A 57,671-nucleotide genomic window follows, 5' to 3' on the forward strand; every position below is an offset into this window, starting at 1 on the left:
ATCTGTGACTGAGAAGGCTGTCGCATCTTGCGCTACTGTTGTTTTCACGTTGTAAGTGAAGACTTGGTCACGTTTGTCAAGAGTTTCAGCTTCTTTGCCATTCACATCTTTCTTGATTTCTGGTTCTTCTGGTGTTGGTGGCGTTACTGGAACTTCATTGGAATCCTTGTGATATTTCGGATTGTGATCGATGTCGTAAGAAGCCTTGTTTGGAATTTCAGTCTTACCATCTTTGGTCACATAAGCTGACAAGTTGGCATTATCTCTAATCTTAGCCTTGAAATTCACTTCAATAGACTTACCGGCATCTGCTTTTACAGAAGCTTCTGTAAAGGCAACTTTGATGACTTGACCAGAAAGTGTCACTGTCGCCTTCGATCCTGCATCCTCACCATCAAGTTTAACAGTGGCTGAAGCATTCTCACCAACAAATTCTAGAACTTCTTTCAACTCGTCTGTCATCTCAAACTCAGTTGCATTGGCAGGCATTGTTGTTTTCAAAGTATAAGTAAATTCTTCATTACGTTTTGCAAGATCGTAACGTTCTGCTCCGTTTACTTCCTTCCTAAGCTCTGGAGTTGTTGTTGGCGGTGGAGTGACAGTGACTGGTTTTGATTCTTTCTTAGAATCTGGATTGTCATTAATGATGTAGCTAGCAGTATTTGGTACTACCGGCTTGTCTTTTGATTCATTTGGATAAGCCGCTAAAAGTGCATCAAAGGTAATGCCTTCCTTCACCTTAGCCTTAAATGAAACTTGTACAGCTTTACCAGCATATTGTTTCACTTGCTCTTTAACAAATGTGACCGTCAAACGTTGACCTTCTGTTGTTACAGTGAGGTCTTGAACAGCTTGGCCATCAACAGTGACCGTTGCTTCTCCTTCAAATGCCAATTCTTTGACGATATCATCTGAAATGGTGAAGGTATCTGCCACATGTGGAACCGTTGAGTCAATCGTATAAGTAAAGATTTCTGATAACTTACCAAGATCTGCGTGTTCCTGACCATTCACCTTCTTCGTGATTGGTGGTGGTGTAACAGTGACCGGCTTGGTTTCTTTCTCACCTTGTTGGTCATTCTTGTTGGTGTAAGTAATCTTAGCTTTGTTCTCAATAGATGGAACAGTTGAGCCTTTCTTCACTTTGGCATGAATCACGAGCTCTACTTCTTGGTTACCGTAGTCACCCGCATTCGCAAAATCTTTCATCGTTGCAGTCACGGTTTGACCTTGAACTGTTACATCGAAGAATTTCGCTGCAGCTCCCTTGATTTCAGCTTGACCTGGAGTCAAGTTCTCATCCAAGGTATCTGTTACAACGAAGGACTTGTACGTTGTAATATCATTTGGCAATTTCGCTTTGATATTATAAGTAAAGTCGGTTTCCGCACCGATTGTTGCCTCTGTCAGTGTTTCGTTGATTTTCTTATCAACACCTGGTTCTGATGGAGGGGTTACGGTGACAGGTTTCGTTTCTTTTTCTCCGCTATGATCGTTCTTATCTGTGAAGCTGAACTTCGCAGTATTTGGAATGTTGATACGAGTCACTCCATCATTGATCTTAGCCGGAATAATCAATTCCACTTCTTGACCAGCAAGAGCTGTAGCGTTCGCAAAGTCCTTCATCGTTGCAGTCACGGTTTGACCCTCAACTGTTACATCGAAGAAGGCTGCAGCTGCTCCTTTGATAACTGGTTTGCTTGAAGTTTCATTGATAACTGACAAATCTCCTTCAAGTGTATCTGTAATCACAAATTTCTTATAATCTGTAATATCTGTTGGAAGTTTTGTCTTAATGTTGTAGTTATACGCTTGACCTGTCGCGATATCTAAGTGATCAAGAGTTTCATTGATCTTCTTCGTTACAGGAGGTGGCGTTACGGTGACAGGTTTCGATTCAACTTCTTTCTCTACATTATTCTCATTTGTAAAGGAAATAGAAGCCTTGTTTTCAATGGTTGTACCTGTCACGCCATTTTTAACTTTTGCAGGAATGACTAGTTCAACAGTTGAGTATTTTGCAAGTTCACCAAACTGACCATCCTTCACCGTTGCCGTAATCTCTTGGCCATTGGTGTGGATATCAAAGAGGGCAGCTGCAGAACCTTTAATACTTACGGCACCTGCAAGTTCCAAATTAGCATCTAGTGTATCACGAATCACAAATTTCTTGTAATTGGCAACATCACTTGGTACTGCTGTTGTAATGTTGTAGTTGTATAGTTGCCCATCAAACGTTTGGAAGCTATCCAAGTTTTCATTGATTTTCTTATCAATAGTCGGTTCTTTTGGTTTTGGTGGGGTAACCGTTACTTCGTTAGAAGTTTTCTTGATATCATTCAAGGCAACATCTGCCGTATTTGGCACTTTAACCTGACCATCTTTCTTGTACTTAGAAAGGTCAGCACCGGGGCGAATCTTAGCCTTGAAGGTCAATTCAAGGTATTGAACATCTTTAGTCTTACGACGCGTTACCTTACGTGAGATCTTTTCGAGTTGAGTTTTATCAAGAGTCAGTGAAACAGTTTGACCTTCAACTTTTGTAGCAGTTTTCAACTCAGTATTATCTTTTTCACCAAGTTTTACATTCAAGCTATCTGCCTGAACTTCCAACTCTGAAACAACTGTATCCGTAAGGCTAAATGTATCTGCAATGCCTGGCCATGGAACAGTCACTTTGTACTCGAAGAGTTCTTCTTCTGTCTTAAGATCTTCATGTTCCTTATTATTGACCTTCTTCGTAATTTCGGTATCAACTGGTGGTTTAACATAGACTGGGTTTGAGCGACGAATTGTACTTGGTTTGTCAGCTGTTTTAGCATGTTTACTTGGATCAGGATTATTATCCTCACCATTCCACATGATATTACCCTGATTCAGCAAACCGAAGCCATCATTATCCTGAAGAAGGGCCATGAATTCTTTGCTCGCTTGATTATTGCGATATTGCTCCTTCAAGCGAACCGTAATGGTCATTTTTGCTTTTTGAAGCACTAAGTATTCATAACCATTCACACTTGGTACATCAGCAACAACAACATCACGTTCGTTTCCGAGATCGTCATTTTGTTTCACGACACGAGTCAAGATTTGACCTTGTGGTCCAGAAGCATGATGACCTACAACTTCCAAACGATAATCAAGAGGGTCAGTCAGCATAACATTTTTCTTGAACTCATATGGAGCGTTGTTGAAGTTGTAATCTACTGTATAAGTAAATGTTTCGTCTTTGGCAGACAAGTTCGCTGCATAGGATGGTTTTTTAGTTAATTGAAGCGGATCTTCAATAGTACCAGTATCATTGCTTTGATCTTGGTCTGCAATTTTCTTGGTGGCACTTGGGTAACAGTATTCAAGTTTTTGAACTTCTACAGTTTCTTTCGAACCACCGATTGTTTCAGTCGCAAAATCACCAACTTTAAATTTACCAGTCAACTCAGGAACTGGAACTGTCTCCTTAACTGGTTTGTAGTCTGCAGGAGGGTCTTGCTCATCATCCTCATCAACTTGTTCAGCATGTGCTTCCTTACTCAAATCATAGTCAAACTTGTTGTTTCCTGGATTAAAGACACTCTCTGGAACAGAGATTGTAACCTTGTCTCCTTCTTGAACAATCTTACCACGAATTTCTTTCTTCGAATCGGTAACCTTTGATACAATCTTCTTACCATTAATTCGAACTGCATCTACCTTATATCCTGGAGTAACTTCAAACTCACCTTTGATATCTTCTTTAACCAGAGCAGCACCAACAGATTCTAGAACTCGACTTGAGAATTTATTGATATCGCTTTGTTCATTAACATAGAAGGAAACATCTTTTCCATTGATATTTTTAGCTGGAGAAGCCATCCCCTCCAATGCTTCATGGAAAATCTCTTGGACACTTCGGTTATCTCCAATATCAAAATATTTTGAATAACCTTCTTTATATGTGTCATAATACTGAGCTTTAGAGTTTGCAAAGATTGATACGTCTTCCCAGAAACCAACTACTACTGTTCCTTCAGAACCAACAACATTTTTAAGTCTTGTAGATGCTTCCTTAACCTCTTTCACACGCCCTAAAACGTTTTGGGATGCTTCAGTTAGCTCATTAAAATTCCAAGCACGTGTAAGAATATTATTACGATAGTCGCTGTACTCTAGACGGACCTTACCATCAGGGTCACGTTTCCCATTAGCAACACCATCCGTAATCAAAAGGAAGATGGTCTTACGACCGTTAGCCATATTCCCTTTTCTTTGATTATACTGAGCAATGACATCGTCAATAGCTGGAACTGTAGGGGTTCCTCCTGCTACCTTAATATTATCAATGAATTGATGGATATCATTTTGATTAGAAGACAAGTTACTTGCCTTGTATTTGTAATCATAGTCAGGTCCCCAACTACCATAAACATCTTTACGGCCTGTAAAATTGTTATTGTAGTAGTAGTTGTATCCATCTGCACCTTGGAAGGTTGCCATCATAACCCGGTCTGACGTATCTGGATTATTAGTCTTAACCAAACGTGGGTTATTTTCATCATACTCTTCTTCCTTCACAAATGTCGTCAGAGTTTTTAAAGCATTCTGGACATTTGGAATGGTGTTCTTAAATGATCCACTCGCATCCTGCAAAATTACCAAATCCACTGGTTTTCTAGGCAGGCGCCAGCTAATTTTTTCCGTTTTTTCAATTTTACGGGAACATCCATTTTGTGTTATCTTTGTATTTCCACCTACTTCAATAGTACTACCGCCTTCATTTGCTGCAGCGCTACCAAGTAGCTGTCCCATTAAGGCTAATGGAACAGATAAGAATAACATGATAAACAATATGGATACCTTTTTAATGAAATCTCTCATTGCTATTTCTGAAATCCTATTGTGATTTCTTCTTCCCCCTTTTCTATAGTAGATATATGTTAGTTGAGTAATGTTTGCAACTCTTTAGAAAAGCTTTCCGCATCGGAATGATTAATCAATACATTTTTTACTTCTTGCTTTTTGGTTACAAAATACATACTTGGTATGGTCTGAACCTGTAATAGATCTGCCGCTGATTGATCTTCATCATAGTAATAAGGGAAAGTATATCCTTTTTCCTTAATGTATCGATCAGCACTCTCCTTCGTTTCTTTACCAGGTTCGTTCATATTTAGTAAAACAAAATTGATCTGTTCACCATACTTTTCATACATCTGCTGAACAATGGGTAGTTGTTTCTGACAATGAGGACACCAACTAGCCCATTCGACAATTAACATAGGTTTATCATACAGTTCTGAACTAGCAACCACTTTATCGTCTTGAGAAGTCATTTTAAATTCTGGAAGTTGTTGACCTTTTAGACTCAAGGCAGTATTGTTCTCAGCACTTGAAGTTGATTGCGAAACTGATGAAGTCCCTACTTCTCCGTCCTTAGCGGGTCTAGTATAATAAATCAAACCCACCGACAATCCGATGATGACTCCCACTGCTAAAAACGGAAGCCACCACTTATCTTTTTGCATAGAATCTCCTTTCCTTTTTGATGAAATATGGCGAGTACAGCTTGAGTAAATAATATAGTAAATAATTTATGAACCCTCCGAAACTCATCCATTCCAAAAAACATTTTATCATTTACTAATGAGTATTTCAAGAAATATGTTGTCAAATTGTAAACTTTTTCTTTCTCACGCTAAACCCGCCACACTACTGCATTAAATAGGTATAATGAAAATGATTGGACGTTATTTTCTAATTATTTTCAGAATATTATTTCTTTTTAATGCATAATTAACTCTTTCTTGTTTTCTATTTTTCTATATAATAACTATACTAAAAACAGCAACGAAATACATTTAAAAATTTGCAATAATAAAAAAGATTGCCCAATCAGACAATCTTTTTTATGTTCTTAATACAAATCAAGATAATTATCAACTTCCCATTGCGACACAAAGGTTGCATAGCTAGCCCACTCGATACGTTTGGCTTCAAGGAAGCTCGTATAGATGTGCTCACCTAGGGCAGCCTTGACTACTTCGTCCTCAGTCAAAGCTTTCAAAGCGTTATGAAGCGTTGATGGAAGGTCTGTGATTCCAGCTTCCTTACGCTCTTCTGCTGTCATGATGTAGATATTTTCTTCGATAGGAGCTGGTGCTTCGATTTTGTTTTCAATACCATGCAAACCAACTTCCAAAAGAACAGCCATAGCGATGTATGGGTTTGCCATCGGGTCCACTGAACGCAACTCAAGACGAGTTCCCATACCACGTGAAGCTGGTACGCGCACAAGTGGCGAACGGTTACGACCAGCCCAAGCAATGTAAACAGGCGCTTCATAACCTGGAACCAAACGTTTGTATGAGTTAACTGTTGGGTTCATGATAGCAGTATAGTTGTAAGCATGCTTGATCAAACCACCAAGGAAATGGTAGGCCGTTTCAGATAACTGCATTCCTTTTGGATCATTTGGATCAAAGAAGGCATTGTTTCCTTCTGCATCAAACAAGGACATATTACAGTGCATACCTGATCCAGCGATACCAAATTTTGGTTTTGCCATAAAGGTTGCGTACAAACCATGTTTACGAGCAATCGTTTTAACAACGAGTTTAAAGATTTGAATCTTGTCACAGGCACGGAGGACTTCATCATACTTGAAGTCAATTTCATGTTGTCCAACCGCAACCTCGTGGTGACTCGCTTCTACTTCAAATCCCATTTTGGTCAAGACATTAACGATTTCACGACGTGTATTATCCGCAAGGTCTGTAGGTGCCAAATCAAAGTAGCCACCCTTGTCATTTACCTCAAGAGTTGGATCCCCATTTTCATCCAGTTTAAATAGGAAGAATTCTGGCTCTGGTCCAAGGTTGAAGGATTTGAATCCTACTTCTTCCATATGGCGAAGAGCACGTTTCAAATTGCCACGAGGGTCACCTGCAAACGGTTTACCTTCTGTTGTATAGACATCACAGATCAAACCTGCAACACTTCCGTTTTCATCTCCCCAAGGGAAGACTGTCCATGTATCCAAGTCTGGGTACAAGTACATATCTGACTCATTGATACGTACAAAACCTTCAATAGAAGATCCATCAAACATAGCCTTGTTTGACAAGACTTTATCTAACTGTTCATCTGTAGCAGGAATTTCGACGTTTTTCATTGTTCCCAAAATATCTGAGAACATGAGACGAATAAAGGTAACATTTCTTTCCTTGACTTCACGACGAATATCTGCAGCTGTGATTGGCATGTTTTTTCTCCTTAATATATGACTACTTGCGATTGCCTAACCGCGACCAAAAGGTGAATGTGCTGAAGCAAAGCGTCCCTGCTGGAGGAGTTCATTATGAAGTGCGCGACGCACCTCTGTCTGACTCACCACTTTCTTGGACTTCGCCTCACGTTCAGCATATTTTTTCTTAATGGCAGCGATATTGTAGCCTTCAGAGATATAATCTTTGATTTCAAGCAGACGATCCATATCATTCAACGAATACATGCGACGGTTTCCTTCGTTTCGATCAGGTTTAATCAACTCTTGATCCTCGTAATAACGAATCTGACGCGCCGATAGATCTGTCAACTTCATAACACTGCCGATAGGAAAAACAGCCATATTTCGGCGAAATTCTTTTTCCTTCATTTACATTTTCCTTCTTTCTGTCTATTATAGTCTAAAAAAAGACAAACGTCAATTGATAATGTTATAAAATGTAACATTATTTTCTTTTTTTCTCCCAAAAGAGTTTCAGTTGCTCAATATCATAATTTACGAGAATTGCGACAAAAACTCCCATGAAAGTTTCCGATACGCGCGCAAACACGTACAAAATTGTTTCACCGCTCGGTATTGATAGGGTAATGATTAACATAGCTGCTACACCACCAATAACCCCCGATTTATTATTCATGGCCACATTTGTCATAATGGTTAACATAGTGCAGATTGGAACAACCACCAAGGTCACCCAAAAGGCTTCATGAAATAGGGTATTTAAGAGAAAAAAGATAAGGGCGTAGAAGCCACCGATACTATTTCCTAGAATACGTGAAGTTCCAAAATGGACGCTCTTATCAAAACTCTCCCTCAGACTAAAAACCGCTGTCAGAGCACCGATTTGAAGACCTTTCCAGCCAAAAAAGCCAAAAATCAAAAGAACTAGAAAAACGGCAATCCCCGTTTTGAAAGTCCGCATACCAAGTTTGAACTGTGACTTATCAAATTTATATTTTTTAAAATAACTCATAATCTCAACTTTCTACTACCATTTTAACATAAATCAGTTGATTTTATGAGTGAAAATCAATAGGAAGCGTTTTTAATTTAGGCTATAAAAAAGAGGAAACAGAGTTCCTCTTTTCTATTTAACTTTCAGAAATTAGTTGCTTTCGTCTTCTTTTCGTTTCAACTGACCAATCCCTAAAACTCCTACTAAAGCTGCCAGACCAAGATATGGCATGTAGCTTGAATCATTTGTACCTGTTTGAGGTAGGGTAGGGTTCCCTTTTGGATTTGGATTAGAATTAGGAATTGTTGGTTCCTCTGGTTTCTTAGGTTCTGGCGTTGTCGTGCGAACTGTGTTTGAGGCGTAAGCAACTTTGTTCACAGTATTTACATAGGTATTTTCAAAGGTTCCAACAGCAATTCGTTTCATTTGAATATAAGTCTCAGCCTGGAATGGAGAATCCAACTGAATCTCTTGAAGGAATTCTTCCTTGAAGCGAATGGTAATCATTCCCTTAACTTGATCATGTTCAGCCTGTGTTTCAGCTGTTAAGTCTGTCCCTGCCTTGATAACACGACCGTCTTTCAATCGGATATCAACTTTGGCAAGAACTTTATAATTTCCAGTGTATTGATCACCTTTTTGGTCATAATCATCTACAAAACTATAGTCATTCAAGTCCTCAGAATGATTTTGTGGAATCAAACCACCAATTAAACGATAATTGAAGTACTGGTTCAACGGAATTGTTTGGCCATCGATATTGTCACTGCTTGGATCCATACTGATTGTCACATCTTTTTTCGGTGTGATTTTTGGTACATTGTTGACAACTACTTCTGTAGCATAGCCATTTCCAAAATCAATTTGGTAGGCTTTGTTTTCATACTTACCACCCGTTTGACCAAATTCAGGTTTAACTGTCATCGGATCTGTGATGAGCAATGATTTTCCTGCTACTACATAGTTCTTGTAGAATTCGGCTGGATTATCAGCTGAGAAGAGTTGGAAAGCACCTTTAACAGTGATGTTTGCTTTCTTCAACAAGTCCTGAACTTTCTTAGGAGCAGCTTCTAAACTATCATATTGTTGAACACTGATACCTGGTACAAGATTGCCCTCTAGATCACGAATCTTAACCAATTCTGGATGAAGGGTTAAGGCTTCTTCTGGATAATCATCCACATAGTAGAAACCATTTTGAATCGCTTCTTTAGAAGATTTATCTCCCTTGTATTGGTCCAAATCCCATGTGAGTTCATAGTAGTTCGTTGAACCAGCTAGAACTTCTTTGCCATCAATATTCACACCTTGCTTGTTCTTGTTAACTTTCAAAGGCTTGATGTAGTTGTTGTTTGGATTGTCAGGATCATTTGGTTTACCTGGAGTCGTTACACGAACAATATTTGACTTAACACCGTAGGCATCGTTAACTGTCAATGTAAAGTTATTTGTATAAGTTGCCCCATCATTCAAGACACGACCAACAACCGTTGGATAAAGAGTTTCAACAGGTTTAGTTAAATCAGCATTGTATGTTGCCAATGTCTCATCAGTCGCCTTAAAGGTTACAGTGTGACTAGCTTTGTCATAGCTTGTTTCAAAACCTTTGCTTGCAGCCTTGGTTGCTTCTAAATCAAACTGATAGCCAGTTGGAAGTGGATCTACCAATACAAACGAAGTTGTTTTTGGACGACCAGCTGTCAACGCTTCCGTTTTCAACTCAAACTTCACTACAGACTGCTTAGCAACTAGAGTACGATCGATATCTACTCCATCCTCGTTTTTAATTTCTTTATTAATCTGAGGTTGTGCAAATAGACGATTGTAATGGAAGTGAACTGTTAGCACCGCTGGTGGTGTTGGCAACTGCTTAGGAGTTGGTGCTACCGGCGGAGTTGGCAATGGATCATAATTTGGCTCTTCTGGTTTTGATGGCTCTGGTTGATCTGGAGTTTTTACCGGTGGAGTTGGCTCATTTTCGTAGCTTGGTGCTACTGGAGCTGGTTCCAATGGTTTCTCCGTCTCATATGTTGGCTCTTCTGGTTTTGATGGCTCTGGTTGATCTGGAGTTTTTACCGGTGGTGTTGGCTCATTTTCGTAGCTTGGCGCTACTGGAGCTGGTTCCAATGGTTTCTCTGTCTCATATGTTGGCTCTTCTGGTTTTGATGGCTCCGGTTGATCTGGAGTTTTTACTGGTGGTGTTGGCTCATTTTCGTAGCTTGGTGCTACTGGAGCTGGTTCCAATGGTTTCTCTGTCTCATAAGTAGGAGCTTGTGGTGCAGTTGGTGCTACCGGTGGAGTTGGTTTTTCTTTTGTAATTTTCGGAACGTTAACGGCACGAATCTTACCATTGAGTGAGTACCAGATATTGGGCCTCTTGCCTTCTGTATTATCTTTTCCAGCAACTTGGGGCATATCCGCAACAGACATCACATTAGTAGCAGATGTTGCGCCAACTGTAACATGATTCGTAGATCCAGACATACTAATAGCACCTGCACCGTACCAAGAGTTTGGTGCATCTGATGAATCCCATCCCGATCCAGGTTCATTTGCTCTAGGATACATAGTCCAACGAGATCCACCTTGTCCTTGTCTAAAGTTGAGCGTCTCAGTTGCATAAATCATGCCATTCTTTTCGCCGATGGATGAACCGGAGATTTTGATAAAAGTACCACTATAATCCTTGGCCATCTCAATAGAGTTGTGCTCACGGTTAAGTGAGGCTACAGAAAGAAGGGCATTGTCAAAATTAATTGGTTGGTCATTTTCATCATAGAAGGTAAATTCATTTTTAATGAAAATTGAAGTCCCTTTTTCAACATCACCAGTGTAAGCAGAAGCAAAGACTCCCAAAGTTGGGTCACTAAAGATTCCCAACCAAACTTTTCCAGTAGGATTTTTAAATTGAGAAGAAGGATCTACAGTATATTTGTAAACAATCTTGGAAATCTTTTTACCGTTGTAGTAGGAATTTTGAAGGTTGGTATAAGTCGCAGTTACGCTTTGCCCACGTTCTAGAAGAACAGAGCCCCATTTAACTTCTGTTTTATTCCCTACATTGGTCGTCCAGTCCGATTTAGTTCCAATATTACCATACAATTCCACTGAAGAAGTAGTGGCACCGTTCTCCAAGTTCTTGACATTGAGGTTGTCTAACTGAAGATTCTTCTTACCATATTGGTCTGTATCCTTCTTGAAGGCTTCATCAACAGCTGCTGCTGTAAGAAGTTTTCCTTCCGTTTTGAGGTCCAGTTGAGCTTTTGGTTCTAAATCATAAACCAAGCTCTGAGCAGATGGCTTAGACAAGTACCCGTCCTTGTCTTTATTCTTTTCAAGTTCTACCAATGCAGCCTTAATTTTTGCCTGCTCTTCATTGTACTCTTTGAGTTTCTGTGGATACTCATCTACATCTTTCTTATACTTGGCAAGATCAGTTTCATATTTAGCTAATTTTGCTTCATAGTCAGCTTTAGCCGTAGCATTACGTTGCTTGATTTCTTCATTTTCAGCTTGGAGTGCAGCATTTTTTGCCTTGTTGTCTTCAACAGCCTTTTCATAGGCTGCTTTTGCATCGGCGTTAGCTTTTTGAACGCGAGCTAATTCCGTCTGGTATTTGGCCAGCTTAGCTTGGTAGTCTGTTTCGTTTGCTTCGTTTGCTTGTTTGACTGCTGCCAAGTCTTTTTCGTATTGTGCTATTTTAGCCTCATAAGTTGCCTTGGCTGTTTCATTTCGTTGCTTAATCGCTTCATTTTCAGCTTGAATGGCTGTATTTTTAGCTGTGTTTTCTTCAACAGCTTTTTCATAGGCTGCTTTAGCTTGCGCATTAGCTTTTTGTACTCGAGCTAATTCTGTCTGGTAAGCTGCTAATTTAGCTTGATAATCAGCATCATTATCCGCCTTAGCTTTCTTAACAGCTGCAAGATCTGCTTCATACTGCTTCATTGCCGCTTCATAAGTTGCTTTTGCAGTTTCATTACGTTGTTTAATCGCTTCATTTTCAGCTTGAAGCGCTGCATTCTTTGCTGTGTTTTCTTTTACTGCTTTATCATAAGCCTCTTTAGCTTCCGCATTAGCTTTTTGTACTCGAGCTAATTCTGTCTGGTAAGCTGAAAGTTTATTTTGATAATCCTGTTGACTATCTTCGTTTGCTTTTTTGACAGTTGCTAAATCTTTTTGATATTGTGCTAGCTTAGCCTCATATTCTGCTTTAGCTGTTGCATTAGCAGTGTTGATTTTTTCAACTTCTTCTTGATGACTTTTTAGATCTTTTTGATACTTGTCATCCGCTGCTTTGTTTTCAGCATTGATTTTATCTGTTTCTGCCTGATGAGCTGCGACTTCTTTTTTATATGCTTCAGTTGTTGTCTTTATTTCTTTAGCCTGTTTAGCATAGTCATTTTTGATCTCATCTTGTTTTTGAGCATTTTCTGTAGCAGTTGTGGCTGTTCCTTTGTCTTTTGTTTCATCTTGAACTACCTTAACTCCTGCAGATTTTGCATCAGCAACTGTTTTATCCAAATCAGCTGATGATACTTCTACTGGCAAAGCTGAGTCTTTAGAACCAGCCTTAGCTTGGCTCTCTTTGGCAACTTGGCTCATTTCACCCTGAGCTTCAGGTAGATTTGTGGCTGGGTTTCCTGTAGTAGCCACCTCAACTGTACTTGTACTAGTTGTCTCTGTGACTTCATCAGCAAATACTGCTTTGTCTGCAAAAGCAATCAAAGCAGTTCCTAAAACAGCACCACACAAAGTTTTGGCAACCTTGCTTTTACGAAATCCATAGACTTCTTTTTTATTTTTCATTATAAGCCATTTCCTTATCTAAATTTAGTCGTTACTTCTTATACTAGCATTTTACAAGGCAGGATGCAAACATTTACTCTCCCCCCTTCATTTATCGATAAATCTAACATATTTATAAATGAAATTAAAAAGAAGATGGTTAAACCATCTTCTTTTAGTTAAACTATTTATTTTTCAGTCAAGGCTGCAAGTCCTGGAAGAACTTTACCCTCGAGGAGTTCCATTGATGCTCCACCACCAGTAGAGATCCATGAGAACTTGTCTGCACGACCAAGGTTGATAGCTGCGGCAGCTGAGTCACCACCACCGATGATTGATTTCACACCTGGTTGTTTCACGATAGCGTCCATGACACCGATTGTACCAGCTTGGAAGTCTGGGTTTTCAAATACACCCATTGGTCCGTTCCATACAACTGTCTTCGCACCAGTCAATTCTTGATCGAATTTAGCGATAGATTTTGGACCGATATCCAAACCAAGGAATCCAGGATCAACTGCTTCACCTTCAGTGTCTTTCACTTCAGTGTAGTCAGCAAATGCGTTTGCTTCTTTTGAGTCAACTGGCAAGATCAATTTGCCGTTTGCTTTTTCAAGAAGAGATTTCGCAACATCCAATTTGTCTTCTTCTACAAGTGAGTTACCGATTTCGATACCTTGCGCTTTGTAGAATGTGTAAGTCATCCCACCACCGATAAGAACTTTATCAGCTTTTTCAAGCAAGTTTTCGATAACACCGATCTTGTCTGAAACTTTTGAACCACCAAGGATGGCTACGAATGGGCGTTCTGGAGCTTCAACTGCTTCTTTGATGTAAGCAATTTCGTTTTCAAGAAGGAAACCAGCAACAGCTTTTTCAACGTTTGCTGAGATACCAACATTAGATGCGTGTGCACGGTGAGCTGTACCGAATGCATCGTTTACGAAGATGCCATCTCCAAGAGATGCCCAATATTTACCAAGTTCAGGATCATTTTTAGATTCTTTCTTGCCGTCAACATCTTCGAAACGAGTGTTTTCAACCAAGAGAACTTGTCCATCTTCAAGAGCGTTGATTGCTGCTTCCAATTCAGCACCACGTGTAACACCTGGGATAAATTTAACTTCTTGTCCCAATTTAGCAGCCAAGTCAGCAGCTACAGGAGCAAGTGATTTACCTTCTTTGTCTGCTTCTTCTTTTACACGTCCAAGGTGAGAGAAGAGGATTGCACGTCCACCTTGTTCAAGGATGTACTTGATAGTTGGAAGAGCTGCAGTGATACGGTTGTCATTAGTAATCACGCCATCTTTAACAGGTACGTTGAAGTCAACACGAACGAGAACTTTTTTCCCTTTCAAGTCAACGTCTTTAACAGTCAATTTTGCCATTAGATATGACTCCTTCTTTTTTTATACGTGTTAATTATATCACAAAATCAGCAAAAGAGATAGAAAAACCCTAAACTTTTCTTGTTCTTTCTTATAATTGAAACTAGCATTTTTTAAAATAAAATCTAGAAAAACCTTGCCAAATAACTGATTATTGAAAGAAAGACTAGCTCATTTAATCATTCTTTCACTGATTTCTACTAGTTAAAACAAGGCCTGACTAATCTACAGTCAAGCCTTGTTTTTAATTTTTATGAGAAAATCCAAGATTCGTAAATTCGATTAGTCTTCTCTCTTCTTTCCAGCAAGCAAGCCGTAGCCACTCATTACTCCGAGGAGTCCCAGCGCTACTAGACTAGCATCTCTTGTCGCTCCTGTATTTGGAAGCTCTTTGCTTGCTGCTTCAACTTTTGTCGGTGCTGCTGAAAGAGCTTGATCCCTCGTTTGTGAGACTTGCTCTTCTTTCGTTCCTACTTCAACAATTTCTGGGATTACTTCCTTAACAACCTCAGTTGAATGAAGAGTGCGTTTGCCCTGACCATCAACTTCTACAAAGCGACGAACTTGACCTTCCACACCTGCTTGGATTAGCTGGCGTTGTCCTTTGAGAAGAGCTGCATTTGGTCGTTCCTGATGTTCGAAGGAAACTGTTCCCTCTTCAACTTCCAGTTTCGGAGTTTCTAGAACTAAATCTTTCACACCCTCAGCCGGTTGGTTACTTGACAGAACTTTTGTTCCAACTTCTGTGATTTCTGGGATAGCTTCCTTGAGAACTTCAGTTGAACGAAGGGTGCGATTGCCTTGGGCATCTACTTCAACTAGACGACGAACTTGGCCTTCTTCTCCTTTTTGGACAAGTTGACGTTGACCTTTCAGAAGGCTTGCATTTGGTCGCTCTTGACGTTCGAAGGCTACTGTATCCTCTTCAATTTCTAGTTTCGAAATTTCTAAAACTAGGTCTTTTACTCCCTCAGCTGGTTGGTTGCTTGATAGAACTTTTGTTCCAACTTCGGTGATTTCTGGGATTGCTTCCTTGACTACCTCAGTCGAACGTAGAGTGCGTTTACCTTGGACATCTACTTCTACAAAGTGACGATTTTGACCTTCAACTCCAGCTTGCACAACACGGCGTTGTCCTTTGAGAAGTTCGGAGTTTGGTCGCTCCTGACGTTCAAAGGCTGTTGTTTCAGTTTCAATAACTAGTTCAGGGAGGGCCTCAACCGTTGGGGCCACTTCATTTGGATCCATACTTCCAACATGATGGCTTTCTTTCACATGGGCTAGTTTTTTATTCAGCTTTTCTTTCATCTCCGCAAACGCTTGTGGAGTTGGCATCTCTGAAGCTAATAAAGTTTCTGCTTGTTCAATTAACTCAGCTTTAGGATCTTTTTCACGGACGGATTCGAGCAAACCTTCCAATTCTTCTCTAGCAGTTTGGTAACGTTGATTTCCATCCAAGTCTGTCCCTGCTTGTTTCAACTCATTCAAAGCCCGGTTGACTTCTTCTTGGCTAGCATTGTGGTTTTCTGCTACAGTTTTCGCTGCAGTGAGCTTCTCTACTAGTGCTGCTTGTTTGTCCTCACTTGAGAAGGTGTAGGCAAGGGTTGACTGACGACTTTGGGCAGCAGTGATTTCTTGTTTGAGGTACTCATCGTTGACAGCTGCTTTTGGAGAAACCAAGACATCAAACTCAGCGGTGTGCCCCTTGTAATGCAAGGTCAAGGTCTGACGACCAGTCTTTTGAGCATCGTAGCCCGTAATTTCAACACCTTGATCTGTGAAGGCATGACTTTCTTCTGTCTCATCATCATAGAGAACGCCGAAGCGACCTTCTTCAAGATCCAGTTGCTCTCCTACTAGATAGTCTGTTTTCGGTTTCTGAGTAATGTACAAACCTGCTACTTCTTTCGGTTTTCCTTCATCTTGACCTGTCACTTGTACCTTTAAGTCACCAGTAACTGGAAGTCCAAGATAGCTAACTGTGAGCTTTTGTTCCCCTTTTTGATGAGCGTCGTAGCCAGATACCGTCACACCTGAGTGAGTAAGGTTAATCAGTTCATCAGCTTCGCCACCTTCATATTGAACACGGAGTGTTCCGCCTCTGAGGTCAAGTTTTTCTCCCTCTTTATAAACCGTCTTCTTAGGTCCTTTTTCGAGACTAACTGCAGCAATTTTTCTTTCATCCTGTGGAATCGCTACAGCCAAGGTGTTACTGATTTCTTTGCCAGGTAGTTGAGTACGATAGTAGAGGAGATTTGGTTGTTTGTCAAAGGCTAATGGTGATGTTGCCAGGTCGCCACCATTTTCAGACTTCAAAGTTGCAATTGGCGTTTGTGAATCTGCCTTGTCGTAAACGGTGATAGTTGCACCCGCTGGAACATCAGAGAAGCCGAGTTGAACTTGATGGTTTCCAAGTGAACGAGCGGCTACCTTAGCCATTGGAATATTTTGGCTTTCTGTATCCAAGGTTTCGTACATCTTCCAGTTATAGATACGAATGGCTTTCCAAGGTGTCCCATTATCTGAAGTGATAACTTTTAGGCGCCAGTCTTGAGCGGTGATTGGTTTGTCAAGAGTGATATCTGTAACATGCGCTTTGTTGCCACGGACTTCCTTAGCTAGTTTCCACTCACCATCCGCATCTTTATAATAAAGGTCAAAGTCCTTGGTGTTCATCAAACCATCGTTAACAGACTCACCACCAGCTCCCGCATGATCCATGACCCATCTAACAACGGTACGTGGCTTGGTCAAACGAATATCCACACTACCGCTCAACTGAGCTGAAGACCATTTATCTGACAAGCTAGTAATGGTACCGTTCAACATACCTTCAATGCCTTCTCCACCTTCAGTATTTGGGAAAGTACTACCAATAACCGTTGCACCTGGAACAATATTTTCAGCCAAAGGTCTTGGGAGAGTTGTATCCTGAACTGTCATCCCCCAGTTAAAGGATGCCGTCGCCGCTTCAGAACGAAGGCCATTTTTACCAACTGCAACAACTTTCAATTCCTGAGTCGTACCAGTCGCATTAGCAGAACGGCTAACTTTTGGCAAGTAGATAGTGGAAGCAGATGATCCTGTCAACAAACGCCAGTTATCCCCATCTTTTTCGTAGACTTCATAGAAATCTGCATCTTGGTTTCCCGCAAACTGGACCACTGCTTCAGCTTCTTGGGCATTTTTAAGAGATTGTTTCACAACAGAGAGACCTGTCGGCGCTTGTGGTGCTTGGTGATTGTCTGAAATTGTTAATTGACCTAGGTTGAACTGATAATCTTTTACAGCTCCTTCATGCTCGAAGAAGAGTTTGACTGCATAGATGGTTTTTCCAGCTAGTGGGCTAAGGTCAAATTCTTCATTCTTCCAGTCATCAGAGAGAGTCAGTTCTTTCCATGCAGCTGCATCCTCAAATTTGTAGTCTGGAGTCGTAGAGAAGGCCATATAAACTTTAGAGCCTTTTCCTCCCTTGTGGGCAACACGAAGTTTGGTATTTTCAGTTACTTCTAGTTTGGTAGAATACAAATTCACATCCTGGTCCGTCTTACCAGCTACATCACCTGAGAATTTAAGGGAGTTACCTCCATTATAGGCATCTGTAAAGTCATATTCTGCACGAAGTTTTTCCCCCGTTGAAGTCTGCCACCAGCGCCATGTTGGCAAGACACCTGAAACAGAACGGTAGTTCCATTCAGAATCCTTAGAAACTTTGCCATCTACAAACCACTTTCTACCATGACCTGTATTAAAAGAGGTCGTGAAGGTGCGTCCTACTGCTGGTGTGCGGTCCGCAACCAAATTGGCAATCCCATACCACTCTTTGTCAGCTGGTTTTTGAGCCGTTGGATCTCCTTGGTAACCTGTAAAGAAGATGTCTTCATTCTTGTGGTAGTCTTCGCCTGTTTTTCCTAGACTGGTAATTGTATCCGGCGCAAAAAGTCCTAACGACAAACGCAACTTGCCTTTTTCATCTAAGAGGGTATCCCATTTGACTTTGGTCTTATAAGAACCACCTTGTTGCAATTCCAAGCCTGCAAAGACATCATATTGACTACGCTCTAGCCATTTGGCCATCTCTACGGAGTGGTCATTCTTTTCCTTGTTCCAGTTGAAATTGGCAAAAAATTGATCTGCAGGGACCTTGTCTCCTTCTTTTTGCATGAACTGGTAGTTGTAATCACCTAGACCATCTTCGTGGTAACGACCGTATTTGTAGGTCATGGCATCGTACCAAGCATACTTGATCGGGTGGTTGACTTTAGCTGCGTATTCTTTTGTATAGAGCATGAATTGGCGCATTTTTTCACCAAGAGGTGCTACCAATTCCCCCGTTGTTTCCTGATTGATGAAATAGCCATCAAATCCGTAATACTTAGCAAGATCGACAAGTTTTCGTGCGATAGGGAAGGTGCCATCTGCGTCTTGTTTCAAGGCAGCTGCAAATTTCTCTTGGTCGGCAATGCTGTTTGACCAGTTGAAAAAGAGTGTTCCATAAACGGGAACTCCGTTGCGGTGACCGGCATCAATGACATCTGGAGTAGGGACTAGGCCTTCCCAGAAGACCATTGAATCCAAGTATTGCCAGTAGTCAAAAGCATAGGCCTTGAATTCTTCTCCACCAACAGAAGCGTGGTATTTAGCTTTCGAGTTGGTATTTGCCAGCGCCTGAACCTTGGCTCTTCTGCTTGCTTTTTCATTGACCAACTGACCTCTATGGCGCTTGGCGAGTTCAACTGAGGAACGGTTAATGGGATCATCCTCACGCGCACCCGGTTCCCATTTTAACAAATCTTCCCAAGTATCAAATTTGATTTCTTTTGGTCGGAGACTCTTTTCTTCATTTTTAGGAACGTCTGCTAAAGTCGGTTTGTCGGCTTTCTTCTCAGCCACTTGAGGAGCTTCCTCTGGTTTGATTTCTTCTTTGTCAGTTGGTTGAACAGGTTTTTCAGTTTTATCTTTCGGAGCTGGCTTTGCTTCTTCTTTTTCATTAACCAAATCCGTTATTGCTGGAGTGTTTTCTGAAATGGGTTGCTCTGCTACTTTGTTTTCAGTTTCCTCTAATTGTTTTTCGAGAGCTGCAGTATCTGGACTCGCTGTTTCACTGGCACTTGTCGCTTGAGTGCTCGTACTAGCAGCTGTTTCAGGGGCAGCGACCTGTTCTGCAAGAGCTGGGCTCGCAAATAGAGCTGAACCAATCATCAAGGAACAAGCTCCGATTGACAGTTTTCGAATACTGTAACGGCAACGTTTTTCAAAAAATAGATTCTTCATCTTATCCTCCTAATAAAATATAAAGTAAGCGCTTTACTTTTTAGATAAAAAGCAACTGTTCTTAGTGGGCACCACCCGAACAGGATCATCTTCATTTTATCTTATATGAAAGCGATGTCAATCTGTTTGACACAAAAACTATAACTAGGATAATAATCAGTAAAATTTGGACACAATCCTATTATTCGACTCTCTTACAGTAAATTTATCCTCTATTTTTAAAGAAAGTTATCTTTTTCTTATGAAAATTTCCATTAAACACTTGTTAGATTTCCTATTATCCTTTAAAATAGAATAGGAGAAATTCCGCGATTATTTTTCGGAGGAAAAGAAATGTCCATTAATTGGCAGGAAATTTTATTTCACTTTTTAGGTGGTCTGGGACTATTTTTATATAGTATCAAGACCATGGGAGACGGTTTGCAACAAGCTGCTGGAGATCGCCTTCGTTTTTACATTGACAAATATACCAGCAATCCCTTCTTCGGTGTGCTGGTTGGTATCGGTATGACGGCGCTGATTCAATCAAGTTCTGGTGTTACAGTCATTACAGTGGGACTTGTCAGTGCAGGACTTTTGACCTTGCGTCAGGCTATCGGTATTGTCATGGGTGCCAATATTGGAACCACTGTTACATCCTTTATCATCGGTTTTAAGCTAGGAGATTACGCATTACCTATGCTCTTTATCGGAGCGGTTTGTCTCTTCTTCACCAAGAATCGCTCCATCAATAACATTGGACGGATTATCTTTGGTGTTGGTGGTATCTTCTTCGCCCTCAATCTTATGAGCGGTGCAATGGAACCCCTAAAAGACCTGCAAGTCTTTAGAGACTACATGGTTGAACTAAGTAAGAGTCCTATTCTAGGTGTCTTTGTCGGAACTGGATTGACCCTACTCATTCAGGCTTCATCCGCAACTATCGGTATCTTACAGAATCTGTACGCAAGTGGTTTGATTGACCTACAAGGTGCCCTACCGGTCTTGTTTGGTGATAATATCGGAACGACCATTACAGCCATCATTGCTTCTCTTGGAGCCAATATCGCTGCCAAACGTGTTGCTGGTGCCCACGTTGCCTTTAACGTGATTGGTACGGTTATCTGTATTGTCTTCCTTGTACCTTTCACTGGCTTGATTCAATGGTTTGAATCTGCACTCAATCTAGCTCCAGAAATGACCATTGCCTTTGCCCACGGAACCTTTAATATTACAAATACCATTATCCAGTTCCCATTCATCGGCGCCTTGGCTTACATTGTTACCAAGCTCATTCCTGGTGAAGATGAAGTTGTTAAATACGAGGCTCTCTACTTGGATGAACAACTCATCAAACAGGCGCCTTCTATCGCTCTAGGAAATGCCAAAAAAGAACTTCTTCACTTGGGGAACTATGCTGCAAAAGCTTTTGACCTTTCTTATAGCTATATCATCGGTTTGGATGAAAAGGTAGCTGAAAAAGGGCACAAGACAGAGGAAGCCATCAACACCATCGATGAAAAACTCACTCGTTACCTCATCAGACTCTCAAGCGAATCCTTGAGCCAAAAGGAAAGCGAAGTGTTGACTAACATTCTGGATTCATCTCGTGATTTGGAACGGATTGGAGACCACGCAGAAGGGTTAATCAACCTAACAGACTATCTCCAACGCAAGAATGTTCAGTTCTCTGAGGCCGCTTTGGAAGAGCTAGCTGAGATTTATCACGCTACCACTGAGTTCATCAAAGATGCTCTTGATAGTGTGGAAAACAATGATATTGAAAAAGCTCAAAGGCTGATTGAACGTCATAAAGAAATCAACAATATGGAACGCGTTCTCAGAAAGACCCACATCAAACGCCTTAACAAGGGTGAGTGTTCTACACAAGCTGGAGTCAACTTCATCGACATTATTTCCCACTATACTCGTGTATCTGACCACGCTATGAATCTAGCTGAAAAGGTTATCGCTGAACAAATCTAAGTACCTAAAAGCTATCCTGAATGGGATGGCTTTTTTCGTCTCCTCATCAAGAATTTCTTTTGGAGCATATAAAAAATGCTTTGATTCACAATGGAATCAAAGCATTTTAAAGAGTTCACCAAACATAATAGCAGAAACTGCAGTGCCCCTGTACTTGGCTTCTTCTCTTTTGATAAAGCGAGCCAAGTTGATCAATTCAGGTGCTGGGTGTTTGGGATTGGTGAGCAATTCACGGGTGACCAGTCCTGAGAGACGGACTGCTAGTAATTGCTCATTTGTAGTGGGTAGTTTTTTAGCAGTCTCTAGGAGAGCAGCAACTAAATCTTCACTCAATCCCTGACGGGCATGGTTATAAAGATCTTTTATAAGGCTTTCTAAGTTTGGTTCTGCCATCTCCTGACCACCTTCCCTTATGTTTAATAATTTTTAATCAAATCAACCGTTGAACGATCCAATTTTTTCACCAAGGCTTGCAAGAAAGCTTGGGCTTCTAGGAAGTCATCCATAGCGTAGAGGGTTTGGTGAGAGTGGATATAACGAGCGCAGACACCGATGGTTGTTGATGGGACACCGCCATTTTTCAGATGAGCTGCTCCAGCGTCTGTTCCACCTTTTCCACAGTAGTATTGGTACTTGACGCCAGCTTCTTCAGCCGTTGTCAAAAGGAAATCTTTCATACCTGGGAGAAGCAAGTGACCTGGATCGTAGAAGCGAATCAAGGTTCCATCCCCAATCTTGCCTTGGCCACCGTAGACATCACCTGCTGGCGAACAGTCAACTGCGAGGAAGACTTCTGGGTCAAACTTAGTTGTAGAAGTATGAGCGCCACGAAGCCCAACTTCTTCTTGGACATTGGCACCAAGATAGAGTTCATTTCCCAGTTTTTGGCCTGACAAGGCTTCTGCTAGCTCACTAACCATAAGAACACCGTAGCGATTATCCCAAGCTTTTGAGATGATATTTTTTTCATTGGCTGTCAAGATAGCGGAGCTATCTGGGACAATGGTGTCACCAGGACGGATGCCAAAGCTTTCTGCCTCAGCCTTGTCCGCAAAACCACCATCAAAGACAATATCCGAGATAGCAGGCATGGTTGGTCCACCTGTTCCACGAGTCAAATGTGGAGGAACAGAACCTGAGATCACAGGAATTTCACGACCGTCACGAGTAAAGAGTTTGAAGCGTTGGCTGCTGACCACCATAGGATTCCAGCCACCGATTTCAACCACACGGAAGGTTCCGTCTGGCTTAATCTCGCTGACCATAAAACCAACTTCGTCCATGTGAGAAGCGACCAAGACGCGTGGTGCATCCGTAGCTTCTGAATGCTTGATACCGAAAATACCACCCAAGCCATCTGTCACCACTTCATCCACGTGCGGTGTCAACTTTTCACGAAGATAAGTCCGGACAGGTGCTTCATGACCTGAGATCGCAGCAAGTTCTGTTACTTCTTTGATTTTTGAAAATAATGTTGTCATTTCAGTTCCTTCTTTCTGTCCTCCATTTTACCACTTTTTATAGGAGAAGGATAGTGGGAAGGTAGATTGGTTTTTACTCAGTTTTCCAATAAAAGAGAGGGGGCAGATATTATTTCAGGAATTTTTCTTTCTTTTTACATTAAATTGTCAGAAAATTTATTGACAGATTAAAGAAATCGTGTTACATTATCTCCAAGGGTATTTTTATACCAAATCTACACGAAAGGACAGGGTATGAAACTCTCTCATATTTTAACAGGCTTACTTCTACTCCTGGTCTTTCTCTCCATTACCATTGGAACCAGTGATTTTTCTTGGGAAAAATTCTTTGCTTTTGACCAACAGACCTGGCTTCTCTTTCAAGAGTCGCGTCTTCCAAGAACCATCAGTATTCTCCTTGCAGCCTCTAGTATGAGCATGGCAGGACTCCTCATGCAGACCATTACCCAAAATCAGTTTGCTGCTCCGAGTACAGTCGGAACGACAGAAGCTGCCAAACTGGGAATGGTGTTAAGCCTCTTTGTCTTTCCGTCTGCGAGTCTGACCCAAAAGATGATCTTTGCTTTTGGCTCTTCCATCTTATTTACTCTCTTCTTCCTAGCCTTTATGACTATTTTTTCTGTAAAGGAAAGGTGGATGTTGCCCTTAATCGGGATCATCTATAGTGGGATTATCGGTTCTATCACAGAAGTTATCGCCTATCGTTTCAATCTGGTTCAGAGTATGACGGCCTGGTCCCAGGGTTCCTTCTCCATGATTCAGACCCATCAGTATGAGTGGCTCTTCTTAGGGCTCATCATCTTGATAGCCGTTTGGAAATTATCCCAAACCTTCACCATCATGAATCTGGGCAAGGAAACCAGTGAGAGTTTGGGGATTTCCTACTCCCTACTTGAAAAGCTGGCCCTCTTTCTAGTGGCGCTAACGACAAGTGTCACCATGATTACCGTGGGTGCCTTACCTTTTCTCGGGGTCATCGTTCCCAATCTTGTCCGCAAGCGCTATGGAGATAATTTGAGTCAAACCAAACTCATGGTCGCTCTGGTCGGTGCCAATCTGGTTCTGGCCTGCGACATCCTCTCTCGAGTCTTGATTCGACCCTATGAGCTGTCTGTCAGTCTCCTACTAGGAATCATCGGTAGCCTCGTCTTTATCCTACTTCTCTGGAGAGGAGGACGAAGAGATGCAGTCTAAAAGCAAACATACCAAGCTCTTTTGCCTTCTCATTATTCTGGCCATCGGAGCTTGTCTCCTCTACTTTTGGCCCATCACTAACCTGTCTGCCTTTGCCTGGAAGCTGCGTTCCCAAAAAATCATCGTTTATCTCTTGGTAGCCATCGCGACAGGGATTTCGACCATTAGTTTTCAAACCCTGACAGAAAATCGCTTCCTGACACCTAGTATTTTGGGAATCGAATCCTTCTATGTCTTGCTACAAACCCTGCTACTGGTTTTTGAAAGCAAATTTCTACAGCTTGAAAAGTCTCCTATCTTAGAATTTTTAATCTTACTTCTTGTCCAATCCCTCTTCTTTCTTGCCTTACAAGGCTACTTGAAGACACTGATGAAACAAGATCTGGTCTTCATTCTGCTAATCTGTCTAGCACTCGGAAGTCTCTTTCGAAATATCAGTACCTTCCTCCAAGTCCTGATGGATCCAAATGAATACGATAAACTGCAGAACAGTCTCTTTGCCTCCTTTCAGCATCTCAACACTTCCATCCTAGCCATCGGTTCTCTAATCATCCTCGCTTTGACAATCTTTTTCTTTCGAAAAGCAGTCATTCTGGATGTCTTACACCTGCAAAGAGAAACAGCTCAGATACTGGGACTCGATGTTGAAAAAGAACAGAGAGAACTCCTCTGGGGCATCGTACTTTTGACCTCAACGGCAACTGCCCTGGTAGGACCTATGGCTTTCTTCGGTTTTATGCTGGCCAACCTTACCTACCTGATCGTCAAAGACTATCGGCACAAGTTGCTCTTTATCGTGGCTATTCTGGTCGGATTTATCAGTTTGACCTTGGGGCAAGCCCTCATTGAACGAGTCTTTGCACTGGAAATTCGCATCAGCATGATTATCGAGAGTGTGGGTGGCTTCTTATTCTTTATCTTACTTTATAGGAGGGCACGTCGGTGAAACTGGAAAACATTGACAAATCCATTCAAAAACAGGATATTTTGCAAGACATTTCGCTTGAAGTCAGTCCTCAGAAACTGACAGCCTTTATTGGTCCAAATGGTGCTGGAAAATCAACTCTCCTCTCCATCATGAGCAGACTGACTAAGAAAGATCAGGGAATACTTAGTATCAAAGGGCGTGAAATTGAGAGTTGGAATTCGCAAGAACTGGCCAAAGAACTCACCATCCTAAAGCAGAAAATCAATTACCAAGCCAAATTGACTGTAGAAGAATTGGTCAGCTTTGGACGTTTTCCCTACAGCCGTGGTCGACTGAGGGCAGAAGACTGGGAAAAAATCCGAGAAACTCTGGACTATCTGGAACTGACAAACTTAAAAGACCGCTACATCGATAGTCTGTCTGGTGGACAGTTGCAACGTGTCTTTATCGCTATGGTACTGGCCCAAGATACAGACTTTATCTTGCTAGACGAACCGCTCAATAATCTCGATATCAAGCAAAGTGTCAGCATGATGCAGATCCTTCGGCGACTGGTGGAGGAACTAGGGAAGACCATTATCATAGTCCTCCACGATATCAACATGGCCAGCCAGTATGCGGATGAAATTGTTGCCTTCAAGGACGGTCAAGTCTTTTGCAAGGGAACGACTGCTCAAATCATGCAGGCTGACCTGCTCAGTCAACTCTATGAGATTCCCATCACGCTGGCTGATATCAATGGCAAAAAGATCTGTATCTATAGCTAGCTATTCTGAACTCATGTTAGAGAACACTCTGTCTCTTAGCTAACAAACCTATCTAAGAGACCCCTACATCGTTATCATATTTTAAAAAGGAGAAATCATGAAAACATCCCTTAAACTTTATCTCACCGCCCTAGTGGCTAGCTTCTTGCTCTTACTTGGTGCATGTAGTACAACTAAAACTACGAAGCAAACAGAGACAAGTAGTTCTGCTCAAACAGAAGTAACCATTAAAAGTTCACTAGATGAGGTCAAACTTTCAAAGGTTCCTGAAAAGATTGTGACCTTTGACCTCGGTGCTGCCGATACTATTCGCGCTTTAGGTTTTGAAAAGAATATCGTCGGAATGCCTACAAAAACTGTTCCGACTTACCTAAAAGATCTTGCGGGAAATGTCAACAATGTGGGTTCCATGGTTGAGCCAGACCTAGAAGCCATTGCTGCTCTTGAACCAGATTTGATTATCGCTTCTCCACGTACCCAAAAATTCGTAGACAAGTTCAAAGAGATTGCTCCAACTGTTCTCTTCCAACCAAGTAAGGACGACTACTGGACTTCTACCAAGACCAACATCGAATCTCTAGCAAGTGCCTTCGGTGAAACTGGTACACAGAAAGCCAAAGAAGAATTGGCCAACCTAGACAAGAACATCCAAGAAGTCGCTACTAAAAACGAAAGTTCTGACAAAAAAGCCCTTGCCATCCTCCTCAACGAAGGAAAAATGGCCGCCTTTGGTGCCCAATCTCGTTTCTCTTTCTTGTACCAAACCTTGAAATTCAAACCAACTGATACCAAATTTGAAGACTCTCGCCACGGACAAGAAGTCAGCTTTGAAAGTGTCAAAGAAATCAATCCTGACATCCTCTTTGTCATCAACCGTACCCTTGCCATCGGTGGTGACAACTCAAGCAACGATGGCGTCCTAGAAAATGCCCTCATCGCTGAGACTCCTGCCGCTAAAAACGGTAAAATCATCCAACTAACACCAGACCTCTGGTATCTAAGCGGAGGCGGTCTTGAATCAACCAAACTCATGATTGAAGACGCTCAAAAAGCTTTAAAATAAGCAAGAAAACCCAACATCACCTGATGTTGGGTTATTTTTTTTCTTGATTACGTTTGAGGGAAAAGTGGTCTGGGACAGGATCTTTTCCTATTGGCGACCAGGGGTGGCAACGTAAAATCCGAGCCAAGCCCATCAGAACACCCTTGAAGCCATGTTTTTCAATAGCCTGAATCATGTAGTTGGAACAAGTCGGCTCAAAGCGACAAGAAGGTGGAAAAGCTGGGGAGATAAAACGTTGGTAAAAGCGTACTGGCGCTATTAAGATTCGTTTCATTATTTCTTGGTTACAGCCATAGTGTGTAGTTGGCTGATTTCTTTTTTATTAAGGCGACGGGCTTCTCCTGGACGAAGACCTGTCAAGTCTAAGTGTCCAAAACGTGTCCGAGACAACTTATCCACTTGAAGACCGACGGCTTCAAACATCTTTTTAACCTGATGATTACGCCCTTCGTGGATGGTCAACTGTACCACAGAGCGATTTTTGACTGGATCCACTTTGAGAATTTCGTAAACAGCTGGCTTGGTTTTCTTGCCATCAATCTCAAGACCACGAGTCAAGGGGCGGAGATTATCCTTATTAGCCACACCTTTAACACGCGCGACATAGACCTTGTCAATCTCATTACGTGGGTGAATCATTTCATCCGTAAAGTCCCCATCATTGGTCAAAATCAAGACACCTGATGTATCCCAGTCCAAACGTCCAACTGGGTAAATGCGTTCTTTGACATTAGGCAAGAGATCCACAACAGTCTTGCGGCCCTTGTCATCTGTCACACTGGAAATCACTCCACGTGGTTTGTTAAGCAGATAGTAAACCTTTTCTTCGTTGTAGATGGGCTGACCTTCCACTTCGACCTTATCTCCAGACTTGATGGTCGTTGCGAGTTCACGCACCACTTGGCCGTTAACCGTCACCAAGCCTTGCTTGATTAGTTCTTCTGCTTTTCTCCTACTGGCCACACCTGCGTGGGCAATATACTTATTGATTCTCATCTTCTTCTATCCTTTCACCAAATAATTGGCTTTCTTGGGCTTGAATCTCAAGCTCATCAATCACTGGCAGTTCTTCCAAATGGTTAATTCCCATGTAATCTAGGAAATAATCCGTAGTTACATAGAGGTTGGGACGGCCCAACACTTCTTTTTTCCCATCTTCTTTAATCAAGTCAAAGGCCTGCAACTTTGCCAAGGCCCCACTCGAGTTAACCCCACGAATAGCATCAATCTCTATCCGCGTGATAGGCTGCTTGTAGGCAATGATGGACAAGGTCTCAAGAGCAGCCCGAGACAAGCTCTGGTTGATGGGTGCCTTGGAGTATTCCTTCAAAATCGCAGCAAATTGAGGCTTAGTGACCAATCTGTATGCACCACCTGTCTCGATCAGGGACAAGCTCGAATCTTGGTCTTTTTCATACTTCTGGGCTAATTTTTCTAAACTCTGTTGGATGCCTGTCGGGGGAAGTGAGAGGAGTTCAGCCAACTGGCGGACTCGAATCCCATCTTCACCTGCTACAAACAAGAGCGCTTCTATTTCTGCTAAAGTACTCATCTTTCCTCTCTATCAAGTCTAGCTTTGTGCCTCTTGATTTTCTTCCTTCTTTTCCATGAGATAGATATCTCCGAAACTCTCCTCTTGCACGAGGGTCAATTCCTGAGTTTTGATTAACTCTAAGGTCGCCAAAAAGAGGGTAATGACCTCTTGGACATTCTGGGCTTCCTTGAACAAATCCTGTAAGCGCAACTGGTCTCGTCCAGTCAAGGACTCTTTTACGATGACCATCATGTCCTCAATCTTATACTCATCCCGCAAGATGGTCGTGTGATTCTGTGCGAACTCCTCTTTTTTCTTGGCTAGGATATTTGAAAAAGCCAAAAAGAGGTCAATGGTCGTCTTGTCATGTACAAGTTCCGCATCTTCGTAAATCAACTCTGTCGGAGCTTTGGAATAGTACTGGGCCCGATCTTGGTGCTTGGCTTCCAAGTGCTCACCCAAGAGCTTGAACTTGCGGTATTCTTCGATTTGGGAGAGAAGGTCCTGCTCCAGATCATCCTCTAAGTCTGTCACTTCTGCTACCTTTGGCAAGAGCTTGCGGCTCTTGATCAGCATCAGCTGACTGGCCATAACCATATACTCGCCCGTTACTTCCAGACGCATGGCCTGCAGAGTTGAGACATAGGCTAGATACTGTTCGATAACTTCCGTAATGGGCACATCGTAGATATCCATCTGGTACTTAGAAACCAAGTGCAAGAGCAGGTCCAGGGGCCCTTCAAAATCTTTTAATTTAATATCCATTATCTATATTTTTCTAAGGTCAGGACTGTTTTTAATCCTAATTTTTTTGCAATTTCGTACAAATCGACCTTGTTTTCTATTTGTCTTAGAATGAACTGTTCCCGCAAGGCTTGGGCTGATAAGGTTGGGAAACCTTTCTCCTTGACAAAAGACTCCAGCTGACGAAAGGCCCACTGACGAGAATAGGCTTTCCCTGCCCTTTCAAAGAGATAGGTCTGCCCCATCAAGGGTTCTAGCTCTGGAGTCAAGGTCGTGGGTATGGTGACAATCCTCTGTTGGGAAGCCTTGTTAATTCGCAACACCTGAAAATCCAGATTGATATCTGCAACCTTAAGGGCTAAAATCTCACTTGGTAAGAGCCCTATTTCCAAGATAAGAAGCGCCAGCAAGCGTCCTTCTGGATAATTACTTTCCTGCCAAAAAGAGTCTAGGTCTAGAATCTCTGGTTTTTCAGTCTTCTTTTCAGCTTGCTTGACTAATTCCAGACGGTAAAAGCTGTCCACTTCTCCGTTTCGATAGAGAAAGTAGAGAAATTGGTTACAGGCCGAAAGTTTTCGCTTCTGGGCGCTGATTTTTAGATTGGCTAGCTGGGCTTGGTAAATCTTGAGACTGGTCTCAGAGATCCGCTCACCCACAATGTCTAAAAATTGCTCTAGATCATACTTATAAGACTGCTTGGAATTGGCAGACAAACCCTTCTTTCCCTCTAAAAAGGCTGAAATCCTATCTCTCATTTGCATCGAATCTCATATTCCTTACTAAAGTCATGCAAGAGGGCATTGACGGCCTTGAGGATAGATTTGCGCGTGATGATTCCTTGAAAAATCCCTTCATCATCTACCACTGGCAAGAAGGGTTCATCCACCAGTTTATGGAGGACCTCTGTAATGTTATAGTCTGGAGCGACAACTGCCACATCCGTCTTGGTCATATTGACGATGTCTGTCGTTGCCATCTGCTCATCCGTCAAACCTTGCTCCATTTGATAAGCCAAAATGTCTCTCAGACCAATGGTTCCAACGAAGCGTTTGTCAAAGGTCACAACAGGGATACGGGTATAGGTGATTTGGCTCAACACTAAAATCGCATGATCAGCGTTATGGGTATCAATCAAGGCTGCTAGATTCTCAGCAGGGGTAAGAAAAGTCTCTTCCTGCTCCAGTAAAAATGCTTCAAATTCTTTGGCAATCATCGAGCAAACTCCCTGGACAAGCCTGGGTAAACCTCATGATTACGTGTCAAAAAGTCTACTTTGAAATAGCTGTCATCAATCTCTACACGGGCATAGAGGCATTCTCTGATGGTTCCTCTTGGTTGGCTGATGGAGCCTGGATTTAAAAAGAGTGTTTTGCCTTCCATCCAAGCATTTGGCACATGCAAGTGACCATAGAGACAGATATCGGCATCTTCTTCCTGAGCCCAGTAGTCCAACTTTTGAAAGTTGAAATTGATGTCAAACAAGTGTCCATGGGTCTGGATGATCTTGGTTGGACCAAGTTGAGTCACCAAACGTTCTGGGTAGCCGGCATAAAAGTCCATATTCCCTTTGACGACATGGATGCCCTCCCAAAGCGGAGAGTCTGGACGGAGTTCTGAGTCACCATCGTGAAAAATGGCATCGACTTTCCCCAGGTAGCGATTACGAATTTCTTCCACAATCAAGCTATCGCCATGAGAGTCACTCATTACAATGATGGTTTGCTTTGCCATGATGGAAATACCTCCAAAAGTTTCTTAACGGCTAAGGCACGGTGAGATTGGCTATTTTTTTCTTCAAGGGTTAATTCAGCTGCTGACTTGCCTGTCTCTCCCACAAGGAAGAGAGGATCGTAGCCAAAGCCATTTTCACCCTTAGGTTCAAAGTTAATGTAACCTGGCCAGTCAGCTTCGACGACCAAACTTTCCTTGTTTGGACTAGCTACAACCAGGGTTGTGTGGAATTGTGCCGAACGGTCCTTGAGTTTAAAGACCATGGCCAATTCGTGCAAGAGTTTGGCATTGTTTTCTCGGTCTGTCGCTCCCACTCCTGCAAAACGGGCTGACCAAACACCTGGCAAACCGCCGAGGACATCGACTTTGAGACCTGAGTCATCTGCTAGCACCATCTTGCCTGTTAATTGGGAAATCGTTTCTGCTTTAAGTCGAGCATTTTCTTCAAAAGTCATGCCTGTTTCAGCTACTTCAGGTAGATCTGGATAGTCATTGAGATTTTCCACGTCGTAACCTAACTTGTCAAAGATAGCTCGGAATTCCTTGGTCTTGCCTTCGTTACGAGTCGCAATGAGCAGAGTTTCTCTGACCTTGCTAGTATCAAAGAAGGCTTCTACATCGACTCCTTCTTTAGGCAATTCAACATGCAAAAGCTTTCCATTTTCAACCAAGAGCAGAGCTCCCTGACGTTGGATGACTTCTAGATTGCGACCTGCTTCGGCATTTAAAATCTCAACGATAAAGGAGAGCAGACGGAAGTTAGAAGACCAGCGCATCACCGTGATCGTAATCGGAAAGCCATTTTCCTCGTCACGAAAAATCCGCGCTAAATCCATAAAATCAAGCTCGAGAGGATCTTTGATAAGGCTATAGATGCCTCCATAGACATCCCAGACACCGACATACCAGTCCTGGTTATCCTTGTATTCGTAAATTTTGTTTGTCATAAAGTTACATGCTCCACATGAATCTCTTTTTCCAGCCATTCTTCCCCAATTTGGGCAAAACTTTGGCTATTGGCGGTTGTATAAAAACGATGTTGAAGAGGTCCCGCATCTCGACTACGATTGATTTCAAAATAGTTCAGCAAAACCGAGATATCCCGTACACACTCTGCCCCACTATCGATGAGCTGAACCTTTGGTCCCATGACATTTTGGATGATGGGGCGAAGGAGTGGGTAATGGGTACAACCCAAAATCAGGCTATCCACCTTTCCAACCAAGGGGCGCAGGGTTTCATAGACCACTTTCTTGGTTACACTGGTTGACAGGGCACCAGACTCCACCAAGGGAGCAAACTTGGGACAGGCCAAACTCTCCACCTGTAAATCCGGATCCAGATCATGGATTTTTTGACGGTAGATGTCTGATTGGACCGTCATGGGGGTTCCAATGACCCCGATTTTCCCACCTTGACTGGACTTGATGGCTGCCGAAGCTCCTGGCAAAATCACGCCTAGGACAGGAATGTCTAGTTGGGCCTTGATTTCTTCCCAGACGACCGCAGTCGCAGTATTACAAGCAATGACAATCATTTTGACATCCTTGGTCAAAAGAAAGTTGACCAACTGCCAAGTATATTCACGGATTTGCTCAGCAGGACGGGGACCATAGGGCGCCCGCGCCGAATCTCCAATATAGACGATTTCTTCATGGGGAAGCTGGCGCATGAGCTCACGAACAACGGTTAAGCCCCCGACACCCGAATCCAAAAAACCAATTGGTCGATTATCCATATAGTCTTCTTTCTAGTCTTTTTTCTGATTGATAGTTCATCATGATTACTCGTCCTAAATGAACGGATAGACAGCTTGATAGAATAGGAACTGCCTCTCTCTTAATCATAATCAAATATCAATAGAATGCAAGGAAAAAGTCTTATCCTTGAGAACTATTGAACATAGTGAGAAGTCTGGAACTTTCATCCCAGACTTTTCCTATTTATTTCTTTTTATTGTTAGCAAGAGCTGCTTTTTGTTGGCGGATGATTTGGTGGTAAACTTGTTGTACCTTGGCTTCGCTTGGCTTTTGACCATTTGCGCTCAAGAGAGCACGAACTGCCTCAGCGTTCAAACGTGGGTTGTCCGCAAATTCTTTTTCGATTTGCTTACGAACCAAGTACATCCCTCCAAGAGCTCCTCCTAGAAAAGCTAGCACAATCAAGATAATTGCTAAAAGTAAGTCCATTCTTTTTCTCCTGTTTCTTTTTGAGTCTTCTATATTATACCATAAAGTGACTTTCCTGACTAGTTTGTTTTACGCTTTCAGGGATGGGATAGACAGTAAAAAGAACCCTGCTTTTCTGAGAAAGAGAGCTCCTTGCTGTGTTTAATGTACATAGATAGCCAGTGTTTGATACGGTTTGAGCAGAATTTTTTCTGATACTTCTACATCTTCATAGTTTGAAATCAGAATCTGTCCATTTTGATAAGGTGCTGGTAGCTCAATTTCCACTTCTGTAGCATAAAAGTTATTGAGGACCAGTAACTTTTCATCCTCATACTGACGTTCAAAAGCGTAGACTTGCTGACTGTCTTCAAAAGCTGGTTTGTAGCTTCCTTCTGAAATGATCAGCATTTCCTTACGAAGGCGAATCAAGTTTTGGTAGAAGGCGAAAATTGGGCCTTTGATTTCATTTTCTACGTTGATGTGAGGGTAGGATTTTCCTGCTTTCAGCCATGGAGTCCCTTTTGAGAAACCAGCATTTTCCGAAGCATCCCACTGCATGGGAATGCGTGAATTATCTCGTGACTTGGCCTGAATAATCTGGAAGGCTTCTTGCTCACTTTTCCCTTCTTTTAAGAGCATCTGATAAGCATTGATGGACTCGACATCCACATAATCAGCCATGGAATCATAGTTTGGGTCAACCATTCCAATTTCCTCGCCCATGTAGATATAAGGTGTCCCACGTGACAGGTGAATGCTGGCAGCCAGCATAGTCGCCCCTTCATTGCGGAAATGTTGAATATCGACAAAACGATTCAATGCCCGTGGTTGGTCGTGATTGTTCCAAAAGAGGGCGCTCCAGCCGTTTTTGTCACTCATTTCCTTGCCCCAGCTATGATAAAGACTTTTCAACTCTTCAAAGTCAAAGGGCGCCAAGGTCCACTTCTGCCCATCCTTGTAGTCCACCTTGAGATGATGGAAATTAAAGGTCATGGATAATTCCTGACGTTCAGGTGACGAATAGAGGACACAGTTTTCCATGGTGGTCGAGGACATTTCCCCAACTGTCATAAAACCGTCGTCAGAACCAAAGGTCGCTTCATTCATCATGCGAAGATAGTCATGGACAATTGGTTTATCCGTGTAAGCTGGCTTTCCTTCATTTTCTGGACAATCCACTAAGACCTCATCCTTACCAATCAAATTAATCACATCAAATCGGAAACCTTTGACCCCCTTGTCACGCCAGAAATTAACGACCTTGAAAAGCTCTTTGCGGACATTGGGATTGCGCCAATTAAGGTCAGTCTGGGTTTCATCAAAAAGGTGGAGATAGTATTTCCCCGTATCCCCGAAAGGCGCCCAGGCAGAACCACCAAACTTAGACAGCCAGTCGGTCGGTTGATCTTGGATGAAGAAAAAGTCTTGGTAGTACTGGTCGCCAGATAAGGCTTTCTGAAACCATTCATGCTCTGTCGAACAATGATTGAGCACCATATCCAGCATAAAGTCAATCTTGTGCTCCTTACCGACACGCACCATCTCCTCAAAATCAGCCATATCACCAAAAAGAGGATCCACTGCCATATAATCTGAAATATCGTAACCATTATCCCGTTGGGGGCTTGGATAAAATGGATTGAGCCAGACCATATCTACACCCAGTTTAGCTAGATAGGGGATTTTTTCGATAATTCCACGGAAATCCCCAATACCATTTCCAGTGGTGTCTTTGTATGATTTTGGATAGATTTGATAGACTACTTTTCCTTTATCAAGTGCCATCTGTTTCTCCTTTTCTGATAAAAGGGAGGAACTGATGTTCCTTCCCTGTTTGTACTATTTCGATTAGATTCGTGTAGCGACCATGAGAGCTTCCCCAGCTTGGATCGTTGTCGGATAAGTTCCAGTGATAGTCGCTGTATAAGCATCTTGGTTAGTGATGATAACTGGAGTTTCTGTCACGAGACCTGCAGCCTTAATGACATCCATATCAAAACGAATCAATTTCTGACCTATTGTGACATGGTCTCCTTGGGCTACAAGACTTTCAAAACCTTTGCCATCAAGACCTACTGTATCCATACCGATGTGAATGAGCAATTCCACCCCCTCATCAGAGACAATACCAATGGCATGCTTGGTAGGGAAAAGAACCGTCACTGTCCCATTGACTGGAGAAGTCAACTCACCTTGGCTTGGTTCAATGACTAGACCTTGTCCCATGACACCTGATGCAAAAACAGGATCTGTTGCTTGACTCAATTCTTTCACTTGACCAGTAAGTGGGCTGACAATTTCTACTGGAGCAAGGGTTACTGGTTCATGACTGACAAATTCTGCCTCTTCTTGGGCAGCAAATTCTGCCTGTAAGGTTGCATCATCCTCTGTCTTTGTAAAGAGACCGACCTTGCGGAAGAAGAAAGTCAAGAGCATTGGAACAACAACGGCGACTAGCATGGTTCCTGCAAATGGTAGCATGTATTGAGGTTGAATAGAGAGGATACCTGGCAAACCTCCGATACCAATAGAAGCCGCAGTTACATTGAAAGTAACGGATAACATCCCTGCAAGGGCTGAACCAATCATCCCAGCTACAAATGGATAGATGTATTTGACATTGACCCCAAAGAGGGCTGGTTCTGTAACACCGAGATAGGCTGAAATGGTTGCAGGAAGTGAAATCTGAGCCTCACGCTCATCATGACGGTGCATGAAATAATAGGCAAATACGGCAGAACCTTGGGCAATATTTGAAAGAGCAATCATTGGCCAGAGGGCAGTTCCACCAGCATCTGCAATTAATTGTGTATCGATGGCATTGGTCATATGGTGAAGACCTGTGATGACAAATGGAGCGTAGAGGGCACCAAAAATCGCACCGAAGAGCCATTTAACAGGACCCGTCAAACCTGCCAAGACAACTGATGAGAGTCCTTGCCCGATTGTCCAACCGATTGGTCCCAAGACAGTGTGAGCCAAAATCAAAGCTGGAATCAATGACAAGAAAGGTACAAAAATCATGGAAATGACTTCCGGAATATGCTTGCGCCAGAAAATTTCAAGATAAGACAGACTCAAACCTGCCAGTAATGCTGGGATAACTTGGGCTTGATAACCGATACGATTAACAGTAAAGTAACCAAAATTCCAAACCCAGTTTGCTGCAATTTCTGATGCAGGTGTTGAGGCAACTGAATAGGCATTGAGCAACTGAGGTGAAACCAAACAGATCCCGAGTACAATTCCCAAGATTTGGCTGGTTCCCATCTTACGAGAGACAGACCAGGTAATCCCTACTGGTAAGAACTGGAAGATTGCTTCACCAGGCAGCCAGAGGAAGTGATTGACTCCTGACCAAAACTGAGAGGATTCCGTGATAGTCTTGCCATCCAACATTGACCAATGCACGCCTTCCAAGACATTACGGAAACCGAGGATTAGTCCTCCGACAATCAAGGCTGGAATAATCGGCGTAAAGATTTCTGCTAGAGTGGTCATGACACGTTGGACCAGGTTTTGATTGCTCTTAGCTGCGGACTTGGCTGCTTCTTTGGAGACACCCTCAATACCTGAAACAGATGTAAAATCATTATAAAAAATCGGCACGTCATTCCCAATAATCACCTGAAATTGCCCCGCATTTGTAAAGGTCCCTTTGACGGCTGGAATCGACTCGATAGCCTTAACATTGGCCTTCTTTTCGTCTCCGAGAACAAAGCGCATCCGTGTCGCACAGTGGGTGACAGCAGTGACATTCTCCTTGCCTCCGATCGCTTGAAGCAGATCTTTGGCTTCTTGTTCAAATTTTCCCATTTGATTCTCCTTATACTTGTCAAAGCAAGTTTTATTTGATAAGACTATTGTAAACGATACCAAACCTGTAGGCAACTTGTTTGTGATAAAAAGAGGATATTTTTGGATATTTTCTAGCACTTGTATGGTAAAATAGATACAGGTGTCCATTGAACTAGACTAAAAACCCATTTAAGGAAGCAATATGAAGAAATACCAACAACTATTTAAGCAAATCCAAAAAACCATTCAAAACGAGACTTACGCTGTCGGAGATTTCCTCCCTAGCGAGCACGAACTCATGAATCAGTATCAGGTGAGCCGTGACACCGTCCGAAAAGCTCTGTCCCTCCTCCAAGAGGAAGGATTAATCAAAAAGATAAGGGGGCAAGGTTCTCAAGTCGTCAAAGAAGAAACGGTCAATTTTCCTGTCTCTAACCTAACCAGCTACCAAGAACTGGTCCAGGAACTGGGGCTGAGCTCTAAAACCAATGTGGTCAGTCTGGATAAGATCATTATCGATAAAAAATCCTCACTAATAACCGGCTTTCCAGAGTTTCGGATGGTGTGGAAGGTGGTCCGCCAGCGTGTAGTGGATGACCTGGTATCGGTTCTGGATACGGACTATCTAGATATGGAACTGATCCCAAATCTCACTCGCCAAATCGCTGAGCAGTCTATCTACTCGTATATAGAGGACGACCTCAAACTTAACATCGATTATGCTCAGAAAGAAATCACCATTGACCACACCAGTGACCGAGACAAGATTCTCATGGATATTGGCAAAGACCCTTATGTCGTTTCGATCAAGTCAAAAGTCTATCTCCAAGACGGGCGCCAGTTTCAATTCACCGAAAGTCGCCATAAATTAGAAAAATTTCACTTTGTTGACTTTGCCAAAAGACATCCGAAATAAACACTTACAGTTGGGAATACTCTCAACTGTTTTTTAGTAGTAAATAAAGGAGTTGAGAGTTGGAAAAGAGGATCTTCTTCCTTAAGTTTCTACTTTTTTTAGAAAAAACAGCAGCAAATATGTATCTTGCTAAAAAGCTCTTGACAAATGCTAAACGACCATTAGAATGGGAGGTGAGGAGATAAATAGAAACAAAATAAACGAAACTGCTTCATAAAATGTAAGCGGTTTCTAATGCGCAAAGGAGAGTTTTATGAAAAAACACTTTTGGGAGAAATCCTGTCGCTATAGCATCCGCAAACTAACGGTTGGGACTGCTTCTGTTTTGCTGGGGGCTATTTTTCTAGTCAACCACACTGTATCCGCAGACAGTGTTGAGGTCAAGCAAACTGAACCAACCTCTGTCGAAGCTATCACTAAGCCTGATAGCGAAACCAAAGCAGTTGAAGCTACTGAAACTACAAATCCGTCTCTAGCAGAGAGTCCAGTAGTTACCGAAAGCAAGCCAGCTGAGGAGACTCAGAAGACAAATAGTCAAGCTAGTGAAGAAGCCATTGTAGAAGCTAAAGAAAATAAGGAACCTGAAAAAGCAGATCAGCCGGTGACAAAGCAAGAAAACTATCAACTCAACTACGATCAACCAACAGCTCCTTCCTATGATGGATGGGAAAAACAAGCTCTCCCAGTCGGAAACGGAGAGATGGGAGCCAAGGTCTTTGGTCTGATTGGTGAAGAAAGAATCCAGTATAACGAAAAGACTCTCTGGTCTGGAGGTCCCCAACCCGATAGCACCGACTATAACGGAGGAAACTACAAGGATCGCTACAAGGTCTTGGCGGAGATTCGTAAAGCTCTCGAAGATGGAGATCGCCAAAAAGCCAAACAACTGGCTGAACAAAATCTAGTCGGACCAAACAACGCCCAGTATGGTCGCTACCTAGCCTTTGGTGATATTTTCATGGTCTTCAATAACCAGAAAAAGGGTCTGGATACTGTAACAGATTATCACCGTGATTTGGATATCACTGAAGCCACTACGACCACTTCTTACACCCAAGATGGGACGACCTTCAAACGCGAAACCTTCTCCAGCTATCCTGATGATGTCACCGTGACCCACTTGACCAAAAAAGGAAACAAGACGCTTGACTTTACCCTTTGGAACAGCTTGACAGAAGACTTGCTTGCTAATGGCAACTACTCTTGGGAATATTCCAACTATAAGAATGGTCATGTCACTACAGATGCAAACGGAATCCTTCTAAAGGGAACTGTCAAAGATAACGGCCTCAAATTTGCATCCTATCTAGGAATTAAAACGGACGGAAAGGTGACTGTTCAGGATGAAACTCTGACCGTTACAGGCGCAAGTTATGCAACTCTCTATCTCAGTGCCAAGACTAACTTTGCTCAGAACCCAAAAACCAACTATCGAAAAGACATTGACCTCGAAAAAACAGTTAAAGGGATTGTAGAAGCTGCTAAGGCCAAAGACTACGAGACACTTAAAAAGGCCCATATCAAGGACTATCAAAGTCTCTTTAACCGCGTTAAACTAAACCTAGGCGGAAACAAGACTGCTCAAACGACAAAAGAGGCCCTTCAAGGCTATAACCCAGAAAAAGGGCAAAAATTGGAAGAACTCTTTTTCCAATACGGACGTTATTTACTCATCAGTTCGTCTCGTGATCGGACAGATGCCCTTCCTGCAAACCTACAAGGAGTCTGGAATGCTGTAGATAATCCACCTTGGAACGCTGACTACCACCTCAATGTCAATTTGCAAATGAACTATTGGCCAGCCTACATGAGCAACCTTGCTGAAACAGCCAAGCCAATGATCAATTACATTGATGACATGCGCTACTATGGTCGTATCGCTGCTAAGGAATACGCAGGTATCGAATCCAAAGACGGACAAGAAAATGGTTGGCTGGTCCACACCCAAGCAACACCATTTGGCTGGACTACTCCAGGCTGGAATTACTATTGGGGTTGGTCTCCAGCTGCCAACGCTTGGATGATGCAAAACGTCTATGATTACTACAAATTCACCAAGGATGAGACTTATCTCAAAGAAAAGATTTACCCAATGCTCAAGGAGACCGCCAAGTTCTGGAACTCCTTCTTGCACTATGACAAAGAAAGCGACCGTTGGGTGTCTTCTCCATCCTACTCACCAGAACACGGGACCATTACCATCGGAAATACCTTTGACCAATCGCTAGTCTGGCAGTTATTCCACGACTACATGGAAGTTGCCAACCATCTGAATGTCGACCAAGACTTAGTCACAGAGGTTAAGGCTAAATTTGACAAACTAAAACCCCTTCACATCAACAATGAAGGCCGCATCAAGGAATGGTACGAAGAGGACAGTCCCCAATTCACCAATGAAGGGATTGAAAATCACCACCGCCACGTTTCCCATCTAGTTGGTCTCTTCCCAGGTACGCTCTTTAGCAAGGACCAAGCTGAATACCTAGAGGCTGCGCGTGCTACCTTGAACCACCGTGGAGATGGTGGTACAGGTTGGTCTAAGGCCAATAAAATCAATCTCTGGGCTCGTTTGCTGGACGGTAACCGCGCCCATCGCTTACTCGCTGAACAACTCAAATACTCAACCCTAGAAAACCTTTGGGATACCCACGCGCCTTTCCAAATCGATGGCAACTTCGGAGCAACCAGTGGGATGGCAGAAATGCTCCTTCAATCACACACTGGCTATATTGCACCATTGCCAGCCCTTCCTGATGCTTGGAAAGACGGTCAGGTTTCTGGCTTGGTTGCTCGAGGAAACTTTGAAGTCAGCATGAAGTGGAAAGATAAGAACTTGCAAAGCTTGTCCTTCCTTTCAAATGTCGGTGGAGACCTGGTTGTAGATTATCCAAATATTGAAGCTAGCCAAATCAAGGTCAATGGCAAAGCAGTCAAGGCAACTGTCCTAAAAGATGGCCGCATCCAACTGGCAACACAAAAAGGTGATGTCATTACCTTTGAACATTTCCCTGGTCGCATAACCAGTCTGACAGCAGTTCGACAAAATGGAGTCACTGCCGAACTCACCTTCAACCAAGTAGAAGGCGCTACCCACTATGTCATCCAAAGACAAGTGAAAGACGCATCTGGCCAAACTTCTGCGACCAGAGAATTTGTAACCAATCAACCCCACTTTATCGACCGATCACTCAATCCTCAACATGCCTACACCTATACTGTCAAGGCTATGCTGGGCGAACTTGCCACACAAGTTTCTGAACAGGCCACTGTTGAAACCTATAGCGAGTTGATGGACGACCGAGATAGCCGCATCCAGTACGGAGCTGCCTTTGGAAACTGGGCAGACTCAGAATTATTTGGAGGAACAGAGAAATTTGCTGACCTTTCAAAAGGAGACTACACAGACGAAGACATCACTGCTACCATTCCTTTCACTGGTGTTGGTATCGAAATCTATGGACTGAAATCGTCTGAACTAGGTCTTGCCACTGCTAAAATTGACGGCAAAGAAGTCGGCGAGCTTGACTTCCATACTGCTGGAGCAACTGAAAAAGGCAGTCTCATTGGTCGCTTCTCAGGATTATCTGACGGACCTCACACATTGACTCTTCGTGTTAAACGTGAGCACAAAGGACGTGGTAGTGAGCGCTCGAAAATTTCATTAGACTACTTCAAGATTCTAGCAGGAACAGGCAATACGATTGAAAAAATGGATGATCGTGATTCGCGCATCCAATATGGTTCCCAGTTTAAGGACTGGTCTGACCCTGAACTCTACGGTGGTACGGAAAAATACGCTAACATCAACAACAGCGACTCTAGTGCAGCTTCAGAAGCTCAGGCAACTATTTTCTTTACAGGGACAGGTATTCGTATCTATGGTTTGAAGAGCCTTGCCCTTGGACGAGCACGTGTTACACTAGATGGCAAAGAAATGCCAAGTCTAGACTTCTACACTTCAGGTGCAACTGAAAAGAGAGCTTTTATTGGTGAATTTACAAACCTTACTGACGGTCCGCACACCCTGACATTACAAGTTGACCCAGATTCGCCAGAAGGTCGCAAGAAAATCTCTCTAGACTCCTTTGATATCATCAAAGCCCCAGCTGTTGGTTTAGATAGCCCTAGCATCGCGCCTCTTAAGGAAAATGACAAAACCATTTCCTTAAGCCTACCAGCTGGAGATTGGGAAGCCATCGCAGTGACCTTCCCAGGTGTCAAAGATCCTCTAGTTTTGCGTAAGGTGGATGAAACGCATCTGGTTACAAGTGGGGATCAGACTATCCTATCAATCCAAGACAATCAAGTTCAAATCCCAATCCCTGACGAAACCAATCGCAAAGCTGGAAATGCCATTGAAGCTTATACCATTCAAGGAAATACCACAAGCAGCCCTATCGTAGCCGTCTTTACTAAAAAGGATGAGAAAAAGGTTGACGAGAGTCAGCCAACTACAAGCAAGGGGGACGAACCAGCTCCTACTGTTGAAATTCCGGAATACACTGATCCTATCGGAACAGCAGGTCAAGAGAAGCCACCTACTCTTGAAATTCCGGAATACACCAAACCTATCGGAACAGCAGGTCAAGAGGAAGCACCTACTGTTGAAAAACCTGAATACACCAAGCCTTTCGGAACTCCGGGAGATCAGGCCGCTCCAAGCCTTAGCCTTCCTGACTATCCAGTTCAAGTCTTGAAAGATAAGGAGACTGGAGTAGAAATCATCGGTGGAGCCAGCGACTTAGAAGGAATTTCTCACGTTTCTAGCCGACGTGTCCTAGCTCAAGAACTCTTTGGCAAGACCTATGATGCTTACGATCTACAGCTTAAAAATCCAACCAATAATAGCTTGCAGCCAAAAGGCTCTGTCTTAGTTCGCTTGCCTATTTCAGCTAACGTAGAAAATATCTACTACATCACTCCGACCAAGGAGTTGCAAGCCCTTGATTTCACCGTTCGAGACGGAAAGGTAGAATTCATCACTAATCATTTCAGTACCTATGCTGTCGTCTATCAAGCAACTGGAACAACCTCTAACACAGAGGAAAAACCAAGTACTTCAGATACAGAAACCTTGGCACACGAGGCTGAACAACTTTCAGCTAGTCCGAGCCTTGCGAAAACTGGAAATCATTCTTCTAAAGAAGAGCTTCCAGCGACAGGAGAAGCGTCCAACCCACTCCTCTTCTTAGCAGGACTCAGCCTAGCCCTTACAGCCACTTTTATGTTAAAAGGGAGAAAGGATGACTCCAACTAACCTTTAAACAAACAAAAACAGGATGAAGATCACCTTCATCCTGTTTTATTTTGTCATCAAAAGTTAGATTTACAGTAGGTATAAAAAGGCTAAGGTCAAGAGACTTGCTAGAAGCCCAACTCCCCAAAAGAAGAAGTCAACCTTCCACTCACTCCAAGGATTGCCCTTGCCTGAGAAGCCTCCAAGCTCAAAATGATGATGCACAGGTGTCATACGGAAAATACGCTTTCCACCACTAAGTTTGAAGTAGGTAACCTGCATCATAACAGAGCTTGTCTCAAAGACATAGATAATCCCAATCAGTAAAAGCGTCCATTCTTGGTGAAGGGCCATAGAGATTGCTGCCAACATCCCACCTAGAGCCAAACTTCCAACGTCTCCCATGAAGACCTTGGCAGGCTTGTGATTAAAGACGAAGAAGCCTAGCAAACCACCAATCATGGCAAGAATCACAAGAAGGATATCCAGTTGATTTTGCATATAAGCAACCACACCGTAGGCCGATAAGCTAATCACCACTAAAATACTTGCTAAGCCGTCAATCCCGTCCGTCAGATTCACCGCATTTGAAAAGCCAACTAGCCAGAAAAGGGCAAAGAAAATATAGAAAATGCCCAGATGTACTTGGTAGCCAAAGACTGAAAGCATGTCGCCACCACGCTCATAAAAGAGGTAGAAAATCACTCCTCCAAGTAGCTGGAGAGCAAGCTTTTGTTTAGGATTCAATCCTTCGTTGATCTTACGGAAAATTTTGAGGAAATCATCCAAAAAACCTACTAAACCATACAAAACCAAGATAAACAAAATCATGCCTACATTGTTGGTCAATTGTTGGGTAAAGAGAGCGACAAGGAAGCTCACAACAACTGCAACGATCAGGAAGACAAGACCTCCCATGGTTGGAGTCCCAGCTTTAGCTTGGTGTTGCTTGACATCCTCGTGCATCTGCTGTCCTGTAATCTGTGCTTTTCGATAAAATCGGATAAAGGCTGGAATACCTATCAAGGTCAATAGAAAGGCTATAACTCCAGCACTAATGGAACTAATCATCTTAATCTCCTAAAGTTATTTTCATTTTTTTAACGTCTTTGAGGGCTGTATTGGCACGGACACTTTGTTTCTTGACCGTTTTGCCACTACCTTCCCACTCGACTTCTATATTTAGCCATTTGGCAAATGTTTGCACATTTTCATCTGTCCAGCCATACATATCAGGCATTTCCTCGACCTTATCAGACAGGATCAAGATTTGCTGATTGGCTTCCAAATTATCTCCTTCAGAAACCGAGAGCTCCTTGATCTTGGTTCCTGTTCCGATAACGATTGGTTGGACAAGGTTACGACGCAATTCCTCTGCTAGGTCACCCGGAGTAAAGTCCTTGGTAGCTGGCATGGCATAACTTGTCGTCTTGCTGACCTGATCCAAGCTCTTGGCAGTTGACTGAAGATTGAGGGATTCTTTCGTGGCAGAAGCTCGCTCAAGGATTGGGTTGGCAAACTCCCCAAGCTGAACACCCGAATAATGCTCTGGCTGTTGCACCGTTACATAGAGGATAAAGTCAGGATTTTCTGCAGGATGCATCGACACAACTGAGAAGATATAGTTGGTTTCACCTGTCAGATAGCCCCCATTCTTCTCATCGGCAATCTGAGCAGTCCCTGATTTCAGAGCGACATTCTGTCCCGGAACATTGACATTTGGTTTTCCTGTACTGTGGTTGTACATGGTACCGTAGACAGGATCTGTTCCGACCATGACCATGTGCTCCCGAGTAGAGGATGCTGCTGCTTTTGACACAGGATTTCCGACAATTTCCTTTTGAGACTTACGGACAGACTGGTCATTTGGATCATAGAGGGCACTGATAAATTTCGGCTCCAACATAACCCCATCGTTGGCAATAGCTGTAAAGGCACGAAGCATCTGGGTCTGGGTAACAGAAATCCCTTGTCCAAATGCACTCATGGCAATATTGACAATGTTATCCGCAGGTAATTGACCTGTGTACTCATCTGTCAGACCAAAACGAGTTGGCACCCCAAACTTAAAGCGGTTAAGGTAATCAAGCCAGGTTGCATCTCCCATCTTTTGCTCAAGTAAGGTCATTCCGATATTACTTGAGTGGGCAAATCCTTGAGAGAAGGTCATAGTGCCACCACTAGTCAATCCTTCATTGACGTCCCAGTCTCGAATGGTCGCATCTGCTATTTTCAATTCACTGCTGTTAAAGTATTCGCCACCAGGGAAGGTATTGTTATCAATGGCTGAGGCCAACATCATCACCTTCATGGTCGATCCTGGCTCGTAGTTACTTTGATAGAGGATATCACGCCAGACAAAGTCTTTTGTGATGCCATCCTTGGTATCTGCGTTAAAGGTTGGCCGTTGGGTCGTAGCCAGGATTTCCCCTGTCTTAGCGCTAACCAAGGTAGCCGTCATATACTTGCCTTTTACCTTTTCCTGAAAGGCATCCATCTGTGTTTCCATAAAGGATTGTAAGGGACTAGAAAGGGTTGTGTACACATCCTTTCCATCTACCGTTTGTTGAGAAGCTTGATCTGTACCCGGAACAATATTTCCCAGGCGATCCTTCTCATAGGTGATAATCCCATCTGTACCCGCCAGAATGCTATTTAAAGAACTCTCCAAACCAGATGTTCCAATCAAGCTCTTGGTACCATCCTCATTTTCATGAAGTTGCGCTAAACCGATAAAGGAAGAAGCAAACTGTCCATTGGGATAACTACGGTTAGGGCTTGTTGTAAAGTCAACCCCCTCGACACCAGCAGTTTTGAGGTCATTTTTAATAGCCATCATATTGGCATAGGTGATCCCATTTCCCTTGGTACCAAAAGATACCTGTTTCAGATCTGGCTGAGAAAGCTGTTCTTTGACATAGGACTCCTCCATATCCAGATACTTATGGAAAATTTCAGCTACCTTATTAAATTGAGAATCCTCTACATAGAGAATCTTGCCTGTTGCTGACTTGTAGGTCTTGTCAATAACGGCATAGATATTATACGAAGTTGCATCCTCAGCAATAGGTGTTCCATTACGATCGTAGATGGTCCCCCGTTTTGCAGGAATCGTCTTGGTTGTTTGATGGACCTTGTTTGCTTCTTGAACCAAGTCCTTACCAAATTTTTTACCTGTTCCGATAATGACCGCAAAGTTGACCAAAAAGACAGCGAAGAGTATGACAGCCAATAAACTCAGGCTTTTCCCTACTCTTCGGCGGTTTTCTTCTGGAGATTTACGGTTACGAACGGCATAACGGATGATTTTTTCTTTCCACTGTTTCATTTCTTACTCCGTTGCTCGGATATTTTCGTTATTCAGCTGTAAATTCTTAGAGTTTGCAATCTCTTTCAAACGTTCTGAACGAATCAATTCATTGACCTCTTGCTTGGCATCGTCTAGCTCGGTTTTCTTTTCTTCGATTTGAGCATTGACCTTGGTCAATTCATTCTGAACTTGTAATAGCTTGGTCTGCATAAACACAACGCTGACTGCCAGGATAATCATTGTTGCAGCAATCGAAACATAGAAGGCCTTTTCCACACGTGAAAAACCTTTAAACTTCGTTTGCAATAACTGGCTTGTTTTTTCGATTCTTTCTGCCATGTTTTTCCTCTTACTTGTGAATTTTTCTAGCCACGCGCAACTTGGCTGAATGCGAACGATTGTTGGCTTCTAGCTCTTCAGCACTTGGCAAGATTGGCTTGCGGGAGACCAATTCCATCTTAGGCTTAAGGTCATCTGGAATGAAGGGCAAACCTTTGGGAACTTCCACTGTTGAAGCTTCTTTAAATAGTTGCTTAGTCAAGCGGTCTTCCAGCGAATGGAAGGTAATGACCGAGATTCTACCATCCAAAGCCAGCATGTCCATGGCCTGCTGGATGGATTCATCTGCCGCACCCAGCTCATCATTGACTTCGATTCGGATAGCCTGAAAAATCTGCTTGGCAGGGTGTCCCTTTTTCTTGAGTTCCTTGGCAGGCTTGGCAGACTTGATAATTTCTGCCAACTCCGTTGTTGTCTCGATGGGTTTCACCTTACGCGCTTGCTCAATCTTGCGGGCAATCTGTTTAGAAAACTTATCCTCACCATACTTGAAAAAGATCCGAACCAGGTCATGATAGTCATAATGATTGACCACTTCATAGGCCGTCAGACTAGCTTCCTGATTCATCCGCATATCCAGTGGTGCATCCTTTTTATAAGAAAAGCCACGCTCACGCTGATCCAGCTGAGGACTAGACACTCCCAAATCATAACAAATTCCATCAATTTCCTGGACACCAGCCTCCTGCAAACGTGCCTGCAAATGACGGAAGTTATCCTTGATAAAGGTTACCATCCCCTTTTCGATATAGGGTGCCAACCGTTTTTGCGCATTGTCAATGGCATTCTGGTCCTGGTCAAAGGCATAGAGATGCCCTTTTTCACTCAATTTACTTAATAAATATTCGCTATGGCCTGCTCCGCCCAAAGTCGCATCAACGTAGATACCGTCAGGTTTTACGTCAAGCATATCAATCGTTTCATGAAGCAAGACCGTTACATGATGAAATTCTTTTGTCATATCCTATCTATTTTACCACAAATCTGACCAGCTTGCACTTGTCAGACAAGGCTAAGTTTCTTCGAAAAAAATTCTCAAAAATATGTCATATATACTTGACATCTCATCCTCAAAAGAATATAATATAGTCAAATATATGCGACACATCAGAAAGGAGACCCTATGAATCGTGTTAAAGAATTCCGCAAGGAACTGGGCATTTCTCAGCTCGAGCTCGCCAAAGATATCGGTGTCTCGAGACAGACCATCAACATGATTGAAAATGACAAGTACAATCCAACCCTAGAACTCTGTCTCAACCTCGCCCGCAGCCTCCAAACTGACCTCAATAGCCTCTTTTGGGAAGACGATTTTTAAAAAAGGAGCAAACAAATGAAAAAAGAAACTCTCACTGAAAAACTCATCAAACGCATATACGGTATTTCTGGTCCCCTTGACGAACACAAACGGCGCGAGGCCGATCGTATCGGGAATCAGGTCTTTATTGTCCTCTTTTATCTGATGACATTTGGCAATCTTATCCCGCTCGTTCTTGCTTATAAATACCCGCAAATTGTCGCTATCGGTTATCCTCTCGTGGTGTTTGGCATTTCGATGGTAGCTGCCCTCTATGTGGTCTCTCAAACCAAGAAAACGGGCATCACAGCTATTGATCCCGAAATGCTGAGTCAAAAAGAAAGTAAACAGCTACATTTTCCGGGTCTAAAAGCCGGTCTGATCTACGGCATAGCGATATTTTTTATAATGCCACTCATCGATACCCTAACCAGTGAAAATCCAAATTTCATCAGTTCTCTTCTGAATTCAAAACATATTTTAAAAACTATACTGGGAGCGTTCTTTTTTGGACTGATGATGCAAATTGTTGTCTCTCTTCGCATTCAAAAAGCCAAGAAAGAGCAAGAAGACGACTAGGAGGTGCCTTATGAAATCACTAGCTAAACTACTGATCAGTCATGTTTTTATCAGTATTTTCCTTTCCTTCGCCCTTGTTTCAGGAGCTATTTCTCATACAGTTTTAATACTCTTACTCCTCTTTCTTCCTGCGCTCAATAAAGGACTTGAGAAAATGCAATCAAAACGGGTACCTATCCTCAACGCCGCCCTCTTCTTTCTCCTCATATCCTTTCCACAGCTTCTAACCAACCCTGTCCAATGGAAATTTCCAATATTCCTAGTCATATCCATCATTTCAAGTTTAGTCTACTTCTATAACTTTTATCAAGTGGTGAAAGAAGTAGATCAAAAACAGTTGATTTAGGAGATTACTCCCATAATTTCTCATTTTATAGGCAAAGAATCCCACCTAGCTCATGCTAGATGGGATTCTTTTATTTCTTAACAGAGGTTGCAAGTCATTTCCCTTTCATCTTAGAAAGTCGACTCTTTCCAACTCACACTACAATCCAAGACTTGTTGCCTTTCTTCTTGATTGCGGCCTTCAATCTGGTCAATCAAAATCTTTGTAGCCTGTTGTCCTTCTTCAAAGGCGGGCTGAACCAACGTCGAAACACTTGGAGAAGAAAAGCAAGTCCACTCCGTATTGTCAAAACCAATCAACCCAACTTGTGGCAAGTTATAATTCAACTCTTTGATAACGGTAAAGACTAGAGGTAGGGCCCAACAGTTAGGAACAAATACCAGAGTTTTTTCATCGGGATTGATTTCTTTTTGTAAAAATTCCTTAATTTGTTCCAAATTCGTATGCTTATCTTCAATGGTTAGACTGGCGTGGCGCATATTAGCATCTGTTAAAGCATCCACAAAACCACTTGCCCGCTCAATCCGAGTACTCAAGCGACTCGTATCCGCTGTAATCAAGAGAAAATGCTCATAACCTTTTTCGATACAGGACTGGGTCATGTCATAAACGGCATCATAGTTATTGGTTTTGACCCAGCTAGTCCGGTGTTCATAGAGCTGACTATCAAAAAAGACCATTTTCTTCTTTTTCTCATCGATGATACGAGAATATTTTCGGAAATTAGAGGTCGGCTGAATAATAAAGCCGTCTACTCCCAAGAGAAGCATGCTTTCAATATACCGGTCCTCACTCTCTTGGCTGTAATTACTATTTCCTATCATTACCTGGTAGCCATTCTGGCTGGCGATATCCTCAATTCCCTTGACAATTTGGTTTGAGAAACTGTTGGTAATATCACCGATCAAAACACCAATTAATTTTGTTCGTTTGGAGTTTAAGCTACGCGCAACAATGCTCGGTTTGTAATTTGTTTCATGAATAACTTTTTCAATCTTTTCACGTGTCTCTCGGGACATTTTTTCATATTTCCCGTTTAGGTAAAATGACACGGTTGTTTTCGAGGTCTGAGCCATTTCTGCAATGTCTTTTATGGTCAGTTTCTTCTCCAATCTAAAACACCTCCTACCAATACTTATTATAACATATTTACCATTCAAAATGCCTATTTCTAGCACTGCAAGCGAATCATTCTCTCATTTATTTTATCATATACTAGACATTTCCCACGCATTTTTGTTCCGTCAACGAGGCACAATTTTTCACCTGCATAAATATCCTCGCTTAACAACAGAATCAGCTTGTCTGTTTCGTTATTTTTCACTTCAAAAGCCAGAGCCCTTTCTACTTCACGACCATCTGTCTGATAGACAGAATGACGGATGATTTCAAAACTCTCATGCGCAATGATGGTATAATCCAGCATCTGATTCTCAAAGAATTGGTGTTTGGTGAGTTTACTACTTTTTTCAAGCTCATTGTATTTAGGAGAAATAATGGTAGCTTCCAAATCAAAATCAACTTCACTCCATAGTTTCAACTGATTGATTTTCCCATCTTGATAGGTCACATCCTTGTCAAGGATAAACTGAGTCAACGCCTCATGCTGACCTTGACACCTGATATCATCTACCAAGAGCCAGACATCCTCTGCCAACATGAGGATTTTTCTCCTATGAAGATAGGGCAAATCAGGTTCTGCTGACAAATAAGCCCCTTCAATATAATGCACTCCCTCTCTTTCTTTGTGGTGACAAAATAGGGAGTGAGGATAGTATTCATATTCCCAGGATCCCACGATCCTTTCTGGAGCTTTCCCATCTACCATACAGGTCGAATGACTCCAGGCACTCTTTAAGAGATAACGTTCATCTATCTCCCGATAAGAATAACGCCCCGCATCTATGAAAATCGGTTGACCTTGATACTGTAAGCAAAAACTATTCTCATCACTATGGCTATGGGAACTTCCCAGCGGGCCGTTTTTGAAAAATAGATAACGATGTTCATCCTTAATGCAGACATGCCCAGAGTCTTCAAAGATCCTGAACTTAGGCTGCCAATCTCTCTTTTCAAATTCCTGCAGTTGCTTGACCTTTTCTCGCCCCAGGAACAAGAGGCTAAGCAAATCGATTTTAACATCCAGACCGTTAAGAAGGTCTTCCTTGTTCAAAACCACAGCAGACAGGCTCAAAATCTCTGCCGTTTCTGTAGAATCACTATCACCAAAAGCCAAAGTCCGTCCATCCAGGCCTGTCATCATCTGAATGTAAGTCGCCATCTTTTCCAGCAACTCTTGAATGCTATCTTGCAAGTCTGGAAGCAAGAGACACAAGTCCAGCAAGGCTTTATAAACCTCTACATGATAGAGAATTGACTGTTCAAACTGGCTTCCATCTTCTAAAATCTGTGTCTCAATTTGCTGTTTCAACTCCTCTGAAGCAAAACGGTAAGCTTCTTCTAGGTCAATCTTATCTGAAAAGAAATGGTAGATTGCAAGCATCGGAATTGTTTGTAAGATTCCCCAGTTACTAAGAGTGTACTTGGCACGATAGTGGCTTCTCATAAAGTCAATCTGCTTTCCTAGGCTGACCAAAATTTTCTCTAGCTCTTGCTCCTCTAGCAAGTCAAATTTCAAGAGGAGCAAGAGTAGTTTCAACCAAGTAAAGGAACGAATGCCCGTATCCAAGGTTCTAGTTATCAAAGATTGAGGAGAAAACTCTCTCACTTGCTCAATCCAATTAAATAGAAAGAACTTGCACTTTTGAATATAGCCCTTATCTCCTTCTACCAGATACCCTATCATAAACTGCAAGAGATATTCTTGTCGATTGAGCATATAAGCCCATTCTGGATCATCTTCAAATACTTGATTCCACACCATCGGCTGGATTTGATGGATTTTTGAACAAGGTTCCATATCCCAAGGACTATCAAATATAAAACGATTGTCCATCAAGCTCTCAAGAGAACGCTTGACTTTCTCATAGTCTTTTGAACAGTGGGATAAGATATAGTCACGACATTGGTCCCCATCGACTCTTTCAAAAAATTGTCTTCTTTCTTCTTTCATTATCTATTACCAGAAAAAGAACTACTTAAAAAGCAGTTCTTTTGTCTTTCCCATTACACTTTCCTTTTCTACATAGATGACCACACCTTTTGCAATCTGCAAAGAGATCAAGTCATCTTTGATAGAAATGATTTTTCCATGAATTCCAGACAATAACAACACTTCATCACCAGATGTTAAAGAAGCTAAATATTCTTGTCGTTGCTCCATCTGTTTACGAAGCAACTTTTGCTGACGAATAGAATGAAAGCTTGACAGTAAAAGGGGGCTCACTGCCAAGACAATCACTATTCCATAAAACAATGTCGTATCCATTAAGCTAGAATCTTAAGCCAGCTTCCGATAATTCCGATGATAACTGTTAAAATAACGAGTTTATATGTTGTCCATTTCTTTTCTTTGATCAAGTAGTAAACTAAAAGTGTAAATAGGGCTGGTAGAAGAGCTGGAGCAACCTTATCAAGCATTCCCTGAATACTTACGATACTTTGTTTAGCGTCTGCTTTAACTTCCCCTGCAGCAAAGGTGATTGGCACCATAATCTTAACAGATGTCGCTGCCAAACCAGCAATTACGGTTACACCGATAATATTGGCAATACGAGAAATCGTTGCCATCTGTTCGCTTAGTTTATCAATCACAGTTGTTCCTAGTTTGTATCCATACAGACCAGTTGACAATTTAATCGCTGTCAAAATCGTATTCATCGCAAGGAAGAACAAGATTGGACCGACAACCAAGCCTTCTTGAGCAAACGAAGCTGCGATGGTTGAGAACAATGGAGCTAAACAGAATTGAGAAAGAGAATCCCCAATACCTGCCAATGGTCCCATCAAGGCCATCTTGATGCTACGTGTTTCTTTTGCTGGTCGGCCATTTTCCAACATTACAAGGTGTAAGCTGGTAATAAAAGGTAGGAAATGTGGGTTGGTATTATAGAATTCACAGTTTTCTTCCAAGGCTTGGTAGAAACCTTCCTGATCCTCTCCATAGTGTTTTTTCAAAGCAGGATACATTACATTGGCATATCCCAGCCCTTGATAGTTACTATAGTTAAATCCATTTTGTAAAAAGAATGCCCGCAAAGACGTTTTAAGATAATCACGTTTTGTTAATTTGTTAGATCCAGTCATCGTGTGCTTCCTCCTCTACCACATGATCCGCTGTTTTTGGCTTGTTATAAAATTCAATCAAAGCAAAGATAGTACCTACAATTGCAATACCAATTGTTGGGATGTTTAGATAAGCTGCACAAACATATCCCAACAAGACAAACGGAATCAACTCTTTCTTAGCCATCACTGACAAGATCATCGCAAAACCGATAGCTGGGAGCATTTTACCAGCAACTGTCAAACCTGTAAGCAATACCGGTGGAATGTAGTCTACGAGTTTCAACAAGGTATCCATTGAAAGGGCACCCAAGCAACCCAAGGTAAATCCAATAAAGGCAAACAACCAAATTGTTGCATTTAGAGTGAACTTGAATTTCTTCAAATTATGGTTTTTCAAGTGCTTCATCGCCGTTTCAGGTGCTCCAGCACGTACAGTGTAAGCGAAAGTTTGTAAGAATTGAATCGCCACAGCAATCGGAGTAGGGAGGGCAAGAGCCGCTTCTGGACTGACTTTACCAGCACTAGTGATAGCCATCAAGGTACCAAAGATACCAGGTCCGATTGGGTTTGGTGGAACAGTACCTCCAGCACCAACACCGAATCCCATATAAGCCAATTCACCAATAGCTCCCATTGCAAGAGCAGTAGGCAAATCACCTAGAATAATTCCGACACCAAATGACAGAACAATACATCTATTGGTGTAAATTCCCAACAGCATTCCACTAAAACAGAAAGCTGTCCATAATCCAATTAAAATCGCTTGAAATACATTAATCGACATAACGATCTCCTCTTTTAAATATAGTCCAGAATGTTGACTTCAACAGCTCCATCATTTCCTGTTGGAGTTGTTTTCGTATTAAATGTTACTTGATAAGTTTGGTTCAATTCCTTGAGGGCTGCCTTGTCCTCTTCACCCAGGAAGATGGAGCGTGTCACTTGCTCTTTACCAGGGGCATTGTGAATGTTCCCGATATTGATTTCTTTGATAGGAACACCACCTTCTACCAAGGTTAAAGCGTCCTTCACATCCTTTACAACGATAAAGATCGTTTGAGCAGGATTAGCCTTGTGAATGATATCAATCACCTTTTGCAAAGGGAAGAAACGCATGGCAACTGAGTCTGGCACAACTGTTTTCATCAGAGTTTGTTGCATCTTGTCTGTGCTCACTTCGTCATTGGCAACAATGACCGTATTACAACCTAGGTATTTTACCCAAAGTTGTCCTTGCCCGTGAATTAACCGTTCATCGATACGGGTCATAATAATATTTGGCATTGTCATATTTCTCCTCCTACCAATATAGGTTCCAGTCTTTGTAGAAACGGATAAGCGCTTCTAGGTAATAGTAGTCACCCCAGATATTGCCTTCATCCACTCCTTTACCTGAATGCCATGAGTACACACCGTGGAGGAGACTTGTCCCACCAGGGGTAAATTGATCATTTGCATAATGTTCGATCAAAGAACGAAGCATGGCATGCATAGCATGTTTATAAATATCTTTGTCAGCATCCACCTCTGGGAGATGTTTTAGCATTTCATGAATCCCACAGACGGCGATAGCTGTTGCTGAAGAATCTCGTGATTGATCACTACCATCATTAAAAATCAAATCCCAATAGGAAACATGATCTTTTGGCAGACGATTCAAGAAATAATTGGTTACACCCTTAAACAAGTCAAAGCAGGACTCATCTTTTAGGTGACGATAAGTCAAAGGAATACCATAGACTCCCCATGATTGACCACGTGCCCAGCATGAATCATCACTATACCCTTGTCTCGTTACACCTTTAAGGGGTTGGCCTGTCTCAGGATCAAAATAGAAGGTGTGGAAGGACGAAGCGTCATCACGGATTACATTATTAGCCGAAGCATAGAAATGGCTTTCTGCAATATCGTAGTATTTTTGATTGCCTGTTTCTTGATAAGCAAAGAACAAGAGTTGAATGTTGAGCAAGCAGTCGATAATCAAACGGTAATGCTCTTTCTTGCCCAAGTCTCCCCAAGCTTGAATAAAGCCACCTTTTTCTTGATAGCGTTCAATCAACTTATCTGCAGCTTTCAAGGCCGCTTCTCTAGCCTCTCCATCTCCATTTATCTTATATTCAGCCATACAAGATGGTGTGTATAAGAAACCGAGATCATGGTGGTCCAATTCTACTCTCTTATTGACACGATCCAGGAAAGAAAGAACATTTTTATGAGCGATGTTTTTAAATACATCCTGTTGACTGTATTCATAAGCCAACCACAGTTCTCCTGTCCAGAAACCATTGGTCCATTCCGTGTTATCCATGATTGGATAGACATTATTAAAGGTAGCTGGCGTCGGGAAATCTTCCTTGAAATAGTCAAGGTTGAGTTCTAACTGCCGAATAACCTTATCAATTGCCTGGCCGACTTCTTCTTTCGTCAGAAGTGGTACTTCTAAGAAGCGCTCAGGCGATTTTATTTCTTCAATCGTAACCTTTTTTATCATTCTTTTACCCTTTAAATACCCGATTCGAAATCTTCTTCCTCTGCCTCTGCATCCGTTGAAAACAATTCTTTACCATTTACGACTCCGCCCTGGGCCGCCGCTACTGATTTATTAACAATCTCATCAAAGCTATGAGCCATTCTAGCAAAGACTGCTTCCATTAACATGGCTAAGTTCAAACCCGAGAGAACATTCATTGTTTTGGCTGGATTTTCTCCCATTATAGTAGAAGAAACCTTGAATGGCGATCCTCCCAAGAGGTCACTTAGAATTAAAACTTCTTCTTCATTTGAAATTGCAAGTAAGATTTTTTGCTTGAGTTCATCTGCTGACATTCCTTCCACAAAGTCAATCGCCTCCACATTTTCTTGATTGCCTGCAATCAATTGTAAAGAACTATAAATCCCTGTGGCAAAATGTCCATGCCCTACAAGTACAATTTTCATCTTTTCTCCTTTCTTGTTTGAGTTTACCGGTTTACTTTACATTTCCCATTGTAACCCTTTATTTTTATCTTGTCAATAGTTTTTTTAAAAAAATATTAGCGCTTTCATTGTTTATTTAACCATTATAATAGACAGAAATTTCAAAATCTTCCGTTTTTTAGGGAAACAAAGATTTTTGGAAATAAAAATATTTAATTATTGACAAAACCGGTTTACTAGAATATAATTTGGTTATAGAGAAGTCTTAACAAATTTGAAAGGAAGTATCAAATGACAAATACATCATTCTCAATTGAGCAGTTTTCTTTAAAAGGAAAAATTGCTCTCATCACCGGCGCTTCTTATGGAATTGGATTTGCTATTGCCAAATCCTACGCTGAAGCCGGCGCTACTATTGTCTTTAACGATATCAATCAAGACCTGGTCAATAAAGGGATTGAAGCTTATCGTGAAGTTGGCATCAAAGCCCATGGATACGTCTGTGACGTGACAGACGAGGACGGTATCCAAGCCATGGTCAAGCAAATCGAACAAGAGGTTGGTGTCATTGACATCCTCGTTAATAACGCTGGTATTATCCGCCGAGTTCCAATGTGTGAAATGAGCGCCGCTGATTTCCGTAAGGTCATCGATATTGACTTAAACGCACCATTTATCGTTTCAAAGGCTGTTATTCCTTCTATGATGAAGAAAGGGCATGGAAAGATTATCAATATTTGTTCGATGATGAGCGAACTGGGGCGTGAAACAGTTAGCGCTTATGCTGCTGCTAAAGGGGGCTTGAAAATGTTGACCCGCAACATTGCGTCTGAATACGGTGGAGCCAATATCCAATGTAACGGAATTGGACCGGGTTATATTGCCACTCCTCAAACAGCACCTCTTCGTGAGTTGCAAGAAGATGGTTCTCGCCACCCATTTGACCAGTTCATCATTGCAAAAACACCTGCTGCACGTTGGGGAAATCCTGAAGATTTGATGGGCCCTGCAGTCTTTCTCGCTAGTGATGCCAGCAATTTTGTCAATGGCCACATCCTATATGTAGATGGCGGTATCTTAGCCTACATCGGAAAACAACCTGAGTAAAAATAGAAAGAAGATCTTATGAAAATCGCATTAATCAATGAAAATAGTCAAGCTAGCAAGAATCACATTATTTACGATAGTCTGAAAGAAGCAACAGATAAAAAAGGCTACCAATTATTTAACTATGGTATGCGTGGAGAAGAAGGTGAAAATCCATTAACATACGTACAAAACGGCTTAATGGCTGCCATCCTTTTAAATACAAAAGCAGTCGACTTTGTTGTTACCGGCTGTGGTACGGGTGTAGGAGCTATGCTTGCTTTAAACAGCTTCCCTGGTGTTGTCTGTGGTCTAGCAGTGGACCCAACTGACGCTTACCTTTATTCTCAAATCAATGGTGGTAACGCCTTGTCTATCCCTTATGCCAAAGGATTTGGTTGGGGGGCAGAACTGACCCT

General features: G+C 42.3%; 45 protein-coding genes and 2 pseudogenes (1 of these 47 running past the window's edge). 12 read left to right on the forward strand and 35 right to left on the reverse strand.

The features are described 5' to 3' along the window. The 9 genes and pseudogenes from padA to DB729_RS06650 all read right to left on the reverse strand — a co-directional run. Positions 1 to 4,854: pseudogene (gene padA / locus DB729_RS06605) on the reverse strand (LPXTG-anchored isopeptide-forming adhesin PadA); the annotation flags it as partial. Between the two features lie 59 nt (positions 4,855 to 4,913). Continuing rightward, positions 4,914 to 5,501, reverse strand: a complete 588-nt coding sequence (locus DB729_RS06610) for a TlpA family protein disulfide reductase (protein ID WP_033583966.1) — start codon at positions 5,499 to 5,501, stop codon at positions 4,914 to 4,916. A gap of 389 nt (positions 5,502 to 5,890) precedes the next feature. Continuing rightward, a complete protein-coding gene (gene glnA / locus DB729_RS06620; protein ID WP_109289845.1) occupies positions 5,891 to 7,237 on the reverse strand; it encodes a type I glutamate--ammonia ligase in 1,347 nt (448 codons plus the stop codon). 36 nt (positions 7,238 to 7,273) lie between these two features. Next, positions 7,274 to 7,630, reverse strand: a complete 357-nt coding sequence (gene glnR, locus DB729_RS06625) for a transcriptional repressor GlnR (RefSeq protein WP_000659550.1) — start codon at positions 7,628 to 7,630, stop codon at positions 7,274 to 7,276. Positions 7,631 to 7,706: 76 nt separating this feature from the next. Then, positions 7,707 to 8,234: an FUSC family protein gene (locus DB729_RS06630; protein ID WP_109289846.1), complete on the reverse strand. Its 528-nt coding sequence runs from the start codon at positions 8,232 to 8,234 to the stop codon at positions 7,707 to 7,709. 132 nt (positions 8,235 to 8,366) lie between these two features. Next, entirely contained in the window at positions 8,367 to 13,022 is a 4,656-nt protein-coding gene (locus DB729_RS06635) for an antigen I/II family LPXTG-anchored adhesin (protein WP_109289847.1), read from the reverse strand. Positions 13,023 to 13,189: 167 nt separating this feature from the next. Further along, positions 13,190 to 14,389 carry a phosphoglycerate kinase gene (locus DB729_RS06640; protein WP_084853032.1) on the reverse strand — a complete coding sequence of 400 codons (1,200 nt, stop codon included), beginning with the start codon at positions 14,387 to 14,389 and terminating at the stop codon, positions 13,190 to 13,192. 282 nt (positions 14,390 to 14,671) lie between these two features. After that, positions 14,672 to 14,872, reverse strand: coding sequence for an LPXTG cell wall anchor domain-containing protein (locus DB729_RS09585; RefSeq protein WP_483025168.1), 201 nt, complete (start codon positions 14,870 to 14,872; stop codon positions 14,672 to 14,674). Next, positions 14,852 to 19,663: pseudogene (locus tag DB729_RS06650) on the reverse strand (endo-beta-N-acetylglucosaminidase); the annotation flags it as partial. The pseudogene DB729_RS06650 and the gene DB729_RS09585, both read right to left, overlap by 21 nt. Before the next feature lie 333 nt (positions 19,664 to 19,996). On the opposite strand from DB729_RS06650, the gene DB729_RS06655 reads away from it, so the two are divergent. Then, the gene (locus DB729_RS06655) at positions 19,997 to 21,628 is read left to right on the forward strand and encodes a Na/Pi cotransporter family protein (RefSeq protein WP_109289849.1); all 1,632 of its coding nucleotides are present in this window, start codon (positions 19,997 to 19,999) and stop codon (positions 21,626 to 21,628) included. 96 nt (positions 21,629 to 21,724) lie between these two features. On the opposite strand, the gene DB729_RS06660 is transcribed toward DB729_RS06655, so the two are convergent. Beyond that, on the reverse strand, positions 21,725 to 22,021 hold the full coding sequence (locus tag DB729_RS06660; protein WP_000840142.1) for a bacteriocin immunity family protein: 297 nt from the start codon (positions 22,019 to 22,021) through the stop codon (positions 21,725 to 21,727). 23 nt (positions 22,022 to 22,044) lie between these two features. Further along, a complete protein-coding gene (pepA, locus tag DB729_RS06665; protein WP_109289850.1) occupies positions 22,045 to 23,109 on the reverse strand; it encodes a glutamyl aminopeptidase in 1,065 nt (354 codons plus the stop codon). A gap of 234 nt (positions 23,110 to 23,343) precedes the next feature. Here pepA and DB729_RS06670 point away from each other — a divergent pair, with 234 nt between their 5' ends. The 4 genes from DB729_RS06670 to DB729_RS06685 all read left to right on the forward strand — a co-directional run bounded on the left by DB729_RS06670 (position 23,344) and on the right by DB729_RS06685 (position 27,061). After that, positions 23,344 to 24,303: an ABC transporter permease gene (locus DB729_RS06670; RefSeq protein ID WP_109289851.1), complete on the forward strand. Its 960-nt coding sequence runs from the start codon at positions 23,344 to 23,346 to the stop codon at positions 24,301 to 24,303. Further along, on the forward strand, positions 24,293 to 25,249 hold the full coding sequence (locus DB729_RS06675) for an iron chelate uptake ABC transporter family permease subunit (protein ID WP_109289852.1): 957 nt from the start codon (positions 24,293 to 24,295) through the stop codon (positions 25,247 to 25,249). Before DB729_RS06670 ends, DB729_RS06675 begins: the two co-directional genes overlap by 11 nt. Further along, positions 25,246 to 25,998: an iron ABC transporter ATP-binding protein gene (locus DB729_RS06680; RefSeq protein WP_000764285.1), complete on the forward strand. Its 753-nt coding sequence runs from the start codon at positions 25,246 to 25,248 to the stop codon at positions 25,996 to 25,998. The genes DB729_RS06675 and DB729_RS06680 overlap by 4 nt, the downstream gene beginning before the upstream one ends. A 97-nt stretch (positions 25,999 to 26,095) precedes the next feature. After that, complete coding sequence (locus tag DB729_RS06685) at positions 26,096 to 27,061, forward strand: siderophore ABC transporter substrate-binding protein (protein WP_109289853.1); 966 nt, start codon at positions 26,096 to 26,098, stop codon at positions 27,059 to 27,061. Positions 27,062 to 27,092: 31 nt separating this feature from the next. Here the strand turns inward: DB729_RS06685 and yidD are convergent, their stop codons facing one another. The 12 genes from yidD to treP all read right to left on the reverse strand — a co-directional run bounded on the left by yidD (position 27,093) and on the right by treP (position 37,057). Then, positions 27,093 to 27,335: a membrane protein insertion efficiency factor YidD gene (gene yidD / locus DB729_RS06690; protein ID WP_033606311.1), complete on the reverse strand. Its 243-nt coding sequence runs from the start codon at positions 27,333 to 27,335 to the stop codon at positions 27,093 to 27,095. After that, a complete protein-coding gene (locus tag DB729_RS06695; protein ID WP_007519228.1) occupies positions 27,335 to 28,057 on the reverse strand; it encodes a pseudouridine synthase in 723 nt (240 codons plus the stop codon). Before DB729_RS06695 ends, yidD begins: the two co-directional genes overlap by 1 nt. Further along, positions 28,044 to 28,613: an SMC-Scp complex subunit ScpB gene (gene scpB, locus DB729_RS06700; protein WP_033606312.1), complete on the reverse strand. Its 570-nt coding sequence runs from the start codon at positions 28,611 to 28,613 to the stop codon at positions 28,044 to 28,046. Before scpB ends, DB729_RS06695 begins: the two co-directional genes overlap by 14 nt. Positions 28,614 to 28,631: 18 nt before the next feature. Next, entirely contained in the window at positions 28,632 to 29,360 is a 729-nt protein-coding gene (locus tag DB729_RS06705; protein WP_084939596.1) for a segregation/condensation protein A, read from the reverse strand. Further along, positions 29,360 to 30,094, reverse strand: a complete 735-nt coding sequence (gene xerD, locus DB729_RS06710) for a site-specific tyrosine recombinase XerD (RefSeq protein WP_277619895.1) — start codon at positions 30,092 to 30,094, stop codon at positions 29,360 to 29,362. Before xerD ends, DB729_RS06705 begins: the two co-directional genes overlap by 1 nt. After that, positions 30,091 to 30,552, reverse strand: coding sequence for a cyclic-di-AMP-binding protein CbpB (gene cbpB, locus DB729_RS06715; protein WP_000560696.1), 462 nt, complete (start codon positions 30,550 to 30,552; stop codon positions 30,091 to 30,093). Before cbpB ends, xerD begins: the two co-directional genes overlap by 4 nt. Beyond that, the gene (locus DB729_RS06720; RefSeq protein ID WP_109289854.1) at positions 30,549 to 31,070 is read right to left on the reverse strand and encodes a metallophosphoesterase; all 522 of its coding nucleotides are present in this window, start codon (positions 31,068 to 31,070) and stop codon (positions 30,549 to 30,551) included. Before DB729_RS06720 ends, cbpB begins: the two co-directional genes overlap by 4 nt. After that, positions 31,046 to 32,056 carry a nucleoside-triphosphate diphosphatase gene (locus DB729_RS06725; RefSeq protein WP_425275798.1) on the reverse strand — a complete coding sequence of 337 codons (1,011 nt, stop codon included), beginning with the start codon at positions 32,054 to 32,056 and terminating at the stop codon, positions 31,046 to 31,048. Before DB729_RS06725 ends, DB729_RS06720 begins: the two co-directional genes overlap by 25 nt. Next, positions 32,014 to 32,808 (reverse strand): glutamate racemase, encoded by a 795-nt coding sequence (racE, locus tag DB729_RS06730; RefSeq protein ID WP_000370380.1) that lies wholly within the window; start codon positions 32,806 to 32,808, stop codon positions 32,014 to 32,016. The genes DB729_RS06725 and racE overlap by 43 nt, the downstream gene beginning before the upstream one ends. A gap of 205 nt (positions 32,809 to 33,013) precedes the next feature. After that, entirely contained in the window at positions 33,014 to 33,259 is a 246-nt protein-coding gene (locus DB729_RS06735; protein ID WP_000364980.1) for a YneF family protein, read from the reverse strand. A gap of 141 nt (positions 33,260 to 33,400) precedes the next feature. Further along, positions 33,401 to 35,026 carry an alpha,alpha-phosphotrehalase gene (gene treC / locus DB729_RS06740; protein ID WP_109289856.1) on the reverse strand — a complete coding sequence of 542 codons (1,626 nt, stop codon included), beginning with the start codon at positions 35,024 to 35,026 and terminating at the stop codon, positions 33,401 to 33,403. A gap of 63 nt (positions 35,027 to 35,089) precedes the next feature. Continuing rightward, on the reverse strand, positions 35,090 to 37,057 hold the full coding sequence (gene treP / locus DB729_RS06745) for a PTS system trehalose-specific EIIBC component (RefSeq protein ID WP_165442243.1): 1,968 nt from the start codon (positions 37,055 to 37,057) through the stop codon (positions 35,090 to 35,092). 184 nt (positions 37,058 to 37,241) lie between these two features. On the opposite strand from treP, the gene treR reads away from it, so the two are divergent. Continuing rightward, complete coding sequence (gene treR, locus DB729_RS06750; protein ID WP_061853126.1) at positions 37,242 to 37,955, forward strand: trehalose operon repressor; 714 nt, start codon at positions 37,242 to 37,244, stop codon at positions 37,953 to 37,955. Between the two features lie 253 nt (positions 37,956 to 38,208). Further along, positions 38,209 to 43,212 carry an SIALI-17 repeat-containing surface protein gene (locus DB729_RS06755; RefSeq protein ID WP_109289858.1) on the forward strand — a complete coding sequence of 1,668 codons (5,004 nt, stop codon included), beginning with the start codon at positions 38,209 to 38,211 and terminating at the stop codon, positions 43,210 to 43,212. A 69-nt stretch (positions 43,213 to 43,281) separates the two neighbouring features. Here DB729_RS06755 and mraY read toward each other — a convergent pair whose 3' ends face one another. The 4 genes from mraY to rsmH are packed head-to-tail and all read right to left on the reverse strand — an operon-like array spanning position 43,282 to position 47,801. Further along, on the reverse strand, positions 43,282 to 44,262 hold the full coding sequence (mraY, locus tag DB729_RS06760) for a phospho-N-acetylmuramoyl-pentapeptide-transferase (protein WP_109289859.1): 981 nt from the start codon (positions 44,260 to 44,262) through the stop codon (positions 43,282 to 43,284). Between the two features lies 1 nt (position 44,263). Next, positions 44,264 to 46,519, reverse strand: a complete 2,256-nt coding sequence (gene pbp2x / locus DB729_RS06765; protein ID WP_109289860.1) for a penicillin-binding protein PBP2X — start codon at positions 46,517 to 46,519, stop codon at positions 44,264 to 44,266. Positions 46,520 to 46,522: 3 nt separating this feature from the next. Continuing rightward, entirely contained in the window at positions 46,523 to 46,840 is a 318-nt protein-coding gene (gene ftsL, locus DB729_RS06770; protein WP_000840799.1) for a cell division protein FtsL, read from the reverse strand. Between the two features lie 10 nt (positions 46,841 to 46,850). Then, positions 46,851 to 47,801, reverse strand: coding sequence for a 16S rRNA (cytosine(1402)-N(4))-methyltransferase RsmH (gene rsmH / locus DB729_RS06775; RefSeq protein ID WP_109289861.1), 951 nt, complete (start codon positions 47,799 to 47,801; stop codon positions 46,851 to 46,853). A 162-nt stretch (positions 47,802 to 47,963) separates the two neighbouring features. Here rsmH and DB729_RS06780 point away from each other — a divergent pair, with 162 nt between their 5' ends. Genes DB729_RS06780 through DB729_RS06790 form a run of 3 tightly spaced genes read left to right on the forward strand, consistent with a single transcriptional unit; the run spans position 47,964 to position 49,062 of the window. Then, a complete protein-coding gene (locus tag DB729_RS06780; protein WP_001082470.1) occupies positions 47,964 to 48,158 on the forward strand; it encodes a helix-turn-helix transcriptional regulator in 195 nt (64 codons plus the stop codon). Positions 48,159 to 48,173: 15 nt separating this feature from the next. Further along, positions 48,174 to 48,716, forward strand: a complete 543-nt coding sequence (locus tag DB729_RS06785; RefSeq protein ID WP_109289862.1) for a DUF3278 domain-containing protein — start codon at positions 48,174 to 48,176, stop codon at positions 48,714 to 48,716. Between the two features lie 10 nt (positions 48,717 to 48,726). Further along, entirely contained in the window at positions 48,727 to 49,062 is a 336-nt protein-coding gene (locus DB729_RS06790; RefSeq protein ID WP_109289863.1) for a hypothetical protein, read from the forward strand. A gap of 110 nt (positions 49,063 to 49,172) precedes the next feature. Here DB729_RS06790 and DB729_RS06795 read toward each other — a convergent pair whose 3' ends face one another. The 8 genes from DB729_RS06795 to DB729_RS06830 are packed head-to-tail and all read right to left on the reverse strand — an operon-like array spanning position 49,173 to position 56,187. Then, positions 49,173 to 50,174 (reverse strand): LacI family DNA-binding transcriptional regulator, encoded by a 1,002-nt coding sequence (locus DB729_RS06795; protein WP_000412460.1) that lies wholly within the window; start codon positions 50,172 to 50,174, stop codon positions 49,173 to 49,175. Between the two features lie 59 nt (positions 50,175 to 50,233). Beyond that, entirely contained in the window at positions 50,234 to 52,135 is a 1,902-nt protein-coding gene (locus DB729_RS06800; RefSeq protein WP_109289864.1) for an alginate lyase family protein, read from the reverse strand. Positions 52,136 to 52,156: 21 nt separating this feature from the next. Further along, the gene (yajC, locus tag DB729_RS06805; RefSeq protein WP_000381736.1) at positions 52,157 to 52,450 is read right to left on the reverse strand and encodes a preprotein translocase subunit YajC; all 294 of its coding nucleotides are present in this window, start codon (positions 52,448 to 52,450) and stop codon (positions 52,157 to 52,159) included. Continuing rightward, positions 52,450 to 53,268 (reverse strand): PTS system mannose/fructose/sorbose family transporter subunit IID, encoded by an 819-nt coding sequence (locus DB729_RS06810; protein ID WP_000148025.1) that lies wholly within the window; start codon positions 53,266 to 53,268, stop codon positions 52,450 to 52,452. Before DB729_RS06810 ends, yajC begins: the two co-directional genes overlap by 1 nt. Continuing rightward, complete coding sequence (locus DB729_RS06815) at positions 53,255 to 54,034, reverse strand: PTS mannose/fructose/sorbose/N-acetylgalactosamine transporter subunit IIC (protein ID WP_109289865.1); 780 nt, start codon at positions 54,032 to 54,034, stop codon at positions 53,255 to 53,257. The genes DB729_RS06810 and DB729_RS06815 overlap by 14 nt, the downstream gene beginning before the upstream one ends. Before the next feature lie 14 nt (positions 54,035 to 54,048). After that, positions 54,049 to 54,540 (reverse strand): PTS sugar transporter subunit IIB, encoded by a 492-nt coding sequence (locus DB729_RS06820; protein WP_109289866.1) that lies wholly within the window; start codon positions 54,538 to 54,540, stop codon positions 54,049 to 54,051. Positions 54,541 to 54,550: 10 nt separating this feature from the next. Next, positions 54,551 to 55,741 carry a glycoside hydrolase family 88 protein gene (locus DB729_RS06825; RefSeq protein ID WP_109289867.1) on the reverse strand — a complete coding sequence of 397 codons (1,191 nt, stop codon included), beginning with the start codon at positions 55,739 to 55,741 and terminating at the stop codon, positions 54,551 to 54,553. A gap of 11 nt (positions 55,742 to 55,752) precedes the next feature. Continuing rightward, on the reverse strand, positions 55,753 to 56,187 hold the full coding sequence (locus tag DB729_RS06830; RefSeq protein WP_109289868.1) for a PTS sugar transporter subunit IIA: 435 nt from the start codon (positions 56,185 to 56,187) through the stop codon (positions 55,753 to 55,755). Between the two features lie 270 nt (positions 56,188 to 56,457). On the opposite strand from DB729_RS06830, the gene DB729_RS06835 reads away from it, so the two are divergent. Then, entirely contained in the window at positions 56,458 to 57,273 is an 816-nt protein-coding gene (locus DB729_RS06835; RefSeq protein ID WP_109289869.1) for a gluconate 5-dehydrogenase, read from the forward strand. Between the two features lie 18 nt (positions 57,274 to 57,291). After that, positions 57,292 to 57,671, forward strand: partial view of an RpiB/LacA/LacB family sugar-phosphate isomerase gene (locus DB729_RS06840; RefSeq protein WP_109289870.1) — the 5' portion only. It continues 262 nt past the right edge of the window; the window shows 380 of its 642 coding nt (coding positions 1-380); its start codon is at positions 57,292 to 57,294; the stop codon falls past the right edge of the window.

It is taken from the genome of Streptococcus halitosis (genome assembly GCF_003143695.2).
GTDB classification, from domain to species: domain Bacteria; phylum Bacillota; class Bacilli; order Lactobacillales; family Streptococcaceae; genus Streptococcus; species Streptococcus halitosis.

Excerpts from the sequence above, each read along its gene's own strand:
- pepA (WP_109289850.1), bottom strand. The coding sequence starts at position 23,109 with ATGACAACATTATTTTCAAAAATCAAAGAAGTAACAGAACTTGCTGCG.
- DB729_RS06675 (WP_109289852.1), top strand. The coding sequence starts at position 24,293 with ATGCAGTCTAAAAGCAAACATACCAAGCTCTTTTGCCTTCTCATTATT.
- DB729_RS06630 (WP_109289846.1), bottom strand. The coding sequence starts at position 8,234 with ATGAGTTATTTTAAAAAATATAAATTTGATAAGTCACAGTTCAAACTT.
- treC (WP_109289856.1), bottom strand. The coding sequence starts at position 35,026 with ATGGCACTTGATAAAGGAAAAGTAGTCTATCAAATCTATCCAAAATCA.
- treP (WP_165442243.1), bottom strand. The coding sequence starts at position 37,057 with ATGGGAAAATTTGAACAAGAAGCCAAAGATCTGCTTCAAGCGATCGGA.
- cbpB (WP_000560696.1), bottom strand. The coding sequence starts at position 30,552 with ATGATTGCCAAAGAATTTGAAGCATTTTTACTGGAGCAGGAAGAGACT.
- rsmH (WP_109289861.1), bottom strand. The coding sequence starts at position 47,801 with ATGACAAAAGAATTTCATCATGTAACGGTCTTGCTTCATGAAACGATT.
- DB729_RS06830 (WP_109289868.1), bottom strand. The coding sequence starts at position 56,187 with ATGAAAATTGTACTTGTAGGGCATGGACATTTTGCCACAGGGATTTAT.
- DB729_RS06735 (WP_000364980.1), bottom strand. The coding sequence starts at position 33,259 with ATGGACTTACTTTTAGCAATTATCTTGATTGTGCTAGCTTTTCTAGGA.
- DB729_RS06780 (WP_001082470.1), top strand. The coding sequence starts at position 47,964 with ATGAATCGTGTTAAAGAATTCCGCAAGGAACTGGGCATTTCTCAGCTC.
- DB729_RS06655 (WP_109289849.1), top strand. The coding sequence starts at position 19,997 with ATGTCCATTAATTGGCAGGAAATTTTATTTCACTTTTTAGGTGGTCTG.
- DB729_RS06695 (WP_007519228.1), bottom strand. The coding sequence starts at position 28,057 with ATGAGAATCAATAAGTATATTGCCCACGCAGGTGTGGCCAGTAGGAGA.
- ftsL (WP_000840799.1), bottom strand. The coding sequence starts at position 46,840 with ATGGCAGAAAGAATCGAAAAAACAAGCCAGTTATTGCAAACGAAGTTT.
- pbp2x (WP_109289860.1), bottom strand. The coding sequence starts at position 46,519 with ATGAAACAGTGGAAAGAAAAAATCATCCGTTATGCCGTTCGTAACCGT.
- DB729_RS06790 (WP_109289863.1), top strand. The coding sequence starts at position 48,727 with ATGAAATCACTAGCTAAACTACTGATCAGTCATGTTTTTATCAGTATT.
- mraY (WP_109289859.1), bottom strand. The coding sequence starts at position 44,262 with ATGATTAGTTCCATTAGTGCTGGAGTTATAGCCTTTCTATTGACCTTG.
- DB729_RS06800 (WP_109289864.1), bottom strand. The coding sequence starts at position 52,135 with ATGAAAGAAGAAAGAAGACAATTTTTTGAAAGAGTCGATGGGGACCAA.
- glnR (WP_000659550.1), bottom strand. The coding sequence starts at position 7,630 with ATGAAGGAAAAAGAATTTCGCCGAAATATGGCTGTTTTTCCTATCGGC.
- DB729_RS06785 (WP_109289862.1), top strand. The coding sequence starts at position 48,174 with ATGAAAAAAGAAACTCTCACTGAAAAACTCATCAAACGCATATACGGT.
- DB729_RS06685 (WP_109289853.1), top strand. The coding sequence starts at position 26,096 with ATGAAAACATCCCTTAAACTTTATCTCACCGCCCTAGTGGCTAGCTTC.
- DB729_RS06610 (WP_033583966.1), bottom strand. The coding sequence starts at position 5,501 with ATGCAAAAAGATAAGTGGTGGCTTCCGTTTTTAGCAGTGGGAGTCATC.
- glnA (WP_109289845.1), bottom strand. The coding sequence starts at position 7,237 with ATGCCAATCACAGCTGCAGATATTCGTCGTGAAGTCAAGGAAAGAAAT.
- yidD (WP_033606311.1), bottom strand. The coding sequence starts at position 27,335 with ATGAAACGAATCTTAATAGCGCCAGTACGCTTTTACCAACGTTTTATC.
- DB729_RS06810 (WP_000148025.1), bottom strand. The coding sequence starts at position 53,268 with ATGACTGGATCTAACAAATTAACAAAACGTGATTATCTTAAAACGTCT.
- xerD (WP_277619895.1), bottom strand. The coding sequence starts at position 30,094 with ATGAGAGATAGGATTTCAGCCTTTTTAGAGGGAAAGAAGGGTTTGTCT.
- DB729_RS06815 (WP_109289865.1), bottom strand. The coding sequence starts at position 54,034 with ATGTCGATTAATGTATTTCAAGCGATTTTAATTGGATTATGGACAGCT.
- DB729_RS06820 (WP_109289866.1), bottom strand. The coding sequence starts at position 54,540 with ATGACAATGCCAAATATTATTATGACCCGTATCGATGAACGGTTAATT.
- DB729_RS06670 (WP_109289851.1), top strand. The coding sequence starts at position 23,344 with ATGAAACTCTCTCATATTTTAACAGGCTTACTTCTACTCCTGGTCTTT.
- DB729_RS06725 (WP_425275798.1), bottom strand. The coding sequence starts at position 32,056 with ATGGCTGGAAAAAGAGATTCATGTGGAGCATGTAACTTTATGACAAAC.
- DB729_RS06825 (WP_109289867.1), bottom strand. The coding sequence starts at position 55,741 with ATGATAAAAAAGGTTACGATTGAAGAAATAAAATCGCCTGAGCGCTTC.
- DB729_RS06835 (WP_109289869.1), top strand. The coding sequence starts at position 56,458 with ATGACAAATACATCATTCTCAATTGAGCAGTTTTCTTTAAAAGGAAAA.
- racE (WP_000370380.1), bottom strand. The coding sequence starts at position 32,808 with ATGGATAATCGACCAATTGGTTTTTTGGATTCGGGTGTCGGGGGCTTA.
- DB729_RS06635 (WP_109289847.1), bottom strand. The coding sequence starts at position 13,022 with ATGAAAAATAAAAAAGAAGTCTATGGATTTCGTAAAAGCAAGGTTGCC.
- scpB (WP_033606312.1), bottom strand. The coding sequence starts at position 28,613 with ATGAGTACTTTAGCAGAAATAGAAGCGCTCTTGTTTGTAGCAGGTGAA.
- DB729_RS06705 (WP_084939596.1), bottom strand. The coding sequence starts at position 29,360 with ATGGATATTAAATTAAAAGATTTTGAAGGGCCCCTGGACCTGCTCTTG.
- DB729_RS06660 (WP_000840142.1), bottom strand. The coding sequence starts at position 22,021 with ATGGCAGAACCAAACTTAGAAAGCCTTATAAAAGATCTTTATAACCAT.
- yajC (WP_000381736.1), bottom strand. The coding sequence starts at position 52,450 with ATGGATACGACATTGTTTTATGGAATAGTGATTGTCTTGGCAGTGAGC.
- DB729_RS06640 (WP_084853032.1), bottom strand. The coding sequence starts at position 14,389 with ATGGCAAAATTGACTGTTAAAGACGTTGACTTGAAAGGGAAAAAAGTT.
- DB729_RS06755 (WP_109289858.1), top strand. The coding sequence starts at position 38,209 with ATGAAAAAACACTTTTGGGAGAAATCCTGTCGCTATAGCATCCGCAAA.
- treR (WP_061853126.1), top strand. The coding sequence starts at position 37,242 with ATGAAGAAATACCAACAACTATTTAAGCAAATCCAAAAAACCATTCAA.
- DB729_RS06720 (WP_109289854.1), bottom strand. The coding sequence starts at position 31,070 with ATGGCAAAGCAAACCATCATTGTAATGAGTGACTCTCATGGCGATAGC.